Below are 56,109 nucleotides of genomic sequence, written 5' to 3'. Positions count from 1 at the left end.
TTCGGCGATCGGACGCCTGCCTGGGCAAAGGACGGCGTCTGCTCCATTCACGCAGTCATGATCGAGGCCGAAAAACGGGCGAGAGAAGTGATGGCCGGCCATACGCTGGCGAGCATTGCCGGACGCGCAGCGTCGAAGGCGCCCAAGGAGCATGCGGGCAACATTAAGGACTGGCTTGCGGCCCGGACGCCGCAGCGTCGCCGCCGCGGCACGGTAGCGAAGGGCGGTTGATGCTCGGCGCCGCATACGGCCGCTCTTTTCAAACGCCGTACGCTCCATTTTCCCTGTTCGCGAACAAACGACTTCGAGGGTGCGCGATGAACGCAGTCACAAAGCCGCGTTCACCCCTTGATGTCGCTTCAGATGAAGGAGAATTCGGGCAAGCCTGCCTGCCCGAATTCATGCCGGTATCGGCGGCCGCTATTCCGCGACGGACCGCCGCGGCAGCACCCAATTCCGGCGCGGGAAGTGGCAGGTGTAACCGTTGGGATAGCGCTCCAGGTAGTCCTGGTGCTCCGGCTCGGCCTCCCAAAAATCTCCCACGGGCTCCACCTCGGTCACGACCTTGCCCGGCCACAAGCCCGAAGCGTTGACGTCTGCGATGGCGTCCTCGGCAATTCGCTTCTGCTCGTCGTCGACGTAGTAGATTGCCGAGCGATAGGACATGCCGATGTCATTGCCCTGGCGGTTCTTTGTGGTGGGGTCGTGGATCTGGAAGAATACTTCCAGAATCTGCCTGTAGCTGATCGTCCCCGGATCGAAGGCGATCTCGATACCCTCGGCGTGGGTGCCGTGGTTACGGTAGGTGGCGTTAGGCACATCGCCTCCGGTGTAGCCCACACGCGTGGCAATGACCCCGGGGAGCTTGCGGATCAAATCCTGCATCCCCCAGAAGCAGCCACCTGCCAAGACAGCTCTGCCAGCTCTATCCGTCATTTAGATATCCTCCACCTGGTTGATGAACGCGCCATAGCCTTCCGCCTCCATCTCCTCGCGGGGAATGAAGCGCAGTGAGGCGGAATTGATGCAATAACGAAGGCCGCCTCGATCCCGCGGCCCATCGGGAAACACATGGCCAAGGTGACTGTCGCCATGCTTCGAGCGAACCTCGGTGCGGATCATGCCATGGGAACGATCCTGCAGTTCCTCGACGTTCGCTGGCACGATCGGCTTGGTGAAGCTCGGCCAGCCACAGCCGGAATCGAATTTGTCGGAGGACGCAAACAGCGGCTCGCCGGAAACGATATCGACATAGATCCCCGGGCGTTTGTTGTCATTGTACTCGCCCGTGAAGGGACGCTCGGTCCCGCTCTGTTGAGTGACGCGAAACTGCTCGGGCGTCAGTTTTCGGATCGCTTCGTCTGTCTTTCTGTAAGTCATTTGCTTGTCTCCAATAGGGGGCGTTTTGCTCGGAACGGGCGATGAAGCTCAGGCTTCGCTGGCCGGCGCCACAGCCGCGGCGCGCGGCCAGCTGCCTTGTCCTGGCCAGGACGCTGGCCGATGCACCTCTTGCGCAATACTTTGTTGCACCGGCCCCGCGTCGTGGCTTGGTCACTGGTTGAACTGCCGGCGAGCGATATCGTCGATTTCGAAGCGGTAGATGCCGATGTCATCCAGTTGCTGATCGCTGTAACGGCCTAGTTCCAGAGCGGTCTGGCGGTAGCGTTGGTGAGCGCGGATTCTCGACAAAAGATAGTGCATGATCATGAGACGTTCCTTTGTTCAGCCGGCCACATCGCCGGAGAGACGTAGATTGCAGTGGAGGAGGCGGACCGTTGGGTCGCGCAATTCGTCAATCAGGCGCGTGTCGCACGGAGCGCCGCGAACGAGTCGACGGCGATCCAGACGGAGAGGGCGAAGAGCCCGACATCCTTGAGCAGGAACTGCCCGGGAGCGACCGAGATCGCTGGAAAGCCGAGCTCAGATACAAACACGCCGGGTGTCGTCGCCATGAAGCTCACGGTCGTTGCGAAAAGCCCAGCCGAGAGCAGGCCGCCGATGAGCGAGTAGATCGGCTTTATGATCCGGGCCACGATGAGGGCGGCAATGCTTAGCTCGAGGATGCCGAGAAGGTTTGAGAAGCCTTCAACGTTGAAGAGCGAATAGGTCCAACTCAGCAAGGGATTGTTGCTGACCAGGCCGACCAGACCCTCCGCTTCGTAACGGGTGAATTTCATGCCGCCGAACCAGCCGTAGATCACGGCGAGCGCGCCATAAAGGCCAGCCGCAGTGACGGCCTGGCCGTGGCTATCGATCAGGTCGAGCGCGGAGGCGGCGGAACGAATGTGGACACGCGGACGCGCCGCGCTGTGGTGTGCGAGATCACGAGGCATTGTCTTCTCCTGGTTGGCGGCGTCGGGCCATTCTCCCGATTGGCCTTGTTAAACGATACAGTTCTGTATCGATGTATGCTTAAATATACCGATCTGTATCGTTTGGCAATCCTGCCTTTTGGGAATTTGTTGTGGCGTTACCCCAGAAATACTGCTTGGAGGCCTGTGGCGTGCCTTTGGAAGCGGCACTTGGGAGGCCGGCGCGCGTGGCTTGCATTTCTCGTCGAGCGCGATAGAATGATACAAATCTGTTTTGTTTTAAGGAGTGAATATGCGCCGCTCAGAGATCCGAGGTCATCTGCTCGATACCGCTTTGCGCCTGTTCAACCTGCACGGCTACCACGCGACCGGCATCGATTTCCTCATCGCCGAGGCGGGGGTGGCCAAGACGACGCTCTATCGGCATTTTGAAACCAAAGAGGATCTTATCCTGGCCGCACTTGAGCGGCGTGACGAACAATCCCGCGCTGAAATGCGCATCTTTGTCGAACAGCGTACGAACGATCCCTATGAGCGTCTTCTCGCGACCTTCGATTTCCTCGAAGCTTCGGTCCGGGACAAGCAGTTCCGCGGCTGCATTTTCATGAGCGCGGCGGGGGAGCACAAGGAGGCCGTCGATCCGGTGTTCCGCGCCGCTTTGATGCACAAACGTCTGGTCCTTGCCTATTTCGAGGAGCTCGCGCATGCGGCCCGGTTCGCGGAACCGAAACGAATTTCCGACACGATCAACCTCTTGCACGAGGGGGCGACGGCCATTGCGCAAATGACGCGAACAGGCGAGCCGGTTCGGCAGAGCAAACGCATGGCGGTCAGCCTGCTCGCGCAGGAGATGCGCGCTTCTTCGGAACCATCGGCCAGGACCGAGGGTGGAGAAGAGCGAGCTACGGCTGCGGACGCAGCCAGAGCATAGGATCTTAATTTCGTAAGCAACACCGGAAGCGCCTGCGGGGGACACGATGGATCGTCTCGAAGCAATGAAAATTTTGCTGGCAGTTGTTGATGCCGGCAGTATTTCTGCAGGGAGCAGGAAGCTGAATGCCCCGTTGCCCAGCGTTAGCCGCAAGGTTGCCGAACTCGAACGGCACCTGGGTGCGAGCCTTATCGTGCGCACCAGCCGCAATCTTCAGCTCACCGATGCCGGCCGGGAATATGTCGAGGCGGCCCGAAAGATCATGGCCGACCTCGAGGAAGCCGAACGTCGGGCGTCCGGCGAGTACCAGACGCCTCGCGGCACCCTGACGATCACCATGCCGGTCGAGTTCGGCGCCCGCTATGTGATGCCGCTCGCACTCAGCTACATGGAGAAGTATCCGGAGGTGTCGCTCAACCTGCTCTCGCTCGACAGGACGGTGCACCTGGTAGAAGAACAAGTCGACATAGCCATCCGGTTGGGCGACCTCGCCGACAGTTCTCTCTACGCGGTCAAGGCCGGTGAGTTCCGCCTGCTGACTTGCGCCAGCCCCGCATATCTGCAGCGTCGGGGCGTGCCCGAGCATCCGAGCGACCTCGCAGACCATGACGGAATATTCTTCAACAAGCGGAGTTTCTTCTGGACCTTCGATGTCGCCGGGCAACAACTGGAGTCGGTCCCCCGCAACCGTCTCGAGTTGAACACTGCGGCAAATTGCGTGGCAGCGGCGGTCGGCGGAGCCGGCATAGCCCGTTTGTTCGATTATCAAATCCCGGACGAGTTGGGCTCGGGCGCCCTCGTGCCGGTTTTGGAGCCTTTCGACCAAAGGCCCCGACCCATCCATATTGTCTATTCCCACCAAGGTCAGCTGACGCTGAAGGTACGGTCCTTCGTCGACTGGGCGCTACCTCGCCTGCGCGCTGTCTGCAAAAGGGGCGAGGTATCGCAGGCCTAGTCTGCGAAGGCGGCCCGCACCTCTTCAACAGTCCGGGCCGGATCCTGAAGATGCGGGAAGTGGCCGATACCTGCCAGAAGCCCGAACTCCGAATTGGTGCGCTCGGCAAACTCCCTGCCCATCTCCGCCTTGATGTAGATATCCCGATCGCCCCAGATCACTTTCACTGGAGTCTTGAGCTTGTGAAGATTGGCCTCGAGATAGTCCTCGTCGCGCGTGAAATGGGAGTAATAGAAGGCGAAGGCGTCGGCGCTTGTTACGCCGTAGCGTGCCCAAGAATCCTTCATGTCCGCCTGCACCTCGGGCGCCAATTCGTACTGGGTCTCCGGCGCTAGGCCACGGCGGTGCACGTTTTGCAGGATCTCCTCGCTGGTCTTGTTCATGTAAGCCCGCGTCGGCGTCGCCGTCGGCTCTGCCTTGAGGTTCTGCAGGCTCTCATACATGTATTGCGGCCTGTTGAACGGGGCGAAATCGCCCACGATGATCTTCCTTGCCACGGTTGGTTCGTCGAGGGCCAACAGCAGTGCGGGAAGGCCGCCGATATCCGACGCGTAGATGACCAAATTCGATCGGTCGACGCCCGTCTTCTCGATATAGGCCCTGAGAACCTTGGCGTAATCCCTCGGCGAATAGGAGAACTGTGGCGCCGAGGGGCGCGAAGACTGGCCGTAACCAGGCCAGTCGAAAGCATGCACCTCGTAGTCCTTGCCCAATGTTTCCGCGATCTCCTTCCAGACGGTCAGTGTTTCCGGGAAACCGTGCAGGAAGAGAACCGTGCCGGTGGCGGAGGTTGGGCCGGTAATCATGCGCCGCAGCGTGATAGTCTCGTCGATCTTGATGAAGTCGATCTTCGGCCCGGTCACGGAAATGGCGGCGCCGGCGTGCGCTGATGCAGCCGACGCCATTGCCATGGAAGCGGTGATGGCGAAATTCTTGAGCGATGGCATGACCATGTCAGGCGTCCTTCTGGTCTGTCTGATCCTGCTGAGAAGATCCGATATCCTAATGGTCGTGGGCAGATGGTGTTTGTGAGAGGGACCCTCTTGAACTGAGCAAAGGCCGCCGGCGGCATGATGCCTGCTCCAATGCCCGTTCCTGCGGTGCCGCGACCTCCGCCCGCTCCCAGCCGACCCGGTCGAAGCACGCGCCTGCGTGAGAGGATGGCTCTCAATTCCGCGGGGTGCCGGCTGCCCGGCCCCGTTCTTAGATTTCTGTTCATTCGCGGATCGTCGGTTTTCGACAGCGATCCCAAGCGAACCAGCGAGACGAAAATCGCTCGCCTAAACAGGAAGATCAGAATGAACGATATGACGCCCTCTTCGCAAAATGCGGTTGCGGAAAAAGCCAGAGCGCTGCCCGGCCACTCGACGGTCGGCACGAACGATCTCGACGCTGCCGTTGCCTACTATGATAAATTCCTCGCCGTCTTCGGTATCGGACGCGTGCTCGTTCAGCCGGGACGTGCCGTCTACTACGGGCACCGTACCCTCGAGTTCGGCGTGCTCAAGCCCTTCAATGGCGAGACGGCCATTGCTGGCAATGGTACGATGATCGCCTTCGAGGCCCGATCGCGGGCGCAGGTGGACCTCGCTTATGCGACGGCGCTCGAAGCGGGCGGCTCGGACGAAGGCGCTCCCGGTCCGAGAGGCCCTGATGGCGGTGACCCTTACTGTGCCTATTTTCGCGATCCGGAAGGAAACAAGTTCCTGATCTACCGCACAGGCCCCGACGAGGCCTGACAAATTTGCGTAGTCCGGGGCCTCGCCGCCATCGGTGAGGCTCCGTCATAGCGTCAAAATCTGTCCGACGACGATTGTGAGTGTTCAAAAGGATTTCTTAAATGGACTTGGAAAACAAGGCTGCGAAGCGCCAGGTGACGCGGCGCTCGTTTCTGCTTTCAGGCGCTGCGATCGGAGTAGCGGCAGCGGTGCTACCGACGACCGGCGTTGCCGCCAACGTCGCGAAAGCGCCGATCAGCAACGACGATATCCGCCCCTTCAAGGCCGACATTCCCGAGACCGCCCTCGCGGATCTGAGACGCCGTCTCACGGCGACGCGCTGGCCGGACAGTGCGACCGTCAAGGATCGCTCCCAGGGCGTCGAGCAGCAGACGCTCCAGGACCTCGTGGCATACTGGCAGTCCGGCTACGATTGGCGCACAGCGGAACGAAAGCTTAACGCGTTTCCTCAGTTCCTGACCAACATCGACGGGCTGGATATTCATTTCATCCACGTGCGCTCGCGCCATGAGAATGCACTTCCGCTGATCATGACCCATGGCTGGCCGGGCTCGGTCTTTGAGCTGCTGGACGTCATCGCCCCGCTGACCGACCCGACCGCTCATGGCGGCAAGATTGAGGACGCATTCCATCTTGTCATTCCCTCTATCCCCGGCTTCGGCTTTTCGCAGAAACCAACCTCGACCGGTTGGGACGCACAGCGGATCGCCACGGTCTGGGACACGCTGATGAAACGGCTCGGCTACAACCGCTATGTCTCGCAAGGCGGTGACTGGGGCGCCATCATCAGCGACGCCCTCGGGCGTCAGGCTCCGGAAGGGCTGCTCGGTATCCACGTCAACCGGATCGAGCGCGCGACGACATTCCCAACCGACGCCGCTCAAGCGCTGAAGAGCGGAGGGCCGGCTCCCGACAACTTGTCGGCCGAAGAGAGGCAAGTTTTCGACGAGGCTCGCGACTTCCTCAACAACGGCTTTGGCTATGCTTCGATCCTCAGCACGCGTCCGGAGACGGTTGGCTACGGGCTTGCGGATTCTCCGGTCGGTCTGGCGGCCTGGCTCTACGACAAGATCGCAGATTGGGTGTTCACACGAGGTCACCCGGAACAGGCTTTGAGCCGGGACGATATCCTGGACAACATCACATTGTACTGGCTGACGAACACCGGTCCGTCGAGCGGACGCATCTACTGGGAGAACCTCAAGGCTGGAGTAAAGCTCACCGCGGCCAAAGTTCCTGTCGCCGTAACCGTGTTTCCGGGGGAGGTCTATCGGCCGCCAAGAAAATGGCTGTCAAAAGCCTATCCGAAGCTCGTCTACTATAATCACGCCTCGAAGGGCGGGCACTTTGCTGCCTGGGAGGAGCCGGAACTCTTCGCCGAAGAGATCAGGGCAGGCTTCAAGGCGATGCGTTTTCGGAACTAAGTTCGTCTCCAAGCATGGCGGACAACGAATTGGCCAGGGATTGGCGGCGGCGACCACCGGTTGGCAATCCTGACGGCGATTGATTGATTGATGCCCGTCTCATTGGTCAAGCTCCGGGATATGGCCGGCGAGGTGCGATGACGCCTGGCCATTCGCGGTGAGTATCGTCGCGCACAATTCGTCAAATTACGATCTCCACAAGGCCGCGATCGCGAGAGTCGTTTGCGTCGGACCGAAACACGGCGCCTTTGCGTGAACGACTTCCTAAAGCGAGAAGCGCCCTCTTGACGTTCCACTGGACGCTGCTAATTAGGAAGTGGTCCCGCCCTTAAGACATCGGACGCGGGATGAACACTGGTGCCGGGCCCCTCTGGCGAGAGTTTTTACGGCGCTCTCGTGATGTCGGTACCGCCAGCAAATTAGCCGGCGGATTAGCTCCAATGAAAACTGATCTCATGCCTCACGCATGTGCCCCTTCGGCCGTGCGCATTTCCGTTTTGAAACCACATTTCTTCACCGAATCCGGCGTCGTTCGCGCGAAGGAGGCCCGTCGATGACACAGCCTCAATCGCATACAAGCGCTCTCGGCTATTTCAAATGGGCCTTCATTGTCACGGCGGTGGGCCTGGTGCTCGGCGCCTGGCTCGGTTGGCAATCGACCGGAACCATCGGCGGTATGGCCTCGGTCTTCTTCATCTGCACCGTGCTCGCGGTGCTCGAGATCTCGCTGTCCTTCGACAACGCGATCGTAAATGCCAACAAGCTCAAGGACATGACGCCCGCGTGGCAGCATCGCTTCCTGACCTGGGGCATCATCATTGCCGTCTTCGGCATGCGTATCGTCTTCCCGCTGCTGATCGTCGTCATCGCGGCGAAGATCGGACCGATCGAAGCGATCGTTTTGGCGGCCAGCAAGCCTGAGGAATACGCGCGTATCATGAACGACGCGCACCTGCCGATCGCAGCCTTCGGCGGCACCTTCCTGATGATGGTGGGGCTGACTTACTTCTTTGACCATGAAAAGGACGTGCACTGGATCAAATGGGTCGAGAGCAAGATGGCCAGGTTTGCGACCATCAAGGGCATCGAAATCGCGTTCGTTCTCGCCCTTATTCTTGGCTTTTCGACGCTGCTCGAACCGGCAGAGGTCCACACGTTTGTCTATTCGGCGATTTACGGCCTGTTGACGTTCCTCGTGGTTGAGGTGGTCGGCGGTTTGCTCGATGCTTCACAACAAACCATGAGTGCGGCGGCAAAAGGCGGCTTTGGCGCCTTCCTTTACCTCGAAGTCCTCGATGCCAGCTTCTCGTTTGACGGCGTCATCGGCGCCTTCGCCCTGACGCAGAACCTCTTCGTCATTGCGATTGGCCTCGGCATCGGCGCCATGTATGTCCGTTCGATGACGATTATGCTGGTTGAGAAGGGAACGCTCAACGAATACCGCTACCTGGAACACGGTGCGTTTTACGCGATCCTGATCCTTTCGGTCGTCATGTACTTCCAGACGCTCGTCCACATTCCGGAAGTGATCACCGGTCTTGGTGGCGCGGCGCTCATCGGCATCTCGCTCTGGTCTTCGATCCGGTACAACAAGCGCGAACGCGAAATGGAACAGATGGAAACCCGGGATTCGCAGCAGCTGCGAGCCTGATAAGATCTTTGGATGTGACAACGAGCCCGGCGGACATGTCCGCCGGTGCTGTTCGACACATACTTTTGAACTTTCGCCATCAAAATTAAGCAGAATCTACTCAAGGTTTAAAGCCTTGAGTAGATTGAGATTTAGACAAAATACCAGATTATCCATTAAGAAAGCTACGATTGGAAACGTTTCGCATCAGACCAGATCAAAGGTTTCTGCTGCGTCAATGCCAGATGCGCGGATTTTTGTGACTTTGATCGTAGCGCACGATGCTACCTCCAGCGGGGAGTTGGTGACTCGATATAGTTCACCTTCCACGACTCATAGAAAGGTTGGAGTTCTACTGGAATCGCCTTCTCGAATTCTTCATCCATCGAAATATGCGGCATTGTCGCCTTTGTTGCCGACAAGACTGCCATGCCTTGCCTGCGGTCCTTCGGCTTTTTCCGTGGGTCGCGCTTCACTTGCGCCGACATCCAAAGTTTTTGCAAGCCGAAGTACCGAGGATCGGGTACTACCAAACGAGCAGGAGTCCCATCACGGGCAACGACAACATGGCTCAGATACGTTCCTAACAGCAGCCACTCCTGTTCCTCTAGCGGCAACGGGCTGGGCCTGTCATTGCTGATCATGTTGCCTACCGTCGACGGGGCGGCCAGAAGCTCAAATTCAAATGCTTTTGCATTCCTAACCTGAAAAGTTCGTTCTGTATTCACGGTGTAGGTGCTGTCCACCCCTTTCAACATTGCCATCACGCCTAAGTCTGCGTCATCTTTGACGAGGGCTGACCACGCCATATCGAAATCGTCGGTTTCGGTCGGAGCGTCATTGATCTCACCACCCGCCTCGATGCTGTAGGCAGGCATCGCATTCGTGCCCACCACAAGCAACTTGCTGCCGAGCATAGATCGCCGGTCCGCCTCGCGGAGAATTTTGGCCGCTTCGGATGGGATCATTGGCAGACGCAAGGAGCGATAAAGAGCGCAAGATTCTGTGAGCTTCCGAGCACTGGCTTGCCGACGCTCATTGATCTCGGTTTTGGATGACGTGTAGTTCGCCATGGCAGCCTCTGTCTCGTGCGACCTCGGGCCTAAGCTCTTGGCATTACCGATGCGGTCTAAGACCTGATAGAGGTACTCCTTACCCGATCTTTCCGCCCATTTCATTCCATATGGGAGTGCTGTCGCAGCACGTTCGGCTGCCATCCAGGTATCATAGTGTTGTTCGATATTGATCAGAACACGCTGCTGCTCATCTGAATACGGGGATGTGTACTCAACCACCGGAATTTGTCCTGCATATCATGCATGTGCAATATATTGCAGGACAAATTGAATTGTTTCAATAGCATAATTTACATAAAACACTAGCATTGGTTGAATATGCTTGCTCTTTTGGTGTCGTTCGATGCAATCAGCCCTTGTTGCCGTTGCAACGCGAAGCCGCCGCAGCGACGATGAACGCAAGTGCCGGCTGATTGCTCCCCAGATAGAGGGCGGAGCATGAGCGCGCTCGGCGCAAAGAGCGAGGCGGCTTGCGGGCGGCGATGGCACGGCTGCTCGATGGCCGCCCCGAGCGCACAGATGACGCGCTCACCATCTCCAACCTGGCGTACGAAGCCGCCGTCAGCCGGGCGACGGCGAATCGTGCGGTCGGTCTTCTCGCCGAGTTCCGGACTGCCGAATCCTGCCGACGGCGATCATTACTCAAAGCCCTCAAGGAGCGCCCGTCCGCGCGCTCAAGCCGAGCTTCGAGCCATGCGCGGCACCGAGACGCCGAATTGCCCGGCCTCGTCTACACGCCCGCCCCGTACAGCCAGGTGCTGACGCTGCAGGACGCCGGCCGGAATGCCGTCATCGAGAGGGTCTGCGGCACTGGCCCATTCCGGTAACGCCGGGGTTCTCCCCCTGAAGCGCGCCACGAGACGACGCTGGCTGAGAGGCGCGCATCATCCCGGCCGTTTTCTTCCGCGCGCCGATCATGGTCGGCGCCTCCTTAAGCGCGCCCGTCGGGACATGGCTCGGGTGTGGCAGACGCTGCCAGCCCATCAACCCTGTTCCGCACCAGCACCGAGAACAGGGTATGACGGGCAGGCTTCCCGCGTCTGCCCCTGCCGCCTCGCCCTCGACGGAGAGGGCGAGCTGAAGGAGGCACCCATGACCACAGATCGCAGACGCCAAACACCCATCGATATCTACGAGCGCGTCACCAACCAGATTATCGCTGCCATCGCGGCCGGCGCCGGCAACTACCGAATGCCCTGGCATCACGACGGATCGGCCATCACCACGCCCGTCAATATCGCCTCAACCAAGACCTACCGCGGCATCAACATTCTCTCACTTTGGGCTGCGGCGCACGCGGCAGGCTACCCCACCGGCATCTGGGGCACCTACCGCCAATGGCAGGCGCTCGGCGCCCAGGTTCGCAAGGGCGAGCACGGCCACCTTGTCGTGTTCTGGAAGGCTAGCGATCGCGACAAAGCGGATGCCCAAGACGGCGATCGCGAAAGTGACGAGCCCGCCCGCCGCATGTTCGCTCGCGGCTATTCAGTTTTTAACTGCGCCCAAGTTGACGGTTACACACGGCCCGTGATGCCGGTGTTGGCCGAGGCTGAGCGGATCGATCGGGCCGAACGGTTCTGCGCGGCTCTCGGCATCGAAATCCGCCACGGCGGCTCGCAGGCCTATTACCGCCCGGCTACGGACCAGGTGCAGATGCCAAGATTCGCGTGCTTCCGCGACGCGGTCGCCTACTACGCCGTGCTGCTTCATGAATGTGGCCATGCTTCTGGCGCCAGCCACCGCCTCGGCCGCGATCTCTCCGGACGCTTCGGCACGGCTGCCTATGCGATGGAGGAATGCACGGTCGAGCTCTTGAGTGCGATGATTTGCGCCGACTTGGGCCTCAGCGTCGAGCCGCGGCCCGACCATGCCCGCTACATTGCCTCGTGGGTTGAGGTGATGAATTCCGACAAGCGCGCAATCTTCACTGCCGCCAGCAAAGCCCAGGAGATCGCCGACTGGATGCATGCACAACAGGCCGAGCAGGATGAGGCCCGGGGCGCCGCATAGGCGCCCCTTTCAAGAAGAACAGCCAAGGATCATCACCTTGCGGGCGAAAAATTGCGAGGTGATGCTTGGGAGCGCTGACCGCGGCGGCAGGGAAGCAGTTTTCGAATTGCCGGTTGCTGCGGCAATCGGCGGCCATTTGAATTTTGTGAAGTAAGGACGTCCGGCAAAGCGAGCTATGTTGGCTCGCCGCATGACGGCACCTCTGCCGCCTGGCACCCCTTTGGCGGAAAAGAAGTTGCCGAGGATGCAATGGGCTGTGGCGCCGTGCGCTTTCTCTGTCCGTAGAATCCGCATCTATCGTTTGACTGAGATCGATTTCGACCAGATTGAGCGGCGCTACCGGGAGAGCCTGTGCCTGTTCGTGAACTTTACGAAACGAACGCCTTCATTTGCTGCTTCCTTCACCATCTAACGAGCTTGCTCTGAGCAAAGACAATAACCATCCCTCCTGCACTCTGGCGATCACGGCAATTTCGGCATGTCCCCCTCGGCGATGCACCAAATCCAAGGTGTCATCTCTGGTCTCGCCTTGATCATTTCCGCCAATGCCCGCTGGTAGTCCCCACTTGCACCGGCCGGGATGATGAACATCGCGACCGGGGAGGGCCGCTCTTCCGGCAAGGTGACCGACACGATTGGTTGCTCCTGTGGGAGATTGAAACGTAGCCCTTTGACGAACTTGCGTCGCAGCGCACCCAGTCTCTCCAGAAGATGACGTTCGTGGACGTTTTCGAATGGGATCCAGTTCTCGTTCACCACCATCATCGCGAGTTCTGCGACGGCAGCGACCCCGGATGCCGAAACCCCAAATGTCGCAATCATAACGAGATGCAGCTCATCGTTCGAACGCCATAACTCCAGTTCCGTTTCGTATTTGGCGTTGAGTCGCTTCCATGCTTCGTGTTCAAGCATGAGTGGAAAGGGCAGATGCCGCAACGTGATCCGATGCCCCACGCGTGCGGGTATGAACTCCTTCACTTCCGCCACTGCGATCATCAGTTTGCGCGGTCCTGACCCGGACGCTTGCGCACCGGCAAGTGCGGTCGCTCGGCGCGCGGCAATTGCTTCCTTGTCCTCCTGACGGAAAGTCTCCGGCACAAACAGCATATCGCTGAGCTGACCGCCACGAGTCGTCATTTGCGACGCGGCGTTCATGAGGCTCGTGCGGACCCGACCCCAGCCGCGCTTTCCGGCCCAGGAGGAACGCCATTCAGTCAATTCACCCATTTCCCAGAGGTAGTGCAACATTGCGCGCAACGATAGCTTCTGTGGCTCATTGCGAATGGCGCGCTCTGACGGATCCGCCGATTGAGATGCCGCCGCTCGCGGACCTTTCTTCGTCATCGAAAAATCTATCTTCAAGATTGCCCGGCCGTTCGCATCAACCTGGATGGCATTGCCGATTAAAGGACCGAGGCCGGACAACTCGTAAGGGGGGGCGTAGGAGGGGCAAGCCGGGTCGTGATCGCGCCCGGACAGCGGCATGCGTTTGACGAAATGCTGCCCCTCAAGTTGCGCGATATACACTGGTGGGAGCGGTTCGGCAGTGCGCTTCTCCTTTCCATCGTCGGCGACGCCACGAGCTATGCCAGTAGCCGCCTGCAGGACAGTGACGTTGACGCGCAAAACACGACAAGCGCCGGCCAGCAGGCGGCCGCAATCGCTGTCGAGCAATCAATCAACATTCCTCCGACGCTCAACAAACATCAGGGCGAACTCGTCTCGATCTTCGTCGCGCATGACCTCGATTTCTCCGATGTCTACGGATTGCGGGTAACCGAGCCGAGGAACAAGGTTCTTGACCGGGCCGCGTTTGGGGACTTCCGGCCGCGGTCGATGCTCGTCACGAAATAGGCTGGGCCGATGACCGAAGGTCCTGACGCAGCGGTCGTTCGTGAGCTGCTTTTGCCATTGACGCCGTTCCTCGATGATCCTTCGCTCTACGAAGTGATCGTCAATCGGCCCGGGCAGGTGCTGACAGAAGGCGCCAGTGGTTGGCGGACCCATGATCTGCCGGAGCTGTCCTTCGAAAAGCTATTGCGCCTTGCCCGAGCCGTGGCCAGTTTTTCCCAACAGTCTATCGATGAGACGCGGCCGATCCTGTCGGCAACACTGCCGGGGGGCGAACGGATCCAGATCGTCATTCCTCCTGCCACCTCCAGGAACACGGTCAGCATCACCATACGAAAGCCGTCCTCGGTTACGTTCACGCTCGATGATCTGGAAGAGAGAGAGTTCTTTTCCGAGACGCAAGCAGCGGACGACTGCAACACGACGCCGGACAATGATTTGCTGGAGCTGTACAGAGCCGGTCGCTTCAAGGATTTTCTGCGCGAAGCCGTCATTGCTCGAAAGAACATCATCATCTCCGGTGCAACGGGATCAGCCAAGACGACACTGTCGAAAGCGTTGATCAAGCACATTCCAAATCATGAGCGGATCATTTCGATCGAGGACACTCCCGAATTGGTTATTCCGCAGCCCAACCACGTACGCCTTTTCTATTCGAAGGGTGCTCAGGGACTCTCGGGTGCAGGCCCAAAGGACCTACTGGAATCCTGTCTCCGGATGCGACCGGACCGAATTCTGCTGCAGGAGTTGCGTGACGGCACGGCCTTCTACTATGTGCGCAACGTCAATTCCGGCCACCCCGGGTCAATCACCACCGTGCATGCCGATTCCGCCAAGCTCGCCTTGCAACAGTTGACGATGCTTGTGAAGGAATCCGAAGGCGGCCGCAATTTGGATCGCGAAGACATCAATAGCTTGCTGAGGGTCTCGATCGACGTCATCGTCCAATGCAACCGAAAGGATGGTCGGTTTCGCGCAACAGAAATCTACATCACACCTAGCGGATGACCGATGCTGTGGGAGCGTGGGGGTGGCGCGACGTCAATCTGTGCAATGTGCAGTGGCGCCTTGAAGGTCTCCTGTCGAGTTCCAATGTAAGGCGGGCGTTGAATCGTCATTGACCGGACATCATTCGCACGGTGAGATCGATGGGTTACTCGCCGCTGGAAACGAACCATTCTGCATCTGAAAGGTAGTTGCCTCTCCGGTTGCGGCTGTCTTGTCATGAGGGCGCACCTCGGCCCCCCAGTTAGTCTGACGACGACATTTTCACCGATCTGCGACGATTGAGATGGCGAATGGATCGAGGCGCCATGGGGAACGAAAAAGGCAGGCCGATCAAAAGAAAAACCCCTTTATTGGTTGCATTAAACGGAAAAGGTGCTATTAAAAACCCAGCATAGGGGTCCATTACGTGGATTTGACGATTGAGACGTTCTGGCAGGGAGAATGGCGGTCGAGTGCGCGTCTCATTCTGCTCGAAGAAGAAAGGGGCCATCTCGGTTCTTCTGTCGTCGAGTACGACCTTGACTACTTCATTGCATTCGCCGCGGCAGACCGCAACGCCTCCGGAGAGGTCCATGACGCCCGTGCGCTTTCCGTCCGATATCCGGTCGATTTGGAGAACCGGTACCTCCCGACCTGGCCGCCGTTTCTACTGGACTTAATGCCCCAGGGCCACGCGCGCCGGAAGCTGGCGGAACACATGCGGCTGGGTGTTGACGATCGCGCGTCGGACGTTCCGTTGCTGCTGCGTGCGTCCGGCAATCCGATCGGAAACATCCGCGTCCGCGAAGCCGCTGTCGCCGAGCGGGAGCGCTTGGCCGCGGTACAACGAGCGGGAGTTACGGAAGACGATATCCTCGGCAGAACCGAACGGTTTATCGAAGTCGTGGATCGGTTCGGAATGATCGCGTCGGGTTCGAGCGGACTTCAGGGGGAATGGCCCAAGGTCGCGCTGACAATGGCTAACGATGGCCTCTACTACGCTGACGCGTTCGTTCAAGACGACGAGGCAGTCCGTCATGTCATCGTAAAGCTCCTCAGGAGCCGTGAAGAGCGTGACCGATTGATCCTCGAAGCAGAGGCCGGATACTCTGTCATTGCCCGTGAACTCGGCCTCAAGGTTCATGAGCCGTCGACATATGCCGAGGGCGTTCTCATGATCCCCCGGTTCGACCGCGAGGTCACAGATGGAGCGATGCTTCGATACGGTCAAGAGAGCATGGTATCTGCAATCGGTGTCGCGGCGTACGGACACCTGGCGAACCATGAGGACTATATCGATGTCCTGCGGAAATACTCGACCGATCCATACGGAGATATCGCCGAATACGTGAAGCGCGACATCGCCAATCAGGCATTCGGAAATCCGGATAATCACGGTCGGAATACCGCGATCTCGAAAGGGCCGCTGGGTGGCGTGTCGATCGCCCCGCTATACGACTTCGCTCCGATGCGGCTCGCTGTGGAGGGGATCTCGAGGTCGACACGTTGGGCGGCAATGCGGGACACGCATCGCGACACGGCGCCAGACTGGGCTGAGGTGTGCCGAGCCGTTTTTCCCGAAAGTCCCGAGACCGCAGAGAGGCTGCTGGATGAGCTGGCCGATTTTGGCGAGCGCCTGATCGGCGTGGTTGAACGTATTTATGAATTCGCGATTCCGCAGGAGGTCATCGACCGGGCGATGCAAAACGCGTCCGCCATTGCCAAGAGCGTTATCGGCGCGCGCGGGTGAACGACCGCGCCGAGGGTGAGGGGAGTCGGATATGCCGAGGTGGAAGAAACCGACGAGGGAGGAGATCAGCGTGCTCCGCACCCGCCTTCGTGAAAGGGCTGCGTCCGGGGAGCTCCGCTTCCCGGACGGGGTGGTCGAGATCCGTAAATCGCTGGGATTGACACAAGAGCAATTCGCAACGCTCACCGGGATTACCAAGAGGCAGGTCGCGGAGATCGAGACGGGGAAGGCTAATCCAACTGTCGAGACGCTTCAGAGGATCGGTAGCCTGTTCGGCTTTTCCGTGGGCTTTGTTCCGCGGGGCGCGACCGAGAGCGGTGGCCTGAAAGGGCCGACGCCAAGGATGTAGCCGCGGGCTACATGAGCCCGCGCTTTAGAGAAACACCTCGAACCAGAAGCCGTAGTGTCGGCCATCGGTCCAGGCATCAAGCGCGCTATAGGCTGCGGCCGTGGACGCTTCGCTGCCAAAGATTGAACTACGCTACGTAGCGTTGTTTGTCACGCAGGCCAAACAGGAACAAAGCGCGGGTCTCTATCCTCAGCCAACTGACGCAAGTGCGTCAGAGTGTGCGATCGAGGCGAAAATTGATCAATGTGAGGAGCAATGCGCATCATTCGATCGAGCGAAATGTCGCGTCGCGGCGCATTGCCTCGTCGAAACTGTTCCCGAATACTCAACCGTTGCCTCACATAATTTGCTCCCTACCGAGGGGTCCTGACGGCGCGATCGTTCGCTGGAAACCTCGACCTATCTGTTGAGTGTTCCGCGCATTGCCAAACCGCGCGCCGCGCCCGATAAACATTCAATGCTGGCCAGTGATTTAAGGAATGTGCTTGAGGAGCTTTACAAGGCCGGTGCCTATCGGGTGCCAGCCGACGAAGTCTATTGGCCACGAGAACTGCATGCGGCGGTCTTTCGCGCCCTTAACATGCAATACATTACCCGAAGAGAAGGAGACGGCGGCCGTGTCGAGTTCTCGCTGACGCAAGCCGGCTACGAGGCGATCAATGCCGACGTGCCCTGGTCCGATATCCTGCGCCGGCGACTGCGGGACTTCTTCCGTTTCGGCAAACGCCGCTAAGCGGCCTCGCCAGAACGGAAACCTGCGTGGCGATCTCGCGATCGCGGCCGTTTAATGTGGGAACCGGCAAGGCATCCCTCAGGCAAACTCGTCGCCTCCCTGCTGAAGTCCGGAAGGTTGATCGGGATCAAGGAATAGGCCGTCGCCGGCGCTAGGTTATGTCTAGAACTTGGAAGAGGAGGATCCCATGTTTCGCAATATTCTCATACCCACCGACGGCTCGCCCTTGGCAACAATCGCGGTCGATGCAGGCATAACCTTTGCGAAGGACGTCGGCGCAAGAGTGACCATCCTTGCCGTTACCGAACCATTCCATCTCTTTTCGGTCGATCCCGAGCAGTTGTCAGGCACGCGCGACGAATACGAGACGCTGGCCAGCAAGCATGCCGCGGAAATGCTCGCTTCTTTGGCGCGCAAGGCAGAGGCGGAGGGCGTGGCGTGCCAGACGGAGCAGGTCAGCAGCCACGAGGTCTACCGCGCAATCATCGACCAGGCGACACACAAAGATGCCGATCTCATCATCATGGCGTCGCATGGTCGCGGTGGTGTCGGAAGCCTGATGCTCGGCAGCGTAGCTGCCAAGGTGCTGGCTCATTCGACGATACCGGTATTGATCTATCGCGCGAAGAAATGAGGCGACGTAGCGCGACGCGTCGTTATGTCCTGCGTACGCCGCCAACGCGTTGAAGGCGTTCGCCGAAGCCCGATGAGGTAGGGACGCGCTTTTCCAACATAGCAACGGCCCGGCGATCTACCGATCCCGAGCCGTTTATTCTTGGGAGGATATGGCGCGCCTTAGGCGCGTTGAAATTCATTAGCCGCGGCGCGTGTCCGGGAAGGTTGCCGGGTCGATGCCGAGGGTGCGCAGGTCGCTTGCCTTCGGGCGGCGGTGACCTTCGACAGCGGCGGCGGCAGCGCTAGCAGCGCCGAGAACTGCGAACGCACGGCCGATGAAACCCTTGTTGTAAGTTGTGGTAGCCATCTTCTTGCTCGCTTTCGTTTTCTCTTTGATGAGAAAAAGATGGGGGCTGGCCGGTCTTGCTGCAATGCACAATTGGGCACGTCAGCCATGCAGGGAAAGCAGTCCGGTTGCTCGCGTCGAGGCACTACCCCATAAACGCACAACGGCCCGGCGATCTTCCGATCCCGAGCCGTTTTTCATCCTTGGGAGGATAAGGCACCCATTGGGCGCCGGAATTTTGTTAGCCGCGGCGCGTGTCCGGGAAGTTCGCCGGGTCAATGCCGAGGGTGCGCCGGTCGCTTGCCTTCGGGCGGCGGTGACCTTCGACAGCGGCGGCGGCAGCGCCGAGAACTGCGAACGCACGGCCGATGAAACCCTTGTGGTAAGTTGTAGTTGCCATCGTCTTGCTCGCTTTCGTTTTCTCTTTGATGAGCAAAAGATGGGGTCTGGCCGGTCTTATTGCAATGCACAATTGGACACTCCAGCCATGCAAAGGGGCAGTCCGATTTTGCGCGTCGAGGCTCTACCCCACAAACGCACAACGGCCCGGCGATCTTCCGATCCCGAGCCGTTTTTCATCCTTGGGAGGATAAGGCGCCTACTAGACGCTGGAATTCGTTAGCCGCGGCGCGTGTCCGGGAAGTTCGCCGGGTCGATGCCGAGGGTGCGCAGGTCGCTTGCCTTCGGGCGGCGGTGACCTTCGACAGCGGCGGCGGCAGCGCTAGCAGCGCCGAGAACTGCGAACGCACGGCCGATGAAACCCTTGTGGTAAGTTGTAGTAGCCATCGTCTTGCTCGCTTTCGTTTTCTAATCGATGAGCAGAAGATGGGGGTTGGCGTGTCATGTTGCAATGCACAATCCGGCACGCCAGCCATGCAAATGAAGCAGGCCCGGTCGGTAGTCAAATCGACCGGGCCCGCGGATAGGCCTTGGGAGGAGGCGCTATTAGTCTTCGTTCGCCGCAAGCTGCGAAAGGACTTCACCACGACCACGTGCCCGCAGGATCAGGGGTACGATCAGGGCTGCTGCCGCAATGATGAGGAGCACGGCCGCGATCGGCGAGGTGAACAGCACGCTGTAGTCACCCTGGCTGATGGCGAGCGCCCGGCGAAGCTGCTGTTCGGCCAGCGGACCGAGGATCAGGCCGACGACGACCGGAGCGATCGGATATCCGAAGACACGCATGGCGTAGCCGAGCAGGCCGAAAGCGAGCAGCATGCCGAGTTCGTAGACCGACGGATTGGCGCCGATGGTGCCGAGCGTCGCAAACAGCAGGATGCCGGCATAGAGCCACGGCTTCGGGATCGTCAACAGCTTCACCCAAAGACCGATCAACGGCAGGTTCAGGACCAGCAACATGAAGTTGGCGATGAGCAAGCTGGCGATCAGGCCCCAGACGAGTTGCGGATTGGTCGCAAACAGCAGGGGGCCCGGCTGCAGGCCATATTGCTGGAAGCCGGCGAGCATGATTGCCGCTGTTGCTGTCGTCGGCAGGCCAAGCGTCAACAGCGGAACGAGCGTACCGGCGGCCGAGGCGTTATTGGCGGCCTCGGGACCTGCAACGCCCTCGATTGCGCCATTGCCAAACTCTTCCGGATGCTTCGTCAGACGCTTTTCTGCAGCATAGGAGAGGAAGGTGCCGATCTCGGCGCCACCAGCCGGCATTGCGCCGATCGGGAAGCCGATGAAGGTACCGCGCAGCCAGGGCTTCCAGGAACGCGCCCAGTCGTTGGCGCTCATCCAGACGGAGCCACGAACGGCCTCGACTTTGTCGGGGCCCTTGTCGCCCTGCGCGGCAATGAACAGGGTTTCGCCGATGGCGAACATGGCAACCGCGAGCGTCGTCACCTCGATGCCGTCGAGCAGTTCGGGTACGCCGAAGGAGAGGCGAGCCTGGCCGGTCAGCTGGTCGATGCCGATGACGGCAAGTGCGAGGCCGACGAACAGCGAGGTCAAACCACGAAGGGTGGAATCGCCGAAGGCGGAGGAAACGGTGACGAACGCCAGCACCATCAGCGCGAAGTACTCGCGCGGACCAAAGACCAGGGCCAACTTGACGATATAGGGCGCGATGAAAGCGAGGCCGAGCGTGGCGATGAGGCCGGCGACGAATGAGCCGATCGCAGCTGTCGCCAGCGCCGGGCCGCCGCGTCCGGCGCGGGCCATCTTGTTGCCCTCGAGCGCGGTCACGATCGACGCGCTTTCGCCGGGCGTGTTCAAGAGGATCGACGTGGTCGAGCCGCCATACATGCCGCCATAGTAGATGCCGGCGAACATGATCAGCGAACCACCGGGATCAAGTCGATAAGTAACGGGCAGGAGGAGAGCCACGGTCAGCGCGGGCCCGATGCCGGGCAGAACGCCGACGGCGGTTCCGAGCGTGACGCCGATCAGCGCGTAGAGCAGGTTCATCGGCTGGGCAGCAACCAGCAATCCCTGCAGCAGGAAATCAAAAGTAGCCATGGTCGTCGGCCCTCTTAAAAGAACAGGCGTTCAAGCGGCCCCGCGGGCAGCGACAGTTGCAGGAGCTTGGCGAAAATCACCCAGACGACGAAACAGAGCACGATGCCGACGGGGAGAGAAAACCAAAGCTTGCGTTTGCCGAAACCGCGTGCGGTCAGCGCGAACAGAATGCCGGTGGCGATCGAAAAGCCCGCGACGTTCAGCAGGAGCATCTGGGCAGCAAGGCCGCCAACGATCCAGATGACCGGAGCAACCTCCTGGCGTTCACGCTCCGGAAAATCGCCGCGAAACGCTTCGAAGCCCGTCCAGATAGCGAGAGCCAGAAGACAGCAGGCGATCGCGTAAGGGACCGTCGTCGGTCCAACTTGGGAGTAGCCGGCAGCGCCTGCCAGGCGCGACACATCCCAAAAAATGAGGCCAGCGATAGCGGCGAGAGCCACCGCGATGAAGAGCGCCGCCCAATCCGGGCGACGCGTTGTGGTTGAAGGGTGATGCCCCTTGGTCATTTCACCAGTCCAATGTCCTTGAGAACACCTTCGGTTGCCGCAACGTCCTTTTCGAGCTGGGCGTTGAAGGCATCACCGGCGAGATAGCTGTCCTGCCAGCCCTTGGTCTTCAGAACTTCCTGCCAGCCGGCGGACTTCGCAAGCTTCTCGATATCGGCCGAGACGGCAGCCTTCTGCTCATCCGACAGTCCCGGAGCGGCTGCGACCATCCGCCAGTTTTCGACGACTACGTCGAGGCCCGATTCCTTGAGTGTCGGAGCGTCGACGCCCGCAATGCGCTCGGGGCCCGATACGGCGAGCAGGCGGAGCGTGCCGGCCTTGATCTGCGATTCGAATTCACCGTAGCCCGATACACCAGCCGTCACCTGGCTGCCAAGGATTGCGGCAAGCGCTTCACCGCCACCGGAATAGGCGATGTAGTTGATCTTGGTCGGGTCGACACCGGCAGCCTTGGCGATCAGGCCAACGGCGATGTGGTCGGTACCGCCGGCCGAGCCGCCGGCCCAGGAGACCGCGCCCGGATCCTTCTTCAGGGCTTCGACTAGGTCTCCCATCGTCTTGATGTCAGACGAGGCCGGGACGACGACCGCTTCGTATTCGCCGGTGAGGCGCGCAATCGGCGTGACGTCCTTGAGGGTGACCGGCGATTTGTTGGTCAGGATCGCGCCGACCATGACATAGCCGCCGACGATCAGGGCGTTCGGATTGCCCTTCTGCTGGCTTGCGAACTGCGCGAGGCCGATGGTGCCGCCGGCGCCCGGCACGTTCTGAACCTGAACGTTGCCGGAGATGCCTTCCTGCTGCATGACCGTCTGCAGCGAGCGTGCCGTCTGGTCCCAGCCGCCGCCCGGGTTTGCCGGTGCGATGATGGTGTAATCAGCGGCAAAGGCCGGCAGCGACATGGCGCCGGCGAGAATCGTTGCGAGGAAAAAATGTTTCAAAGGTCAGTCCTCCGTGAGGCGCGTTTTCACCGCGCACGTTGTTGCTCAGTGCGAACGGGAAGACGGCGACGGGTACTTTCGACCCTTGTCGCTTGACCGGATTGGTGGCTTCCTCCCAGTGCGCAACCGGCGACCCGCCTCCACGGGTGCCAGTGACCCTAAGGCAACATAGAAAGCTGACATTTAGCTGACATCAAGTCCCGAATGCGCTTTTCGGTGCGTGACGTTTACGAAATCTTAGTTTCTTGGCCGCGCCAACGAGGGAGATAGCCTCTGTCAGCCTCGGTGGCCGAGTTCGGAGAGGTTGATCCACCGGGAAATGGGCGAATCGAAATCTCGGCGCCGAGGTGCTGGTTCCACGTATGATGGCAGCGATATCGCGAGGACGGCAAGCTGTGGTAGTGTCGCGCCGGCCACCCCGAAGACCTGTTCGCCCCGAGACCTGTTCGAAAGGATGGAGCAATGACCAAGACAGCCAACTCCAAGATCGCCAATGTGACATCGAAGCGACCAACAAAGGGAAACGCCACGCGGACGCGAGTGTCAGTCAAAAAGGAAGGCGAAAAAGAGGAGATGGGACAGGCGGTTGCAGATCAGCCGAAATTGCTTTCAGGCGGCAATCCCCAGATCGCCAAGGGCTATGGCGATGCGCCGGTGCAGGCCTATATCGCCGCCATGCCGGGCTGGAAGAATGCGGTCGGGCGCCATCTCGACCAGCTTATCATGCGCGCCGTCCCGAAGGCACAAAAGGCCGTGAAGTGGAATTCGCCGCTCTATGGCATGGAGGGCGACGGATGGTTCCTTGGCATCCATTGCTTTGCGAAATACATCAAGGTCGCGTTCTTCAATGGCGCGTCCCTCAGCCCGCCGCCACCCGTCGAATCCAAGATGGAGAATGCGCGCTATTTCCATATCCATGAGAAGGAAGAGATCGATGAGGCGCAATTCAGCGATTGGGTAAAACAAGCGAGTCAATTGCCCGGCGAACGTATGTGAGCGGAATGTCAGTGACGTCGTGCAGAGCGCACCCCGCGTGATGTGTGATACCTGCGTGGAGATGATCGGATGAAGAAAGCAACGGGAAAGATGACGAAGACTGATGCGGTGGAGGGAGAAGCGCCTGCCTCCGAACGGATGGATGCCAGGATAGCTGAACTGGGCGACTGGCGGGGAAAGATGCTTGGGCGGGTTCGGAAGCTCATCAAAGAGGTCGATCCCGAGGTCGTCGAGGAATGGAAATGGAGAGGCGTTCCGGTTTGGGAACATGCGGGGATCATCTGTACAGGCGAAACCTACAAGGCGGTGGTCAAGATGACCTTCGCCAAGGGCGCATCACTGGAAGATCCCTCGGGTCTCTTCAATTCAAGCCTCGACGGCAATACCCGGCGGGCGATCGATATCCACGAAGGCCAAGAGATCGACGAGGACGCTTTGAAGGCCCTCATTCGCGCTGCCGTGGATCTGAACCAGTCGGTACAAGCCGAGCGTAGCGGTCGATCCCGCAAGAAGACCTGAAGTCCCCGTTCAGGGCGCCGCCGAATTGGCGCGCCCCTGATTTCAGTGGAGCCGCAGGACCTCGTTCCATTTGGCAATCAGACGCGAGCGCTTTACCTGGTCAAGATAGACCATCAGTCCGGGGCTGACGGGAACCGGGCGCAATTGAGCGCCCAACATTTCCTGCATGGTGTTTGCGGTATTTTCTCCGGCGACCTCTGGGCTGACGGCGGCGATCTGGAGTTCGCGCGCCATGATCGTCTGTCCTTCCTTGGACATGAAGAATTCGAGATAGCGGCGTCCAAGGTCCGGAGAGGCCGAAGCCTGGGGAACGAGGCCAATTCGCGACATCACCACCGTGTAGTCCTTGGGCAGCATGATCCCGACATCCGGATGCCGCGCTGCCCAGTCCGCCGCATAGGAGCCAAGGATGTTATAGCCGAGCACGAAGCGCCCGTCGGCCACCCGCTCAAGGATGGCCTCGCTGGTGGAGTAGAGCTTGACGCCAGCGGCACCCATTGCCTGGATCACATCCCAGATATCGCCGAACTGCTCCTGGTCACGTGCCATGAAGAGGAAGCCGACGCCGGAGCGCTCGATGTCGTAGGTCCCGATACGGCCGAAGACGTTGGCGCCCTGGCGCTTCAGGTAGTCGACGAATTCGGAACGCGTGGACGGTGGTTTTTCCGTCGTGAAACTCGGCTTATGATAGACGAAGACGGCCGGCTCGAAGGTGAGCGCATAGGCCGTGTTGCGCCAGTTTGCCCATGCGGGCCAGCGGTCGCTCATCGGCAGGTCGCTGCGCTGGGCATAGCCATCGTTGCTGAGCTTGACTTGCAGATCCATGGCGGAAGAAAAGGCGAAGTCCGCCGTCTTCATTCCGGCATCCGTCTCCTTGATGATGCGGTCGTAGATCTCGCCGGTCAGCATGTCTTCGTAGCGCACAGTGACATCCGGATTGGCCCTCTGGAAGCCGATGATCATCGGCTTGGCGAGAGGCTCATCGAGCGAGGAATAAACCACCAGCGTGCGCGCATCGGAGTTGCCGGAAAGGGCTGGAAATATGATTGGCGCCGCAAGGAGCAGCCGGGGGCAAAGTGCAAAAAAAAGAAGAGAAATCAAGAACCGCATGAATCCACAATGCCTCAGCGTGTCACCGTTCACAAGCAAGGTGTTGCCGGATAAGGTGGATCGGGGAGTGACGATATTTGCGTATCTTGCTTGTTGAGGACAACCAGGACCTGGCCGAGGGCCTGTCTGCCATTTTGCGTGGCAGTGGCTACGCCGTCGACGTTGTCAGTGATGGCGCGTCGGCGCATGCGGTTGCTGCAACTGAAACCTTCGATCTTGTCATTCTCGATCTCAACCTGCCGGAGATGGACGGGCTCGACGTCTTGCGGGCGATGCGTGCCCGGCAGAACCGCGCGGCCGTGCTGATCCTTACGGCACGGGGGGCGCCCGAGGAGCGGATCAAGGGTCTCGATCTCGGCGCCGACGATTATATGATCAAGCCGTTCGACGTTGGCGAACTTGAAGCGCGGGTGCGCGTGTTGCTGCGCCGGCAGGCGGGGCTCAGGGCATCCACTGTGAGCTATGGCAATGTTTCGCTCGATCTCAATACGCGCAGCTTCTCCTCGGGCGGCGTGCCGATCGAGATCCCGGCGCGCGAACTCGGGCTTCTCGAACTCCTGTTCATGCGCGCCGGCAAGGTGGTTGCCAAGGACGCGATCATGCAGTCGCTGACTGGCTTCGACGATGATTTGAGCTCCAACGCGATCGAGCAATATGTCAGTCGGCTGCGCAAGCGGCTGGCGCCGCATGGCCTCACAGTTCGCACGGCCCGCGGCATCGGCTACTACCTTGACAAGATGGCCGGGCCGGAATGAGGGCGGCGGTCTACTCCCTCCGCCGGCGCCTGCTTGGCTGGCTACTGATCTCGACGGTCGTCATCGGCGTCATTGCGCTCATGGACACCTACCGCGAGGCTGTGACGACCGCCAACGTTGTCTCCGACCGCGTGCTCGCCGGCTCCGCGTTGGCGATCGCGGAGCGCGTGGTCGTCGCGGAGGATGGCTCGCTCGAGGTCGATATTCCCTATGTTGCCCTGGAGATGTTGACCTCTGCGGCCCAGGACCGCGTTTTCTACAGGGTCGACGGACCGCCCGGCCAGTTCATCACGGGTTACCAGACGTTGCCGTCGCTTGCGGAAGAGCCGGGGACATCCACGACCTTTGCGGATTCGACCTTCCGCGGTGAACCGATCCGCATCGCAGCGCTTCGCCGTTCCGCCTCGACCGGGATCAATTCGGTACCCTTTGTCGTGACCGTTGCCGAAACGACGATCGCGCGACGGCAACTGGCGCAGACCATCCTCTTCCGCTCGGCGCTGCGCCTCGGCATGATGATCGCCGGTGCTGCAGTCATCGTCTGGATCGCAGTCACGTTTTCGCTGCGCCCGCTCTACCGGCTCGGAGATGCGATTTCGGAGCGTAATCCGGATGATCTGCATCCGATTGGTGAACGGGTACCGAACGAAGTCCAGGGGCTCGTCGATACCGTCAATTCCTTCATGGGACGCCTGCAGTCGGCCCTCGATGCGCTACGCAATTTCACCGGCAACGCCAGCCATCAACTCCGCACGCCGCTTGCGATTATTCGAACCCAGCTCGCCCTGGCGCAGCGCGCAGGGTCGATCGAGGAAACGCATGGCGCGGTGAAAAAGGCCGATGAAGCGGTCGCCAATGCCGAACGCATCCTGGGGCAATTGCTGCTGATGGCGAAAATCGACGCGGCCGGCAAGAACGAGGCGCGGATGCTGGGGCGCGTCGATCTCGTCGATCTCGTGCGGGAGATCACGGCAGAACATGTACCCGCAGCAGGCGAAGCGGATATCGACCTCGGCTTTGACGGCGAGGGCGAAGCCTTCATTCGCGCCGAGCCGCTGCTGGTGGCTGAGATGCTGAAGAACCTGATCGGCAACGCGCTGCTTTATGCCGGCCGGGGTGCGGAGGTGACAACGCGCGTACTCGCCGAAGGCGGTTCAGTGTCGCTCGAGGTGGAGGATAACGGGCCGGGAATTCGGCCGGAAATGCGCGAATCGGTGCTCCGCCGCTTCGAGCGCGGAGGCAGCGAAGCGCCGGGCTCGGGGCTTGGTCTGCCGATCGTCGAGGAGATTGCCGAACTCTACGGCGCGACGACCCGTCTCCGCGAGGGGGCCGATGGCCGGGGCCTCAAGGTGACCATCCTCTTTCCAGCGGGCTAGTCACAGATCGGCTCTGTCGGGCCGGCTCTGTCCGGTGCCGCGATTGCGGGCCGGATGAGCAAAAACCATCTGCAGGTCGTCAGGTCGACACGCCCAAAATGGTTGCGACACTTTCGATTGTTTGCTTAGCGGCCGCGGTGGCCAAAGAGGGAAGCTGTCTCGCGGGTCTGTACCCGCAGCATCGCGTTCCAAAGCTGTAGAACGAAACGCGGCTGAAACTGGCTCGCAAGCTTGCGCTGCGACAACATGATAAGTCTCCGATAGTTTTGGACGTCTGGCATATAGTGCATTGGCGGAGATTTTGCCAGAGCGCTCGCGCCGGGGCAGCTCTGCGCGCCAAGCATATGTGGAAAACGGCATAAGGTGGACGAAATACCTGCCGGCGAAAAAGAAAATGCCGGGATGATTTTCATCATCCCGGCCAGTTGGCTTCACTGGGAGGAGAAGTCTTCTTTGGAGGATCAGGCTTTCTTGCGGTTCTTCTGTCGGTAGACGTCGATCACCACGGCCGCGACGATAATCAGGCCCTTGACGATTTCCTGGTAGTAAGCGTCGACGCGAAGGAAGGTGAAGCCCGAGGTCATGACGCCGAGGATAATCGTGCCGATCACCGTGCCGGTGATGCGACCGACGCCGCCGGTGAGCGACGTGCCGCCGATGACGGTCGCGGCGATCGCGTCCAGTTCGTACATGACACCCATGCCTGCCTGAGCGGTCTGGGCGCGGGCCGCGGTGACGACGCCTGCGAGGCCAGCCAGCATGCCGGCAATGGCATAGACCTTGATGAGGTGCGCTTCGACATTGATACCCGAGACGCGGGCCGCCTGGACGTTGGCGCCGATCGCATAGGTAAACTTGCCGTAGCGCGTGTAGCGCAGCGCAATGTGGAAGATGATCGCGACGACAAGGAAGACGATGACGGGCCAGATGCCGGTGCCGATGAAGTTGAACTGTTCGGTGAGGCCCGAGACCGGCTGACCCTTGGTGTACCACTTGGAGATGCCGCGTGCCGACACCATCATGCCGAGCGTGGCGATGAAAGGCGGGATCTTGGTCCGGGCTATGAGCTGGCCGTTGATGAAGCCTGCGAGGAGGCCGATACCAACGCCAAGCCCGATCGGAACGATCGCCGGCATGTCGGTCAAAGACGGATAGAGAGCGCGGGGCCAGGTGGATGCCTGGGCGACGCTTGCCGAGATCATCGCCGTCATGCCGACGACGGAGCCAGAGGAAAGGTCGATGCCACCTGTAATGATGACCTGGGTCACGCCGACGGCGATGATGCCGATCACCGAAACCTGCAGGATCATGATCGTCAGGCGCTGCGGGTTCATCAGGAAGCTCTGTCCGACGAAAATCCAGCCCAGCACCTCATAAACCAGCGCAATGCCGATCAATACGAGGAAGATGTTGAATTCAGCGGGCAGGCGGCGCTTTGCGCCGGCAAGCGATGTGCTCGCGCCCTGTGCGGCGACATTGGTATCCATTTTCATTCCTCCCTTTCGTCGGGTCGCTTCCCGCTCAGCTTGCGGCGAGCTCCATGACCTTGATCTGGGTTGCTTCCGCCCTGTCGAGGAAGCCGGTGACGCGGCCCTCGTGCATGACCATGATGCGGTCGCTCATGCCGAGCACCTCTGGCATTTCCGAAGAAATCATGATGACGGCGACGCCGTTTCGCGCGAGTTCGGTGACGAGGCGGTGGATTTCCGCCTTGGCACCGACATCGATGCCGCGTGTCGGCTCGTCGAGGATCAGGATGCGCGGATTGGTGAGCAGCCAGCGGCCGATCAGCACCTTCTGCTGGTTGCCGCCGGAGAGGTTCTCGATGCGCTCCTGCAGGTTCGGCGTCTTGACGCGCAGCTTGCGGCTCATCTCTTCGCAGGCGGCGGTAATCTGTTTTTCGGTGACGAAGCCGCCCTTGACGAAGCGATCCTGCAGCACCGCGATCTGCATGTTCTCGAGGATGTCGAGGATCAGAAGACAGCCGGTGTCCTTGCGGTCCTCGGTCAAGAATGCCATGCGGTGCTTAATTGCGGTGTTCGGGCTATTGATCGAAAGGGTTTTCCCGTCGATCGAGATCGTGCCGGAACTTGCCGGCGTCACGCCGAAAAGCGTCTCGGCGACGTTCGAGCGGCCGGAGCCGACGAGGCCGGCAATGCCGAGGATCTCACCGGCACGGACATCGAAGGAGACATCGCGGAAGACACCGTCGAGCGTCAGGTTCTTTACCGAAAGGACGACATCGCCGATTGGCACTTCCTCCTTCGGAAACATCTGGGTGATCTCGCGGCCAACCATCATGCGGATGATGTCGTCGCGGGTTACGTTGCTCGAGGCATGGGTGCCTATAAATTTGCCGTCGCGAAACACCGAGAACTCGTCGGCGATTTCGAACAGCTCGTTCATCTTGTGGGTGATGTAGACGATGCCGATCCCTTGTTCGCGCAGGTCGCGGATGATCTCGAACAGGTGAGCGACCTCACGCTCCGTCAGCGCCGAAGTCGGTTCGTCCATGATCAGCACGTCGGATTCATAGGAGACCGCCTTGGCGATCTCGACCATCTGTCGGTTCGCAACGGAGAGATGGCGGACCTCGATCTCCGGATCGATCTTGATCTTCAGGCGATCGAACAGCCTGGCGGTGATGCGGTTCATCTCGCCATGGTCGACGAAGCCGAAGCGGTTCTTCGGTTCACGGCGGATCCAGATGTTTTCCGCCACCGTCATGAACGGCATCAGGTTCAGTTCCTGATGGATCATCGCGATGCCGTTTTCGAGTGCGTCGAGCGGCGATTTCAGTCTGATGTCGACGCCCTTCAACCTGACTTCGCCCTTGTCGGGTGTATAGATGCCGGCGAGAATCTTCATCAGCGTCGACTTGCCGGCGCCGTTTTCACCCATCAGCGCATGGACCGTGCCGCGCTTCAGCTTGAACTCGACGTCGTCAAGGGCGACGACGCCCGGGAATTCCTTGCGGATGCCTTCTGCCGAAAGAAGATATTCGGCCTTCGGCACGGCGCCGCTGGCGCGCACGGCTGCCATCGTTGTCGGACTGAGCGTCATGTTCCTTGCCTCCCCCGTCGTTCCCGGCTGTTGCGGAAAGTCCTCGTCGCTGGTGGGTGACCAGCCCATTTAATCGCAGGTCGCATCCAAAAGGACGCAGACATCCGCAGCGGGACTTGCATATTTGAGCGGGAGCGCAGGTGATTCTGCGCTCCCGCCGCAGGCGATCAGTTCTTGGCCTGATACTTGTCGAGGTTTTCCTTGGTCACCAGCTCGAAGGGAATATAGACCTTCTTGTCGACGGCCTCGCCCTTGGCGAGCTTCAGTGCGGCATCGACCGAGCCCTGGCCTTGGCCGGCTGCGTTCTGGAACACCGTTACGTCGAGGTCGCCCGCAGCCATTGCGGCGAGTGCGTCCTGCGTCGCGTCGATGCCACCGATGACGACCGAGTCCATCGAGCGGCCAGCGGCCTTCAGCGCCTGGACGGCGCCGATCGCCATTTCGTCGTTGTTCGAAATGACGGCATCGAATTCAACGCCGGCCGAGAGCCAGTTCGTCAGAAGGTCCGACCCTTGCGTACGCGACCAGTTGGCCGTCTGCTCCTCGACGATCTCGATACCCTTGCATTGGTCGGTCGCAAGCACGTCGTGAATGTCCTTCGTGCGCATACGGGCGGCCTGGTTGGACAGTTCGCCCATCATGACGACGGCCTTGCCCTTGCCGCCAAGCATCTTGCAGATTTCCTGCGTCTGCAGCGTGCCGGATTCCTGTTCGTTCGACGCGACGAAAGCCTGCTTTTCCGGCAGGGTGTCGACGTTGACCGGCTCGCGGTTGACGTAGACGAGCGGAATGCCGGCGTCGGCTGCAATCTTCGACATGGCTGCCGTCGCATCGGTATCGACCGGGTTGACGATGATGGCGGTCACGCCGGCTGCGATGAAGTTCTGGATCTGGCTCTGCTGCTTCGAAACGTCATTCTGCGCGTCCTCGATCTGCAGTTCGACGCCGTCGAGCGTCTTGGCGTAATCGGACATGCCGTTGCGCAAGACCGTCAGGAAGTTGTCGTCGAAAAGGGCCATCGACACGCCGATGGTTTCGGCATGCGCGGCCGCCGACATCATCACGGCCAGCGCTGTACCCAGCACGAATTTCTTCATTGTCACTCTCCTCCACAATGGTGCCCGGCGACACCTTCTCCTGCCGGGAGCGCAATCCTTGCCGGATTGCGCTCATTCACATTGAAAGCGCCACTCCCGTTACGCCTTCGGATAAAACGGAATAAACGAACCAGTAAATTGCGAGTACGGAATATGTATTCCATTTTGTGGGGCGCCGTCAAGACCTGTTGCGGCGCTCCCATCGTTTTCCCGCAGCCAGGCCGCGGGGATCAGATTCGGGTTTGAATGTGGTCAACACTCTGCCTGATCGCAGCCGCCGGATCTGCGACCGCGTGAACTTCGGCGGCAAACGGTTCGAAAGAAAACGGCCCTGCATAGCCCTCGGCTCGCAGCCGCCGGATCTGGCCGACATTGTCGAGAAGGTCGTCCTGATCGACCAGAACGCGATGTGAATCGCGCAGATCGGAAACCGCGACCCGACCGTCGGGTACGCCGGAAATATGCACGAGCCCGGTCATCTCGGGATAGGTTGCGGGTTCTCCCGCGAGGTGGTGATGGAACGTATCGTGCACCAGTCGGAAGGTACTTTCTCCTCCGACCGCCTTGATCCCCTCGACAGCCTCCCTCTTCGAGCGCAGAGAGCAGATTTCGAAGCCCAGCGGCTCGACAAGGCCCACAATTCCGGCCGATTCAAGCATCGGTTTCAGCGCGGCAAGCGCTTCACGAAGGTTTGCCTGTCGCTCGCCGTCCGCCTGGCCCGTGCCGTCATTGACGGGGACGAGCACGAGGGCCTTGGCGCCGCAATCGCGCGCATAGGCGATAAGCTCTTCCGCCTCCGCTTGACGCGCCGCATTCCATTCGTTGAAGCGCTGTAAAGCGTTGATCGAGATAATTGTAATGCCATTGCGACTGGCAAGCGCCGCCACGTCCGTTGCGGGCGTGCCGTCGACGATGGCATTGCCCGAGAGGTCGTTGCGGATTTCGACGGAGGAGATCCCGAGGGATTTGGCAAGTTCGAAGAAGGCGCCGAGCGGAAGGCCGGGCGTCGTCATATGATTGAGGGCGAAGGGCAGGGTTGTCACGGGAATGTCTCCTCCAGTGGGACGGGTCACGCTTTGCAAATAGAACGTTCATTCCATTTACAGCGTCGCAGACATTTCACCAACTGCTGGAGGACAGTCAAAGAGCGAGTGACGCAAAGGACTTGCATTGCTGCAATATTGCCTTTCGTCAATGATTGGATTCTATCATCCTTCGCTAGATATTTTCAGGCGTGAAGAGATCGAAGGGCAGGAAGGTCTGCCCTGGGGCACCCGTCGGGCCCTTGTCGATCGCCTGGATCATCAGATTGACCGTTTCGCGCGCAAGCGTCGCTGTTGGGGTTGAGATCGCCAGCGTGACGACATCATCTCCGAGGGCCGCCCGGGACTCCGGCGTCAATTCGTTGACGACGGCAATAAGCTTGCCTTCCAGCTTATCCTCGCGGATTGCCGAGATGGCACCTTCCATGCCCCCTCCGCAGACATAAAAGCCGATCAGATCCGGGTGGCGTTGCAGGAGGTTCAATGTCGCCTCGTGCGTGATCTCGGCCGTATCGAGATTGACCATGGTATCAAGCACTTCGAAATCCGGCGCATGCTCGCGAAAATAGGAGCGGAACCCGATCTCCCGAAGTTCGTGGCCGAGGAAGCGATGGCTGCCGACGAAGGCCGCGACCTTGCCGGGGCGTTTGGCTGCCTTGGCGATCATCCATGCCGCGGTACGGCCGACCTTGTGGTTATTGAGCCCGACATAACCTTCACGCACGCCAGCCGCGAAGTCCGAAAGCAGCGAGAAAACCGGAATCCCGCGTTCCTTCAACTCCTCGATCGCGGCCGTCACCGCCGGATAATCAGGAGCGACGAGCGCTACCGCCTGGTTTCGCGCCGCAGCCGCACGAAGCTTTTCCGTAATCGCCGTTGGTGTCGAATTTGCTACGAAGTCGACCTGGGCGAAAACACGTGCGTTTGACAGCGAAAGCGCCGCGTTTTCGATCTCCTTCGCAACCGCCTTGTAGAAGGACTGGTCCGGCTTCTGCAGCACGAAGCCAAGTCTGTACTGCGGCAGGTCCTCGAAAACGCGCTGCCGGATGAGGCCGACTGCGTGGTAGCCGATAGACTTGGCTGCCTCGTAGACCCGGCGCGCCGTCTCCTCCCGCACGGGATGCCGTCCGTTCAGAACGCGATCGACAGTCGCGACGCTGACGCCGGCGGTCCGTGCGAGGTCGGCAATGGTCGGACGGTTGCTCATCGCTTCTCCTGATAGGTTTGCATCACAGATGATATGCAGAAGATGACATCATTTGAGAGAATATATCATTGCTGCATTGAGGCCTACCAAAAGTCAACCTATCGTCATTGCACGACATCGGACGCTCCTGGTCAAACTGGCCGGATCGCAGGGAGGAGAGCAAATGGCGATGGTTCCAACGAAGCGAGATTACAGTCTGGTTGGGCGCGATGCCCAGGCGGCTGTCGCCAACGGCCTCTCAGCGGCGGAGTGGTATCACACGGAGATCCCGCGCAAGCAGATGAAGGAACTGATGAAGCGTGAGAACGGACCCGCGATCCGCGATACCGTGATCTGGCTCGGTTGCCTCGTTCTTTTCGGTGGGCTCGGCATCACCTTCTGGGGCACCTGGTGGGCCGCTCCGTTCTTCCTCGCATACGGCGTTCTCTACGGCTCGGCCTCCGATAGTCGCTGGCACGAATGCGGGCATGGCACCGCGTTCAAGACGATGTGGATGAACAACGCAGTCTACCAGATCGCCTGCTTCATGATCATGCGCAATCCCGTCACCTGGCGTTGGAGCCACACCCGCCACCACACAGACACGGTCATTGTCGGCCGCGATCCTGAGATCGCCGTCATGCGGCCGCCGGATCTCTTGCGCCTGGTCTTGAACTTCTTCGGCATTCTCGATGTCTGGCATGCAATGGTCGACATGGTTCGCAACACGCTTGGCATCATCAGTTCCGAGGAAGCGACATTCATCCCGGAAATGGAACAGCCGAAGGCGATCCTCGTTGCCCGCATCTGGTTTGCCATCTACGCCGCAACGATCGCGCTCTCGCTCTACCTCGGTTCGATCCTGCCGCTGATGTTGATCGGTCTGCCGCGGCTCTACGGTGCCTGGCACCATGTGCTGACCGGGCTGTTGCAGCATGGCGGCCTCGCCGACAACGTCACGGACCATAGGCTGAACAGCCGCACGGTCTACATGAACCCGGTCAGCCGCTTCGTCTATTGGAACATGAACTACCATGTGGAGCACCACATGTTCCCGATGGTGCCTTACCACGCGCTCCCGAAGCTGCACGAAATGATCAAGCACGATCTGCCGGAGCCGAACCCGTCGATGCTGCATGGCTACCGCGAGATGATCCCGGCCTTCCTGCGGCAGTTGCGCAACGAGGACTATTTCTTGAAGCGCGAACTGCCGGCGACGGCGAAGCCCTATCGGGAAGAGTTTCACAGCGACGCGATCGTGCATGCAGCCGAATAACCAACGAAAGGAATGGGAGGAAGTCATGAGCGGAAGCTGGGTCGAAGTCTGCGCGGCGGACGAAATCGACGAAGAAGACGTCATCCGATTTGACCACGAAGGGCGCACCTTCGCTGTCTACCGGAGCCCGGATGACGAATATTTCGCGACCGACGGGCTTTGCACGCACGAGCACATCCATCTGGCGGATGGCCTGGTGATGGACGACATCATCGAATGTCCGAAGCACAACGGTCGCTTCAACTACAAGACCGGCCAGGCCAAGGGCGCCCCGGTCTGCGTCAACCTGAAGACCTATCCGGTGAAGGTCGAGGCAGGAAGCGTGTTCATCGCGATCGCTTGATCGCGGCTTCAACGCGAAGAACTCAGCGAGAGCGGGCAGGGAGGTTGAAATGGGTGGAATCGTCATTGTTGGTGCCGGTGAATGCGGCGCGAGAGCCGCCTTTGCCCTGAGGGAGAGGGGCTACGACAGGTCAATCACGTTGATCGGTGCGGAGCCGCATCTTCCCTATGAACGGCCGCCTCTTTCGAAGGACGGCCTCAGGGATCAGCTTCAACCGAAATATGTCGCCGATGCCGAGCGCTATGCGAGCGCAAGAATCGACGTGCTGACCGACACCCCCGTCAAGGCCATTGATCGCGTCGCCAAGCGCGTGGAACTCGTCTACGGCGGCAGCATCGCCTATGACCGGCTATTGCTGACGACCGGCGCCCGAGCGCGAACGATACCCGGAACCGATGATGCGTTTCGGCGCGTACGTACTCTCAGAACGCATTCCGACGCCGAGGAAATCCGACGCGAACTTCTGCCCGGGCGGAGGTTTGCCATCATCGGTGGTGGATTTATCGGCTTGGAGCTCGCGGCAACGGCGCGCACCCTCGGGGCAGAGGTTGTCTTGATCGAAGGGATGCCACGCATCCTTTCGCGCGGCGTGCCGGCTGAGATCGCGACCGTCGTCGCAGATCGGCACCGCACGGAAGGGGTCGACATACGCTGCGATACGAAAATCGATCGCATCGATACTGATGAGAACGGCGTGCGTATCCTGCTTGCGAACGGACAATCGGTCGATGCAGATTTCCTGGTCGTTGGCATCGGCGCATCGCCGAACACGGAACTGGCAGAAGCCGCTGGCCTTCAGGTGGAAAACGGCATCGCCGTCGACGAGACGCTCAGGACTTCGGATGCCGACATATTTGCGGCCGGCGATTGCTGCTCCTATCCGCTCTGTCATTATGGCGACCGCCGCGTGCGTCTTGAGGCTTGGCGCAATGCGCAGGACCAAGGAACACTCGTCGCCGGCAATCTGCTGGGTGCGAGTGAGACGGTCACCAGCGTGCCGTGGTTCTGGTCCGACCAATATGACCTGACGCTGCAGATTGCCGGACTTGCAGACGGAGCGACTGTGACCGTGCGGCGCGATCTCACAGACGGCGCCTTCATTCTTTTCCATCTCGACGACACCGGGCGGTTGCTTGCCGCTTCCGGCATCGGCCAGGGAAATGCCGTCGCGCGCGATATCCGGCTGGCCGAAATGCTGATCGCGGCCGGAAAGCGGCCCGACCCTCAGGCGCTCATCTCGCCGGAGACCAAACTCAGGGCCCTGCTTGCCGCCTAGTGCGAGAGCTTGTCGCTACCCCTTACTTGCTCACTGATATCGGAGACTTCTCATGAAAAGCCGCCGCCCGACCGTTGCCGACCTCCTTTCGATGAAGGGCAAGCGCCAGCTCACCATGTTGCGTGTGGAAACGCTTGACGAAGCCGAAGCGGCGGAAGCCGCCGGCATTGACCTCGTCTCCGTACCGCCGGCACTTCTGGGGCCGCAGTTTCGGGAAGTGGCGCCGACCTGTTTTGCTTTTCCCGGACTTGAGTATGGCGACTACGTTTCGGCGGAGGAATACATCCGTGCGGCATTCAAGGCGCTGAAGGCCGGCGGCGATGCGGTCTATTGCGCCGCCGGTCTTTCGACCGTTCGACGCATGCGGGAAGAGGGCATTCCGGTTTGCGGCCATGTCGGGCTCATCCCATCCAAGGCCACCTGGACCGGTGGTTTCCGAGCCGTCGGCAAGACCGCGGCTAGCGCGCTCGAGATCTGGCGGCAGGTGAAGGCGCTTGAGGAAGCTGGCGCCTTTGCTGCCGAAATCGAGGTCGTCCCTGGCGACGTCGCATCGGCGATCAGCGCGCGAACCTCGATGCTGATGTTGTCGATGGGGGCGGGGGCGGGTTGCGACGCCCAGTATCTGTTCGCCGCCGACGTGCTCGGCAGCAATCGTGGCCACGTGCCGCGCCATGCCAAGACTTATCGAAACTTCGCTGCCGAGTATGACCGCCTGCAGCGCGAGCGGATTGCCGCCTTTTCGGAGTTTGCCGAAGACGTCCGGTCCGGGGTTTATCCGCATCAGCGGCATCTCATCGGCATCGAGGAGGCGGAACTGCGCGCGTTTCTGACAGAGCTCGAGCGCGGCTAGGACCGAACGACTTGCGCCGGAGAGGGCGGTTGGTATAGTCCCCGCACCAATTCAACTTATCTCCGCGATGGATCCCGATTTGAGCGCCCTTATCCAGGACAGTCTCACCTTTGTTGCCTTGCTTGCCGCGATCTATGCGGCGACCGTGCTGTTGTATTTCATCTTGGGCTACGGCATCACTTGGCTCAATGATCGCAACCCCGAACGCCGCATCCAGAAGGGGCGGCGCGGCGAGAAGCGCAAGGCCATCGAGATCCGCCAGAGCATGGCCTCGATCCTTGTCACCTGCACGTCCGTGGCGATCGGTCTCTTTGCCCAGTATCAGGGCTGGACCTTGTTCTCGCCCTGGTCCTTCAGCTGGTGGACGGCCGTTCCGCTCTTTGTACTTTGCATGATGCTCTTCGACGCCTGGTTCTATTTCGCCCATCGCCTGCTGCACACGAAGCTTTTCTACAAATACCACGTGCTCCACCACCGCAGCGTCGCGCCCACGGCCTGGAGCAACGATTCGATCGGCCTCGTGGATACGGCGCTGTCTCAGGGCTATTACGCGGTGGTCGTCTTCCTCGTCCCGTTCCCGCCGATCATTCTCTTGGCGCACCGGCTGTTCGACCAGATCAACGGCACCTTCGGCCATGCAGGCTTCGAATATTTCGCTTCGCGAACGGCGCGGTATCCCTCACCGATGCTTTGCACGACCTATCACGACCAGCACCACGCCGAGTTCAAATACAATTACGCGAACTATTTTTCGTTCTGGGATCGCGTGATGGGAACGGTCGCCCCGAATTATGATCGGCGTGTGGAAGAATTCGAAGGCCAAGCGCCGGCGCTCAAACTGCGACAATCTTTCGTGGAAAAGAACGTCGTGGAAGGGCCTGCTGTCGACTAATTCCAGGCGAATGTCCGAAGCATGCTGTGGATAACGGATCAGCCATTCCCTCAGAGTTCCGCTGGTATGCCTCTGCTTGGACCGTGGGCCCAACGGTTGTAGTTGGGATTCCGGCAGGTTCGTGATAGCCCGCGAAGGGCGTTATCCAATGAGCCCTGACACCACCGAATCGAGAGCCTCTCGCACATTGATTCGAGCTTCTTTCGAATCCGAGCTTGGACATGTGGTCAAGATCGAAGTGTACTTGGCAAAGGGAGTTACTGACACGACGTGATCGGGATTCACGTACACGGGAGCGTTATTATCTCCAACCAAGGTAAACTTCACCAATCGCATCGTGCTATTCCCGTCTGTCGCATGGTTTTCCCCGTGAAACACAGCATATCCTCATTCTTCTCACCAACCACCACTCCGTGGCGATTGCTACGCGACCCACTGCAATCGCCTTGTCTGATCCGCGATCCAAGAGACCGGACTGTCCGGCGGGAGATGTGTCTCGCCTACAACGTGTCGAAAAGCATAGGAGATTCCTTGCTCGCGCATCTAGTTACTTCTCGTGGACTTTCTTGTAATGGCTTTGTCCGAAAAACTCGATACCGTTTTTGATTGGAAGATGATGAGAGAGGTTGATCGAGTCGAGTTTAGTGTTGCACTTGCGGGTGCCGCGGACCGTTACGCTGATCGACCAATCATGGTTTCGGTCTACGATCCCGATCACCGACTTGGATGGCGCCCACAAGTTCTTTTTAAGCGACGTGACCGGACACCTTCCACGGTCCTTCGCTCCTTCCTCATTAGTCGGAAGGGGCGTGGACGATTCTACGGCTGGACCCCGGTGCAATTGGACGCCATTGCCTTGGCCGCCGATCCTGATACCGCGAATGATGCAGCTAGGATCCAGCCACAAGTCAGGCTGCGGCGCCTGTCCCTTATCGAGGTCGCCGTTTTGATCGCCTGTCGACGGACCCTGGCCTTCCTTCAAATAATTCGCCTTTTTCTCGCAGGTAATAAGAAGGGCGCAGCGTTTCGGTTCGTTAGGCAATGTGATGCACTTTCCGCGCCGTACTACACCGACTGGGTAGAAGCGCAAGCGCGTGCTGAGGTGGGGGAGGCTAGGACCGATGTGCAGGCCTCCAAGAGACTGCGTGTGCTCGTATCGATTGAAGGCGGTAACCCAATCGCCGCCGCAGAAACCAGAGATTCGTTGAATGCTCAGTCTTGGCGATGTTTTCAGGAGGCAACTGAGGCAGACGTTGTGAAACTACTCGAATGCAACAAGGCGGATAGTGACGCACTTTGGATGCGGCTTCCGGCGGGTATGCGACTAGCCGAGCGCGCACTGGAAAGACTCGTGGAGCCATTCGCATTTTCTGAAGATGTTGCTCTCTGTTATTCTGACGAAGACCGTATAAATGTGCGAGGCAAGCGCTTTGCCCCTTTCTTTAAGCCCGCTTGGAACGCGCCACTCGTTCGCTCGGGCTGGCTACCATTAGAAGGAGCGTTATTTCGCCTGTCCCGCATTCCCGCAAGCGTTGCTGTGGAAAGTGCCTCGACTGCGGAGATTGCGCTGGCAGTCGCGCAGGCGCGGACAGGTGAGCTGCTGCACTTGCCACGGGTTCTATTACACCGCGGGCCATCATGCCATTTACCCTCGACCCATGCCAAAGTTGCTCAACCCAAACACTTACGCCCGGCGGTCAGCGTCATCATTCCGACGCGCGACAGAGCCGACCTGCTTGGGGCCTGCCTGAAAGGCTTGTTTGAAAACACCGCCCCAGCAGATCTTGACGTCATCGTCATTGACAATGAAAGCTCCGAACCAGCGACGCTCGCTTTGTTCTCGCTGTATGAGCAGTCTGAGAGTATCCGCCGAATACCGCTTCCGGGAGGTTTCAATTTCGCCCGCGCCTGCAACATTGGTGTCGATGCAGCCCAGCACGACCTCATACTCTTGCTGAACAATGACGTGGAACCGATTGATTGCCATTGGCTCGAGTGTCTGGCAGGTGAGCTCGATGATTCCACCGTCGGCGCCGCCGGCAATTTGCTCCTATTTCCCGATGGCTTCGTTCAGCATGGTGGAGTGACGCTCGGTGCGGGGACAGTCGCGCGGCACAGCTTTCACTTTCTTGATCCGAAGGACGACGGCGACAGGGGGCTTTTAAACCAGCGACGCGATTTGTCGGCCGTAACCGCCGCTTGTTTGCTGACACGCAAGGACCTGTGGCGCCGCCTGGGCGGCATGGAGGAGCAAAAACTGACGGTCGCGTTCAATGATGTGGACTACTGCCTGAAGCTACGTGAAGCCGGCTTCCGTATTGTCTGGACGCCGGAGGCGGCGATGTTGCATAGAGAGAGCGTCTCGCGTGGCGCCGACGATACGCCGCAAAAGCTTCAGCGCTTTGCGCGGGAAGAACGAGCCATGCATGAGCGCTGGAGCGATAAGTTGAAAGCCGATCCTTACTACAATCCGAACCTTTCACTTATCGCCGAAGAATTCGTTCTCGAAGCCCATCCGAGAAATCTCTGGCCGAGGTCTAACGATTGAGCAACGCGCGCGAACGACTGGCCCGCTGGATTGAGCGACGGCTGCCTCGACCGCGGCTGCGCGAGGGAGCCTCCGGTCGTCCGCGGCGGCCGGTGACTCGGATCATTGTTTTCGGCCGGATACCGAACCCGACTTTCGATTACTACCTCGCAGCCCGCCTTCAGGCACCTGACATGCCGCCGTATGAGGTGGCGGATATCCGGGGTCGTGAAACGCCGACTCTGAATGCAGACGGAGCCTTCGTCATCATATGCCGCTACGCATCTGGGCCCGTGCTACGCTGGGTCGAGAGGAATTCGGAGCGTCTCTCCGGCGTGGGTTTGTTTCTCGATGACGACATCCCAGCCGTTGTGACGGGGAGGGACGCAGATTTTCGCTATCGGCTATTTCTCTGGTACCGCGCTCTTTCTCCACTCCGGCGTCTAAACCGGCATCTGGATATCGTCTGGGCCTCTACGCCGCACCTCGCATCTAGATTGTCGGAGGCGAACGCGCTGGTATTGCCACCGGCACCGCCAATGGCTCTTTGGTCGCGCGCTCGAGACGATCTCGATGCGCGAGACCCGACTAATCGGGAGGTCTTGATCGGATATCACGCGACAGGCGTTCATCTGGAGGAGCATCGGTTCCTTCGGCCGATTATTGCGGAAGTTCTGCGTGAGCGTCCGCTAGTTCGGTTTGAGGTATTTGCAGATCGGCGTGCCAGAGCGATCTGGCAAGGCCTCGATCGTGTGCAAATTCGTGAGCCGATGCCGTGGATGGAGTATCTCGCCGACGCTGACGCCCGGCGAATTGACATCATGCTCGTTCCGTTGGCGCCGTCGCATGTAAATGATAGTCGCGCACCGACGAAGCGCATTGACGTGGCGCGATACCAGGCGGCGGGGGTTTTCTCTACGGGCGCGGCGTATGGCCACGCTTCGAGTGGCGTCGAAATGCGGCACCCCTATGACCCAACTAGGTGGCGCGAAACCATCTTTCTGCTCGTCGATGATCTTGAAGAGCGCGACAATGCTGCGAGTGCGACTCGTATGGCCGTCTTGCAAATGACCTTGGCAGCAGATACGGGATTTGAGGCCCTTAAGGCTTGATGAAAAACTTGATCAATCATTCGAGTTGATTGCGTCTTTGAACGCTAGAACTGCGGGTACTTTCCGGATGACTTCTAAGATAGTGTTGCTTCGTGCCAAACGCTTCAGTGACGAACGGGGATGGTTCTCTGAAGTCTACAACGAGAAGGTTTTTACGGGTTATGGTATCGAGGATCGCTTCGTTCAGGACAACCATTCGCTCTCGGTTCCTGTAGGGACTTTGAGAGGGCTGCATTTCCAAACCCCACCTTTCGAACAAGCCAAACTCGTACGGTGTATCCGCGGTCGGATTTTCGATGTCGCTGTCGACATACGTCGAGCGTCGCCGACGTTCGGGTGGTGGGTCGGTGCCGAGCTTTCAGCGGAGAACGGGAACCAACTCTACGTCCCAGTTGGTTTTGCGCACGGTTTCGTGACACTCGAACCCTCGACAGAAGTGACCTACAAGGTGTCCAATCTTTACTCTCCAGAGAACGATAGCGGCATCCTCTGGAATGATCCACAGATCGGGATCGAATGGCCTCTGCCTGTCGGGATCGAGCCCATTTTGAGCCCCAAGGATGGGCACCAGCGGCGGTTGCGTGATTTTGACAGCCCCTTCGTCTACGACGGGGTGCCGCTCGAATTGGTTGAACGGTAGATTTCAGAAGGACTAGCCATGCGAATTCTCGTTACCGGCGGTGCAGGCTTCATCGGATCTGCTCTGGTTCGGCACCTCATTGAGAATACCGAGCACGAAGTCTTGAACTTCGACAAACTGACCTATGCTGGTACGCTCACATCTTTGGCCTCCGTTGCGTCGTCCCCACGGTATCACTTTAGGCGGGGAGATATCTGTGACGAAGGCGCTGTCGTTGCAACTATCGGCGATTTTCAGCCAGATGTGATTACCCACCTAGCCGCAGAATCGCATGTCGACCGGTCGATTGACGGTCCGAACGCCTTCATACAGACGAATGTGGTCGGTACCTATACCATGCTATCGGCGGCGCTGGACTACTGGCGCAAGCTTCCGGTAGACCGCGCGCAGAGCTTCCGGTTCCATCATATCTCGACCGACGAAGTATTTGGTTCGCTCGGTGAAACGGGCTACTTCACCGAAAGAACTCCTTACGATCCCCGTTCACCCTATTCGGCGTCCAAGGCCGGCTCGGATCATCTCGTCTCCGCCTGGGGACACACATTTGGTCTGCCCGTCCTGATTACTAATTGCTCGAACAACTATGGCCCCTATCATTTTCCTGAGAAACTCATCCCTTTGATTATTGTGAAGGCGCTCGCTGGCGAGCCACTCCCCGTCTATGGTAATGGCACGAACGTCCGTGACTGGCTGTATGTGGAAGATCATGTTCGCGCGCTGCAATGCGTGTTTGAAAATGGCGTCCCTGGCCAGAATTACAACGTTGGCGGCAACTCGGAACGTCGGAACATCGATGTCGTGAAAACTGTCTGCGAAATTCTGGATCGCTTGCTCCCGCGCGACGATGGGCAATCCTATGCCGACCAGATTACCTATGTCACCGATCGCCCTGGACACGACCAAAGATATGCGATCGATGCAGCGAAAATTGGCAGAGAGCTCGGCTGGCGACCGGTTGAAAGCTTCGAGAGCGGGATCGAGAAGACCGTCGCCTGGTACTTGAGCAACCGGGACTGGTGGGCCGAAATTCTTGACCGTGATCAAGCTGCCCGACGACGAGGCTTGGGTGCGTGAAGATGCGGCGGATTTTGCTTACAGGCGGCACGGGGCAGGTGGGGACGGAGCTCCTCCGCTGCCAGTGGCCCAGCGATATAGAGCTGATTGCGCCCAGCCGTCACGAATTAAACCTCTTGGATTGCAGCGCTTTGTTGCGTTACGTCGCCGATGGCGGGTTTATCGCGGTTGTCAATGCGGGAGCCTATACCGCGGTCGATAGGGCAGAAAGTGATGTTGTAACTGCATGGAAGACCAACGCGTTGGCACCTGCAGCACTCGCGTCGGCCACGCGGTCCGCAGGAATCCCGATCATTCACCTTTCTACGGACTATGTATTCGACGGCTCGAAAGGCAAGCCCTACACTGAGGATGATCCGGTTGCGCCCGTTGGGGTTTACGGCGCTTCTAAGGAAGCAGGAGAGCAGGCCGTGCGTACCGGTAACCCCAGGCATATCATTCTGAGGACTGCGTGGGTCTTCAGTCCCTTTGGCACAAACTTCGCAAAGACAATGTTGCGCCTGGGCAGCGAGAGGGAGCTTGTCAGGGTTGTTGACGACCAGTTCGGTTGTCCTACTGCGGCATCGGATATCGCTTCTACTGTCCGCTTGATTGCACTCCGGCTAATCGAGGGCCCGCAGGCACCTTTGGGAACGTACCATTTCGTAAACGAAGGTGAGGCCTCCTGGTACGAGTTCGCACGCGAAATCTTCTCCAGGCAGCAACTCAATGGCGTGAAGGTTCCAAGAGTCGAAGCAATCGCCACGGAGGATTATCCGACGCCAGCGAGGCGCCCGAAGAACTCCAGGCTCTCGACAGCCAAACTGGCTCGGGACTACTCGGTAAAGCCACGCGACTGGCGAGCAGCCTTAGAGGGCGTTCAGCAAATCCTCTCGTCCGGCCAACATTCGTAAGGAAATCCACGCTATGAAAGGCATTATTCTGGCCGGAGGATCCGGCACTCGACTGCATCCGGCGACCTTGGCTGTCAATAAACAGCTTTTGCCAGTTTATGATAAGCCGATGATCTACTATCCGTTGTCCGTGCTGATGATGGCGAAGATTTATGATGTTCTCATTATCTCCTCGCCCGATTTCATTGACGGCTATCGCAGGCTCTTCGGTGACGGTTCAGCTTTGGGGTTGAGGATTTCCTACGGGATCCAGACGCGGCCAGACGGCTTGGCGCAGGCCTTCACGATCGGTGATGCGTTTATTGGCAAGGATAGAGTTGCGCTGGTTCTTGGAGACAACATCTTCTTCGGCGCAGGGCTTTCTGACTTGCTTGCAACGGCGGCCGCGCGAACTGTGGGGGCGACGGTCTTCGCCTATGAGGTGGACGATCCGGAAAGATACGGCGTAGTGGAATTAGATGAGCGCGGACGCGCCGTTAGTCTTGAAGAAAAGCCGACCGCGCCGCGCTCCCGCTTCGCGGTGACAGGTCTTTATTTCTATGACAATGACGTCGTGGAGTACGCAAAACGTCTCAATCCATCTGCTAGGGGTGAGTATGAGATCACGGATCTCAACCGCCTCTATATGGACCGTGGGATGCTTCATGTAGAGAAAATGTCGCGCGGATATGCGTGGCTCGACACTGGTACACACGACAGCCTGCTTGAGGCCGGTGAGTTCGTTCGTACAATACAGCATCGTCAGGGAACGAACATAGCCTGTATTGAAGAAATTGCCTATCAGAACGGCCTGATTACGCGCGATCGTTTAAAAGAGCTTGGCGGTCTTTACGCGAAGACGGCATACGGGCGATACCTATTGAAGATCGCAGATTTCGAAGCAAGCAGCGGCGGTGTATAGCAACTCATCACGAGCGGCTCATTTGAAGTAGCGCTCTCAATGTTGCACTTGTTCGCTTTCGCACGTATCCCCTGCGGTACGGCGGCAGGGCGCAAGCAGTGAAACTCGATCTCGTCGCCCTTAGTGGCGCAAGTTGTCAAAGGCATATTGCATGTTGAATTGGTTGGGAAAGTTTAAACAAGCCAACAAACCCGTCAGAGAATCACGTGAATCAATTTTTGATCAATATGAGCTGCGGCGGCCAGACCATCAGAATGCTATAGACGCGCTGCCCGGTTGGAGTTCGGCGTTTCCTGGCCATCTTCAACTCCAGGCCGGGAACCACCCCCTCTTTGCTGATAGTAGGATCGCGTGGGCGCTTGAGCAATTTGGGGCCATAGAGGGCAAAACGATCTTGGAGGTCGGCCCGTTGGAGGGCATGCACACATTTATGCTTAACGCGCAGCGGCCTTTGCGCATTGACGCTGTTGAGGCAAATCGACTTTGCTATCTGCGCTGTCTTGTTTCACGCCAGATCCTTGATATTGACCGCGCGCGGTTCCTGCTGGGGGATATTCAAGCTTGGCTGAGTGCGGGAGAAGTCGATGTCTACGACCTAGCCATTGCTTCCGGAGTTCTGTATCATATGGCTGATCCGGCCGGCTTCCTTCAGCAAGTTTCAGCGAAGGCGGGTGCGTTATATCTTTGGACCCACTACTTCGACGAGACGGCCATGCCGGCTGATGACGTGCGACGTTTGCCCTTCAGCGGAAAAGTTGAGATCAAGAGTGTCGGAGATACCACTGTTCGTTACTACGAGCGGAGTTATAACCACGCGAATTCACACCCTTCGTTCTGCGGGGGAATGAAGGATCGCCATTTCTGGCTGCACCGCGATGATATCCTATTGCTACTGAGCAAATTCGGATATGACGAGATACTCATTCAGGTGGATGAGCCTGATCATTCCGGTGGGCCCTGCTTTTCATTATTGGCCAGACGCCGTTAGTGTCGCGAGAAGCTGTTACCTCGACTTGAGGCTGAAAAAGTGCTGTTTAATGTCGAACGTGATCTCGGCGATCTCATCGAAGGGTACCTCATACCCGACGGTTTTTCAGATCACCCATCGATTATCGTCTCTGGTATTGAGGGGATACTCGCGCGGTTAACATGCGATCAGTATCGTGAGGCAGTGGTGGAGTCCGGGCGCCATGGAACCGGTTTGGTAGGGTTCAGAATTGATAACTCTGTCGTTGCCGACCTTGCTCAGCGAGAAATACTGGGGGTTCATGACGCTAAAAGTGGATTGCTTATTTACCGACGAATACCGGCAAGCAATAGGAAAAGCCTGAAGATTGTCCGTCTTGAGACACAAATAGTTCCCGCCACACGGTTGGATCGGTTTTGCAGTGAAGGATTCCAGTATGAACTTCATTCAGCGGAACGGTTTGGCCACGAAACAACATTGCAGGCGTTCCACCTTGATACGCTGGATTCGGTATACATCAGTGGACGCTTGCTCTTGAAGAACTACGAGGCTTTCTTAGATCGTGGCTTTCAAGCGGTCGCACTGCTTACCGAACCGTACTACGAGATGGCTGCACGCATTTTTGTTTTGAAAAAGATGGCGCGCGTGCCTTTGTCCTTTCTAGGGGATCGTGACCGTCTGATTTTGACCCCGGCGGCGGAACACTTCGCCGACGTGGATCTGCACAGTGAAGCATCTCTTAAGTCGGCGCTTAAAAAAGCGCCGCCAAAAGTACGGAGTGTCTTGACCTCACCGATGACACGGCAGCTCGTTTGCACGACACCGGAGCAGTTTGTCACTAAGGCCGATGTGGCCGCCGCTATTGAGCTGCTTTCTCGTTTCACGGTAGTTGGTCACGACAGCGAACCCTCGCTGTTTCAGTTTGGTGTAGCTGAACTTTTAGGCCGCCCGGCTGAGGATATTCCGCTGCCAACGCGACACAGAGTACTTGAAGAAGCGGCAGTTCGGTTGCGTGAGATACCTGCGGCCGAAACACTTGTGGAGCATGACCTTATTTTTGACCACTATGTGCGACAGGCGTTGCGAGTGGGAAGCTTCGAAAGCTAGCGATGAGTGCGTGGCGGATAAAACAGAAGCAAGTTGAAGGGAAAATAGTCGGGCCTCAGACTCGGCGCGAGCACTCCATGAGTGTGCGCCAGGTGCTGCCGACAATCCTACGTCGGCGAGAGCTGCGATCGATCGGGAATGGAACTGTCGACTTAGAGGCAATTGATGTTGACCCTGGGGAAGGTCGTCCTCGGACCAGCGGGAAATTTCCTGTTTGGTTGTCGACCTTTCTTGCGATGGTTGTTTTGCCTTTTTTGCTAAGCTCACTCTATTTTATTTTCATCGCCTCTGATCAATTTACAGCGGAGGCGAGGTTTGCGGTGAGATCGCTGGCTGACGACGCTTCTAGCGAAAGTCCGCAAAGTGGCAGTGTGCTGACAATGAGATCTGCTAGTCAAGATGCGTATGTCGTGACGAGCTTCATTCATTCAGCAGAGCTTCTAAAGCGGATTGAGGGAAAGATTGACTACCGCGGAATGTTCGCCCGGAAGAATATCGATTTCTTCTCGTCTTTTAGCACCGAAGGGGCAAACGAAGATTTCTTAGACTATTGGAAACAGCAAGTCACAGCCTATATTGACGGTCCGTCAGGCATTGTCACGCTTAAGGTGCGAACGTTCAGCCCCGAGGATTCGGTAATCCTCGCTTCTGCTATTGTGGAAGAGAGTGAGCTACTTATTAATGAAATGTCTGTTAGGGCACGCAACGATGTGCTTGCTAGCGTACGCGCAGAAGTCGAAAAAGCGGGGGACGTATATGGTAACGCCCTTGGAGAACTTAATCGATTCCAGGATGGCTCTGGTATTTTAAGTCCCCAGATGCAGGCTCAAGAAACCGGGAAGCTTGTTGCAAAACTCTTAGGCGAAAAGCTCGAGATCGAAACTCGCCAATTTGTTGCCAAGCAATCGTCAGCTGATCAGTCACCTGCTTATCAGCAACTTACACTGGCGCGCGAGAGTGTAGATGGACAGATTGAGCGTCTCAAGGCTCAATTGACCGGAACATCGGACGAAAGCCTCGCAAAGGCCCTTCTTCGCTATTCTGAACTAGAGACAAATCGTGTGGTAGCGGAAAAAATCTATGAATCGTCGCGGCAGGCTTATGAGGCTGCGCTCGCGGAGTCACTTCGAAAGGCTCTCTATGTCGTTGTTTTTGTGCAGCCAACTCTCCCAGAGAAGTCCCTCTACCCGCTTCGGATCTTCTCGCCTCTAGTAATCTTTCTTGGGTTGTCTGTGCTGTGGTCAACGTTGGCGCTCACTTGGGCATCCATACAAGATCACAGGCTCTAGAGGAATTCGATGATCCGATTTACGAACGTTTCAAAACATTTCAAAACACAGCATAATAAAAAAGTAATATTGGATAGAGCAAATGTGGATTTTTTGCCTGGGTATTCTTATGGTCTACTTGGCGTGAACGGCGCCGGCAAATCAACGACGTTGCGAATGATTTCTGGTACGATTCTGCCGAATGCCGGAAAAATTTACAAGGATTGTAGAGTGTCCTGGCCATTGGGGTTCGCTGGGGGATTTCACGCGGCTATGACAGGACTAGACAACCTTCGCTTTGTCGCTCGTGCATATGGCGAAGATGTTCGGCGCGTCTCGCGCTTTGTGGAGGAGTTTGCTGAGCTGGGGGACTATATTCACGCCCCCGTGAGGACATACTCATCTGGAATGTTGGCGCGGCTTGCATTTGGTCTATCAATGGCAATTGAATTCGATTGCTACTTGATTGACGAGATCACAGCGGTTGGCGATGCGCGATTTCAAGAGCGGTGTCGCGAAGCCTTTGAAAGACGTCGCAAGAATGCGGATCTGATAATGATCTCGCACGGTATGGACACAATAAAAAACTACTGTGATAAGGGTATGGTGCTCGTCGACGGACGATTAATCGTGTTCGATCAGGTAGAGCATGCCATAGAGGCGTACTATCGCCTGAATCGGTGAGGTGATCCATCCGCCCATTCGCTCTGGAACTGAAAACACGATGCCTCATCAATCTCAATTTCGAGTAAACAGCGCTGAGCAGACTGCGCTTGAAGTGAGCCGCGGTGTTTCTGTCCGCTTGGCAGCAACTGCTCGAAAACTTCGCTTCTCAACATCAAGCCGTAGTGAACACTTCAACGTTGCAGGGTTACGCCCGAAACTTTCTGAGCGATTAAATCGAATTGCGTTCGCTATTTGTACTGTTTTCCTTCTGATTTTTCCTAATATATTTTCGCTGGTTTACTATGGCTTTATTGCGTCTGATCAGTATCAATCGGAAACCCGATTCACGGTGCGTACGTCTACTCCGGCGCTGGGCAAGGATCAGCTTGGGAAGGCGACAGGCATACCAGCTGCAAAGATAGTTCAGGATACGCAGATCGTCGCCGAATTCATAACCAGCAGAGCGATGCTCGATTCCCTCCGGAAACGAATCGATCTTCGCGCTGTGTATGGACGTTCTGATATCGATCTGATTTCGCGTCTGGCGAAGGACGCGCCATCGGAAGATCTACTATCCTTTTGGCAAAAGATGGTCTCAACGTCGATCAGCCCTTCGAGTGGCATCATTACCGTGAAGGCTCGCGCGTTCTCTTCGGAGGAAGCGCAGCGAGTATTGACGGAAGTCGTTCGCGCCGCGGAGACTGCGGTCAATGACATGAATTACCGAATCTGGCGGGACGTAACAGACACTGCGCAGAAAAACCTAGATCGCGCTGCGGAACAACTGCGGCTCGCTAGAGGAAATCTGCAAGTCGCGCGGAACCAATCCGGGATGCTGTCCGTGGAAGGCACGGCGACCGTCATTGCGGCGTTGATTGAAAATGTTGAGCGCGAAAGGCTTGATCTTCAACAGAAGTACGATGTTCAGGTTCAATCCGTCGGCAAAGATGCGCCCCAACTGCGTGTGCTTCGGAGAGAGATCGCAAGCAAAGAACAGCAAGTCAAGGAACTGCGTGCTCAGCTCGCGGGTGGGCTCAGCGAAGGGGAGAATCTTGCACAGACCTCTACAACTTTCGCGCAGCGCCAGATGGAGCAGGGGCTGGCGGAGCAGCAGTTTACAAGCAGCGTGAAGACAATGGAACAAATTAAGTTTGTAAGCCGGCAGCAATTGTTATATCTCGACGCATTCCTCCTCCCGGACAAGCCGGATAAAGCGAAGTTCCCAAAGCGGGTATTTTGGATATTAGTAACACTTGTTAGTTCGCTTGTTCTGTGGGCAATGGCGATAGGTACGCTGGCGATTGTTAGGCGACGCATTCACCAATAGTGAAAATCAGAGTGGGTAAGCAGACTTAATTGCCGGGCCCCCAGCCTCTGGAAACCGACTTGTTCTACTGCGGTCGGTCGGACGATCTTTGCGAGTGACAATAATGGCACTGCTAGTAACACCCAACGATGAATTGAAACAAAGCGGCGAAAGTACGACTGGCGCCCAAATCTGGAGTGCGCAGGGCGATGACCCGGCGTTTAAGATCTCTTACTCGTTTCTGCGGCAACCAATTGTCATAGTCAGTATTTTCGGGATTTCGGGTGCCATCGACCCAAAGATCTATATTAACCGCGGGAGCGGATTTGCCGAACAAGACGCCGTCTCCTTTCAAAAACGAAACGGTTTTGTCTTCATTATGAATGTAGGAAAGTTTGGGTCACTTCGGGCGCTGCGCGTCGATCCAGCAAGTTTGCCAATTGATTTCGAGTGGCGGGTCGAGTCGTTTGAAGACGGTCGGGCAGGTATGCATCGTGCGCGGGAATTAATCGAGGGGCGGCCTGACGCACAACTCGTTGACGTCGGGCGCATACCCCGCTTCACGCGACCGAAATTCAAACTCCCATCATTTCGTCGAAAAAATGACAGCGTCAAAACCTATATTCTAGCCAACTATGCGCTCGCCGCGAGCAGTGCGACGCCTGCGTTCTGTGAAAACGGCTCGTGTTGGTTGAGCGTGGTCGTGCCCGTTTATAACACTCCAGTCCAATACTTGGACGAATTGCTTGCTTCGTTTCGATCCCAAGGAGTGGAGGGAATTGAGCTTATCCTTAGCGATGATGCCTCAACGTCGAATGACACGCTTACCTGGCTTGAGGCTCATAGAGGCGACGGGGTCGTCCAAGTGGTATTCAACCCACAAAACAAAGGTATTGCAGCGGCGACGAACGCTGGTTTGAAGGTGGCTCAAGGGAGCTGGGTTACATTTCTCGATCACGATGATCTAATTGCTCCTCATGCATTGAAGGTTTTAGCGGCCGAAATCGAAACCTTCAAAGAAGCTTATTTCTTCTTTACAGACGAAGTAATCGTAGATGACAGGCTCCACGCGAAGGGTTTGATGCTCAAGCCGAGTTATGATCCGGTCCTCCTGTCCGGGGTGAACTACATCAATCATTTCTCCGTTTATCGGCGTAGCCGCCTCGTTGAGATCGGATTCTTGAGGCTCGGTTTCGATGGATCGCAAGACTACGACCTTCTCCTTCGGTATTTGGAAAACATCCCCGAGGACAAAATTCGCCACATTCCCTATCCTGCTTATTGGTGGCGCCAAACGGGACAGAGTTATTCCGCAAAGTACATTGATAAGGCAACGCACAACGCGCGAAAGGCGATTGTAGATAGCTTTGCGCGATCTGGGAAAAAGATTGAAGTCCTCGAAGCCGCGACTAACACCCTCCATAGAGTTTCGTTTCAGCAACCTGAATGGCTGTGGCCAAAGATATCCATCATTATCCCGAGCAAGAACTCATTAGATTTTGTGGCACGGGTTTTGGAGGGGATCTTTTCTCACACAGACTATCCGAATTTTGAGGTAATTGTTGTGGACAACGGCTCTGACGACGACCGAGTGCTTGAACTTTATCGGCGCTACAAGTTGCAATACAACAACTTCACTTACGATATTTTCCGATCTGAGTTTAATTTCTCATATTCCGTGAACCGTGGCGTTCGAATGGCATCGGGAGAACATGTTCTGTTGCTGAACAACGACATCGAGATCATTGAGCGAGACTGGCTAAAGGAGATGGTACAATGCTTAGCATTCCAGCGGACGGGCATTGTCGGTGCAAAACTATTGTATCCCGATGATACAATCCAGCACGCGGGGGTCATTGTCGGATTTGGCGGATTAGCCGGGCATTGGTATTCTAGAAAACCAAACAATTTTGGCGGACCTATGAACCGCCTGCATGTGCGCAATTCCATGAGCTGCGTGACAGGTGCTGCGATGCTGATATCGGGAGATTGTTTGAAACATGTGGGTCCGTGGGATGAGGCGAACTTTCCAGTGGCCTACAACGATGTAGATTATTGTCTACGAGCTGGAAGTGCGGGATACCGAATTGTGTGGACGCCGTTCGCCTGCTTGTATCACCATGAATCAGTTTCGCGCGGTTCTGACGCCACTGGTTCGCGCCGCAGACGATTCGAGCGCGATAAGGAACGCTTGCGCTCTATCCACGCGACTTTTTCTTTTCGGGATCCAGCGATCAATCCTGGGTACTCAATAGACCACTCAGAACCGGTAGTACTGGAGCCTGCGAGCCTATTTTCATCACGCTGACCTGATCTGATTAGCGGCAACAATTCGTGCTTGACGAAGGGCGCGAGCGCCTTGGATGTTATGGGTCTAGTTTCCGCAAGACTCGAACAGGCCCGCCGATAAGTATCTCTCGGTCCATAGCTGGGATATCTAACCAATAGGATCTGATTGCAGCTTCGGCGGAGGCAAAGCTTGCGTCTTGGCGTGTGCCGAATAAGTTCCATGAAGTGAGATGTCTGGGCGCATCCGGATCAATCGGCCGGATTGCATATATTATTGAAGTTGGCGCTTGTGACTGGTGATAGATTCTTGCCTCTTCCTCCGTGGGAATTGCGAAGACACTGCTGAGCCGTGAGGGCGCGTTCGGTCTAAGCGCGAGTCGGGCGAATTCGAAGATCAATTGTAAGCCTCCGGTGGAGACCGCAGGTTACGCCGCCTGAGCGTTCAGCGCGTCTGGCTGCCAGTTCCACGGAAGCAATTGCTGCAGCTTGGTGATCGGCGTGTCGGCGATGCGGGCGAGAACGTCGGCAAGCCATGCCTGTGGATCAATGTCGTTGAGCTTGGCGGTCATGAGCAGTGTCGCCATGAACGCAGCACGGTCAGCGCCACGATCCGATCCGGCGAAGAGCCAGGACTTTCTGCCGAGTGCAAAGCCTCTGAGCGCTCGCTCGGCCGCATTGTTCGTCAGGCAAATCCGGCCGTCCTCCAGGAAGGACATGAAGCCATCCCAGCGCTTGAGCATGTAGTCGATCGCCTCTGCGACCGGAGAGCTGCGTGACAGCTTTAACCGCTCGGTTTGAAGCCAGGTCTGCAGATCGTCGACGAGCGGCAGGCTTTCCTTGTGGCGACGCTCCAGACGTTGATCCGCCATAAGCCCGTTGATCTCCCGCTCGATATCAAACAGGGCATCGATCCGTTTGACGGCTTCCAGCGCCATGGGCGAGACCGGCGCAGCGTTCTTTCCACGCTTGGCGCTTGCGGCAATGTCCGCGAGCACGAAGAATTTGCGCCGCGAGTGAGCCCAGCAAAGTGCCTTCGTCAGAGAACCGGGATCGCGGTCTACCTTGAACAGCGGATTGTAGCCGCCATAGGCGTCCGCCTGCAGAATGCCGGTGAAGGATTTGAGGTGGCGCTCCGGATGCTCCTGCCGCCGGTCCCGTGAGGCATAATACAGCGCGGCCGGCGGTGAGAGCCCGCCGAATGGCCGATCGTCCCGGACATAAGTCCAGATGCGGCCCGTATCGGTCTTTCCCTTTGCCAGGATCGGCACGGTCGTGTCGTCACCATGCAGACGCTCGGCGGCAAGGACATGCGCCTCGATCAGAGAGTGAATGGGCTTCAACGCTGCGGCACATGCTCCAACCTGATCAGCCAATGTCGACAAGCTGAGGTCGACACCTTCGCGGGCATAACGTTCGCTCTGACGGTTGAGCGGCTGGTGCTGGGCGAACTTCTCGAAGAGGATCATCGCCAGCAGGTTCGGCCCGGCAAAACCGCGGGGCGTTACGTGGAATGGTGCTGGCGGCTGCGCAATCTTCTCGCACTCGCGGCAGGTGAACTTCTCCCGCACCGTCTGGATGACCTTCCACTGACGCGGAACGACCTCCAGGGTCTCGGTGATGTCCTCACCAAGCTTCGACAGTTTTGCCGATCCGCAGCAGGCGCAATTCGTGGGAGCGGCGATGACGACGCGCTCGCGCGGCAGATGTTCGGGAAACGGTTTGCGTGATGGGCGCTTGCGCTCGAAGGCTTTGACAGCTGAAGCTTTGGCTGCGATCTCTGCCACCAGTTCATCTTCACCGGCGTCCGCTTCGAGCTCTTCGAGCTGAAGTTCCATCTGCTCCAGGAGCCGCGCCTTGCGCTCGGATCGGCTGCCGTAAAGTTCACGACGAACCTTGTCGATCTCCAGCTTCAGCCTCGCGATCAGCGCCTCGGAATGCGATACGAGTGCCTTTGCGCTAGCGGCTTCAGCCTTGGCGGTCGCCGCTTCTGCTTCGGCTGCAACACGTCGAGCGCGTTCCTGGGCCAGCAGTGCAACCGCACTGGCAAGGTCGTCCGGAAGCTCTTCGGTCACATTGCTCATGACAGGATGGAATCATATTCGACCCCGCCATTCCAGTGCTTTCGTTCACCCGGCGGACGTCGGCCGCCAGGTCTTTTGCGGCATTCGCCAGTCGATGCCTTCCAGCAGATAACCGAGCTGCGCAGGCGTGATTACCACCGTGCCATCGGCTGCCGATGGCCAGATGAAGCGTCCCCGCTCAAGCTTCTTCGTGAACAGGCAAGCTCCCTGGCCGTCATGCCAGATCACCTTGATCAAACCGCCGCCTCGGCCGCGGAATACGAACAGGTGCCCACACATCGGATCACGCTTCAGCGCCTCCTGTACCATCAACGACAGACCCGGAAAGCCTTTGCGCATGTCGGTATAGCCTGTCGCCAGCCAGACCTTTACACCTGTAGGGACCAGGATCATCGCAGTCCCAGCACACAGTCGAGAATACGGCCAAGCGCTTCGGTATCGATGTCGCTATCCACGCGGACGCGTCGGCCACGACCAAGTTCGATCGTTACATCACAGCGTTTGCGTCGGGGATGGGATGGTGCGGATGGCTCCGGTATAGCGGGCGAGCCTGCCGAAGCGGTCTCAGACACGATTACCGGCACCAACATGCTTGCCGCTCCTGCCGACGGTCCATCGACCTGGCAAAGCTCCTTGCGCCAGCGGAAGAGCTGGCTGACATGGATGCCGGCCGCGCGGGCAATCTCGGAGATAACCGCATCAGGCTCAAGGCAGGCGGCGACCAACTGCTCCTTCTCCTTGCGAGACCAGCGCCGACGACGCTCAACAGACGTGATCACTTCAATCGGATGCTTCGTCATAGGACTATCCCTAGTGTTTGCACTAGGACTTCCGATGTTGAGCGTCACCTCACAAGGCGGCCCTCACCGTGGGCTTAC

General features: G+C 58.3%; 56 protein-coding genes and 1 pseudogene (1 of these 57 only partly in view). 35 read left to right on the top strand and 22 right to left on the bottom strand.

Annotated features, from left to right (window positions below; translation table 11 throughout):
* Positions 1–231 carry the end of an RrF2 family transcriptional regulator gene (locus ACTJKE_RS27660; RefSeq protein WP_058328504.1) on the top strand. The gene continues 309 nt to the left of window position 1, outside the view, so the window shows 231 of its 540 coding nt (coding positions 310–540); the start codon falls outside the window, past its left edge; its stop codon occupies positions 229–231.
* Between the two features lie 189 nt (positions 232–420).
* Here the strand turns inward: ACTJKE_RS27660 and msrA are convergent, their stop codons facing one another.
* The 4 genes from msrA to ACTJKE_RS27640 form a co-directional block, all read right to left on the bottom strand.
* Positions 421–936, bottom strand: a complete 516-nt coding sequence (msrA, locus tag ACTJKE_RS27655) for a peptide-methionine (S)-S-oxide reductase MsrA (protein ID WP_058328503.1) — start codon at positions 934–936, stop codon at positions 421–423.
* On the bottom strand, positions 937–1,380 hold the full coding sequence (gene msrB, locus ACTJKE_RS27650) for a peptide-methionine (R)-S-oxide reductase MsrB (protein ID WP_058328502.1): 444 nt from the start codon (positions 1,378–1,380) through the stop codon (positions 937–939). It lies immediately after the preceding gene.
* A 171-nt stretch (positions 1,381–1,551) separates the two neighbouring features.
* Positions 1,552–1,707: a DUF1127 domain-containing protein gene (locus ACTJKE_RS27645; protein WP_082640967.1), complete on the bottom strand. Its 156-nt coding sequence runs from the start codon at positions 1,705–1,707 to the stop codon at positions 1,552–1,554.
* Between the two features lie 89 nt (positions 1,708–1,796).
* Complete coding sequence (locus tag ACTJKE_RS27640) at positions 1,797–2,333, bottom strand: YkgB family protein (RefSeq protein WP_440693075.1); 537 nt, start codon at positions 2,331–2,333, stop codon at positions 1,797–1,799.
* Positions 2,334–2,604: 271 nt separating this feature from the next.
* Between ACTJKE_RS27640 and ACTJKE_RS27635 the strand changes: the two genes are divergently transcribed.
* Together ACTJKE_RS27635 and ACTJKE_RS27630 are read left to right on the top strand one after the other, a co-directional pair.
* Positions 2,605–3,243: a TetR/AcrR family transcriptional regulator gene (locus ACTJKE_RS27635; RefSeq protein WP_113511744.1), complete on the top strand. Its 639-nt coding sequence runs from the start codon at positions 2,605–2,607 to the stop codon at positions 3,241–3,243.
* A 46-nt stretch (positions 3,244–3,289) separates the two neighbouring features.
* A complete protein-coding gene (locus tag ACTJKE_RS27630) occupies positions 3,290–4,198 on the top strand; it encodes a LysR substrate-binding domain-containing protein (protein ID WP_058328500.1) in 909 nt (302 codons plus the stop codon).
* Here ACTJKE_RS27630 and ACTJKE_RS27625 read toward each other — a convergent pair.
* The gene (locus ACTJKE_RS27625; protein ID WP_113511742.1) at positions 4,195–5,151 is read right to left on the bottom strand and encodes an alpha/beta fold hydrolase; all 957 of its coding nucleotides are present in this window, start codon (positions 5,149–5,151) and stop codon (positions 4,195–4,197) included. The genes ACTJKE_RS27630 and ACTJKE_RS27625 overlap by 4 nt on opposite strands.
* A 345-nt stretch (positions 5,152–5,496) precedes the next feature.
* Between ACTJKE_RS27625 and ACTJKE_RS27620 the strand changes: the two genes are divergently transcribed.
* The 3 genes from ACTJKE_RS27620 (at position 5,497) to ACTJKE_RS27610 (ending at position 9,012) form a co-directional block, all read left to right on the top strand.
* Positions 5,497–5,937 carry a VOC family protein gene (locus tag ACTJKE_RS27620; protein WP_058328498.1) on the top strand — a complete coding sequence of 147 codons (441 nt, stop codon included), beginning with the start codon at positions 5,497–5,499 and terminating at the stop codon, positions 5,935–5,937.
* Between the two features lie 101 nt (positions 5,938–6,038).
* Positions 6,039–7,361 carry an epoxide hydrolase family protein gene (locus ACTJKE_RS27615; RefSeq protein ID WP_440693072.1) on the top strand — a complete coding sequence of 441 codons (1,323 nt, stop codon included), beginning with the start codon at positions 6,039–6,041 and terminating at the stop codon, positions 7,359–7,361.
* Positions 7,362–7,914: 553 nt separating this feature from the next.
* A complete protein-coding gene (locus ACTJKE_RS27610; RefSeq protein ID WP_113511810.1) occupies positions 7,915–9,012 on the top strand; it encodes a DUF475 domain-containing protein in 1,098 nt (365 codons plus the stop codon).
* Positions 9,013–9,275: 263 nt separating this feature from the next.
* On the opposite strand, the gene ACTJKE_RS27605 is transcribed toward ACTJKE_RS27610, so the two are convergent.
* Positions 9,276–10,286: a GSU2403 family nucleotidyltransferase fold protein gene (locus ACTJKE_RS27605; RefSeq protein ID WP_113511738.1), complete on the bottom strand. Its 1,011-nt coding sequence runs from the start codon at positions 10,284–10,286 to the stop codon at positions 9,276–9,278.
* 263 nt (positions 10,287–10,549) lie between these two features.
* Here ACTJKE_RS27605 and ACTJKE_RS27600 point away from each other — a divergent pair, with 263 nt between their 5' ends.
* Both ACTJKE_RS27600 and ACTJKE_RS27595 read left to right on the top strand, forming a co-directional pair.
* Entirely contained in the window at positions 10,550–10,894 is a 345-nt protein-coding gene (locus ACTJKE_RS27600; RefSeq protein WP_063893419.1) for a hypothetical protein, read from the top strand.
* Between the two features lie 265 nt (positions 10,895–11,159).
* Positions 11,160–12,077: an ArdC family protein gene (locus tag ACTJKE_RS27595; protein WP_440693070.1), complete on the top strand. Its 918-nt coding sequence runs from the start codon at positions 11,160–11,162 to the stop codon at positions 12,075–12,077.
* Positions 12,078–12,539: 462 nt separating this feature from the next.
* Here ACTJKE_RS27595 and ACTJKE_RS27590 read toward each other — a convergent pair whose 3' ends face one another.
* Positions 12,540–13,682 (bottom strand): DUF1173 domain-containing protein, encoded by a 1,143-nt coding sequence (locus tag ACTJKE_RS27590; protein WP_440693110.1) that lies wholly within the window; start codon positions 13,680–13,682, stop codon positions 12,540–12,542.
* On the opposite strand from ACTJKE_RS27590, the pseudogene ACTJKE_RS27585 reads away from it, so the two are divergent.
* The 6 genes and pseudogenes from ACTJKE_RS27585 to ACTJKE_RS27560 all read left to right on the top strand — a co-directional run.
* A pseudogene (locus ACTJKE_RS27585) lies at positions 13,596–13,931 on the top strand (TrbI/VirB10 family protein); the annotation flags it as partial. The gene ACTJKE_RS27590 and the pseudogene ACTJKE_RS27585 overlap by 87 nt on opposite strands.
* 9 nt (positions 13,932–13,940) lie before the next feature.
* Entirely contained in the window at positions 13,941–14,936 is a 996-nt protein-coding gene (gene virB11 / locus ACTJKE_RS27580; protein ID WP_440660840.1) for a P-type DNA transfer ATPase VirB11, read from the top strand.
* A gap of 406 nt (positions 14,937–15,342) precedes the next feature.
* Entirely contained in the window at positions 15,343–16,665 is a 1,323-nt protein-coding gene (locus ACTJKE_RS27575; RefSeq protein WP_440693068.1) for a type II toxin-antitoxin system HipA family toxin, read from the top strand.
* A gap of 31 nt (positions 16,666–16,696) precedes the next feature.
* Positions 16,697–17,014 (top strand): helix-turn-helix transcriptional regulator, encoded by a 318-nt coding sequence (locus ACTJKE_RS27570; protein WP_058328677.1) that lies wholly within the window; start codon positions 16,697–16,699, stop codon positions 17,012–17,014.
* Between the two features lie 406 nt (positions 17,015–17,420).
* Complete coding sequence (locus ACTJKE_RS27565) at positions 17,421–17,747, top strand: hypothetical protein (RefSeq protein WP_440693066.1); 327 nt, start codon at positions 17,421–17,423, stop codon at positions 17,745–17,747.
* Positions 17,748–17,934: 187 nt separating this feature from the next.
* The gene (locus ACTJKE_RS27560; RefSeq protein ID WP_440693064.1) at positions 17,935–18,381 is read left to right on the top strand and encodes a universal stress protein; all 447 of its coding nucleotides are present in this window, start codon (positions 17,935–17,937) and stop codon (positions 18,379–18,381) included.
* Between the two features lie 180 nt (positions 18,382–18,561).
* Here ACTJKE_RS27560 and ACTJKE_RS27555 read toward each other — a convergent pair whose 3' ends face one another.
* The 6 genes from ACTJKE_RS27555 to ACTJKE_RS27530 all read right to left on the bottom strand — a co-directional run bounded on the left by ACTJKE_RS27555 (position 18,562) and on the right by ACTJKE_RS27530 (position 22,618).
* Positions 18,562–18,729 carry a hypothetical protein gene (locus tag ACTJKE_RS27555; RefSeq protein ID WP_139108282.1) on the bottom strand — a complete coding sequence of 56 codons (168 nt, stop codon included), beginning with the start codon at positions 18,727–18,729 and terminating at the stop codon, positions 18,562–18,564.
* A 220-nt stretch (positions 18,730–18,949) separates the two neighbouring features.
* On the bottom strand, positions 18,950–19,108 hold the full coding sequence (locus tag ACTJKE_RS27550; protein ID WP_440693061.1) for a hypothetical protein: 159 nt from the start codon (positions 19,106–19,108) through the stop codon (positions 18,950–18,952).
* Positions 19,109–19,326: 218 nt separating this feature from the next.
* A complete protein-coding gene (locus ACTJKE_RS27545; protein ID WP_089045897.1) occupies positions 19,327–19,494 on the bottom strand; it encodes a hypothetical protein in 168 nt (55 codons plus the stop codon).
* A 159-nt stretch (positions 19,495–19,653) separates the two neighbouring features.
* Positions 19,654–21,171, bottom strand: coding sequence for a tripartite tricarboxylate transporter permease (locus ACTJKE_RS27540; protein WP_058328681.1), 1,518 nt, complete (start codon positions 21,169–21,171; stop codon positions 19,654–19,656).
* A 14-nt stretch (positions 21,172–21,185) separates the two neighbouring features.
* Complete coding sequence (locus ACTJKE_RS27535; protein ID WP_440693059.1) at positions 21,186–21,677, bottom strand: tripartite tricarboxylate transporter TctB family protein; 492 nt, start codon at positions 21,675–21,677, stop codon at positions 21,186–21,188.
* Entirely contained in the window at positions 21,674–22,618 is a 945-nt protein-coding gene (locus ACTJKE_RS27530; RefSeq protein ID WP_058323905.1) for a Bug family tripartite tricarboxylate transporter substrate binding protein, read from the bottom strand. The genes ACTJKE_RS27535 and ACTJKE_RS27530 overlap by 4 nt, the downstream gene beginning before the upstream one ends.
* Positions 22,619–23,191: 573 nt before the next feature.
* Between ACTJKE_RS27530 and ACTJKE_RS27525 the strand changes: the two genes are divergently transcribed.
* Together ACTJKE_RS27525 and ACTJKE_RS27520 are read left to right on the top strand one after the other, a co-directional pair.
* Positions 23,192–23,614: a DUF1801 domain-containing protein gene (locus ACTJKE_RS27525; protein ID WP_058323904.1), complete on the top strand. Its 423-nt coding sequence runs from the start codon at positions 23,192–23,194 to the stop codon at positions 23,612–23,614.
* A 69-nt stretch (positions 23,615–23,683) separates the two neighbouring features.
* A complete protein-coding gene (locus tag ACTJKE_RS27520; protein WP_440693057.1) occupies positions 23,684–24,133 on the top strand; it encodes a DUF1801 domain-containing protein in 450 nt (149 codons plus the stop codon).
* A gap of 42 nt (positions 24,134–24,175) precedes the next feature.
* Here ACTJKE_RS27520 and ACTJKE_RS27515 read toward each other — a convergent pair whose 3' ends face one another.
* Positions 24,176–25,243, bottom strand: coding sequence for an ABC transporter substrate-binding protein (locus tag ACTJKE_RS27515; RefSeq protein WP_113398849.1), 1,068 nt, complete (start codon positions 25,241–25,243; stop codon positions 24,176–24,178).
* A gap of 77 nt (positions 25,244–25,320) precedes the next feature.
* On the opposite strand from ACTJKE_RS27515, the gene ACTJKE_RS27510 reads away from it, so the two are divergent.
* Entirely contained in the window at positions 25,321–25,998 is a 678-nt protein-coding gene (locus ACTJKE_RS27510) for a response regulator (protein WP_057251404.1), read from the top strand.
* Complete coding sequence (locus tag ACTJKE_RS27505) at positions 25,995–27,374, top strand: sensor histidine kinase (RefSeq protein ID WP_440693055.1); 1,380 nt, start codon at positions 25,995–25,997, stop codon at positions 27,372–27,374. Before ACTJKE_RS27510 ends, ACTJKE_RS27505 begins: the two co-directional genes overlap by 4 nt.
* 461 nt (positions 27,375–27,835) lie before the next feature.
* Here ACTJKE_RS27505 and ACTJKE_RS27500 read toward each other — a convergent pair whose 3' ends face one another.
* The 5 genes from ACTJKE_RS27500 to ACTJKE_RS27480 form a co-directional block, all read right to left on the bottom strand.
* Positions 27,836–28,861: an ABC transporter permease gene (locus ACTJKE_RS27500; protein WP_440693053.1), complete on the bottom strand. Its 1,026-nt coding sequence runs from the start codon at positions 28,859–28,861 to the stop codon at positions 27,836–27,838.
* Positions 28,862–28,895: 34 nt separating this feature from the next.
* A complete protein-coding gene (locus ACTJKE_RS27495) occupies positions 28,896–30,437 on the bottom strand; it encodes a sugar ABC transporter ATP-binding protein (RefSeq protein ID WP_440636340.1) in 1,542 nt (513 codons plus the stop codon).
* A 167-nt stretch (positions 30,438–30,604) separates the two neighbouring features.
* Positions 30,605–31,534: a sugar ABC transporter substrate-binding protein gene (locus ACTJKE_RS27490; RefSeq protein WP_440636338.1), complete on the bottom strand. Its 930-nt coding sequence runs from the start codon at positions 31,532–31,534 to the stop codon at positions 30,605–30,607.
* A 230-nt stretch (positions 31,535–31,764) separates the two neighbouring features.
* Entirely contained in the window at positions 31,765–32,577 is an 813-nt protein-coding gene (locus ACTJKE_RS27485; protein WP_440693051.1) for a TIM barrel protein, read from the bottom strand.
* A gap of 175 nt (positions 32,578–32,752) precedes the next feature.
* Positions 32,753–33,784 (bottom strand): LacI family DNA-binding transcriptional regulator, encoded by a 1,032-nt coding sequence (locus ACTJKE_RS27480; RefSeq protein WP_440693049.1) that lies wholly within the window; start codon positions 33,782–33,784, stop codon positions 32,753–32,755.
* 163 nt (positions 33,785–33,947) lie between these two features.
* Between ACTJKE_RS27480 and ACTJKE_RS27475 the strand changes: the two genes are divergently transcribed.
* The 17 genes from ACTJKE_RS27475 to ACTJKE_RS27395 all read left to right on the top strand — a co-directional run bounded on the left by ACTJKE_RS27475 (position 33,948) and on the right by ACTJKE_RS27395 (position 53,169).
* On the top strand, positions 33,948–35,039 hold the full coding sequence (locus ACTJKE_RS27475; RefSeq protein WP_440693047.1) for a fatty acid desaturase family protein: 1,092 nt from the start codon (positions 33,948–33,950) through the stop codon (positions 35,037–35,039).
* A 25-nt stretch (positions 35,040–35,064) separates the two neighbouring features.
* Positions 35,065–35,382: a MocE family 2Fe-2S type ferredoxin gene (locus ACTJKE_RS27470; protein ID WP_440693045.1), complete on the top strand. Its 318-nt coding sequence runs from the start codon at positions 35,065–35,067 to the stop codon at positions 35,380–35,382.
* Between the two features lie 49 nt (positions 35,383–35,431).
* Positions 35,432–36,658: an NAD(P)/FAD-dependent oxidoreductase gene (locus tag ACTJKE_RS27465; RefSeq protein WP_440693043.1), complete on the top strand. Its 1,227-nt coding sequence runs from the start codon at positions 35,432–35,434 to the stop codon at positions 36,656–36,658.
* Positions 36,659–36,710: 52 nt separating this feature from the next.
* Complete coding sequence (locus tag ACTJKE_RS27460; RefSeq protein ID WP_440693041.1) at positions 36,711–37,508, top strand: 3-methyl-2-oxobutanoate hydroxymethyltransferase; 798 nt, start codon at positions 36,711–36,713, stop codon at positions 37,506–37,508.
* Between the two features lie 79 nt (positions 37,509–37,587).
* The gene (locus ACTJKE_RS27455) at positions 37,588–38,400 is read left to right on the top strand and encodes a sterol desaturase family protein (protein WP_440693039.1); all 813 of its coding nucleotides are present in this window, start codon (positions 37,588–37,590) and stop codon (positions 38,398–38,400) included.
* Positions 38,401–38,971: 571 nt separating this feature from the next.
* Positions 38,972–40,948, top strand: a complete 1,977-nt coding sequence (locus ACTJKE_RS27450) for a glycosyltransferase family 2 protein (protein ID WP_440693037.1) — start codon at positions 38,972–38,974, stop codon at positions 40,946–40,948.
* On the top strand, positions 40,945–42,039 hold the full coding sequence (locus tag ACTJKE_RS27445) for a hypothetical protein (RefSeq protein ID WP_440693035.1): 1,095 nt from the start codon (positions 40,945–40,947) through the stop codon (positions 42,037–42,039). Before ACTJKE_RS27450 ends, ACTJKE_RS27445 begins: the two co-directional genes overlap by 4 nt.
* A 67-nt stretch (positions 42,040–42,106) precedes the next feature.
* Positions 42,107–42,679, top strand: a complete 573-nt coding sequence (gene rfbC, locus ACTJKE_RS27440) for a dTDP-4-dehydrorhamnose 3,5-epimerase (RefSeq protein ID WP_113398872.1) — start codon at positions 42,107–42,109, stop codon at positions 42,677–42,679.
* A gap of 18 nt (positions 42,680–42,697) precedes the next feature.
* Entirely contained in the window at positions 42,698–43,753 is a 1,056-nt protein-coding gene (rfbB, locus tag ACTJKE_RS27435) for a dTDP-glucose 4,6-dehydratase (RefSeq protein WP_440693033.1), read from the top strand.
* Between the two features lie 2 nt (positions 43,754–43,755).
* A complete protein-coding gene (gene rfbD, locus ACTJKE_RS27430) occupies positions 43,756–44,646 on the top strand; it encodes a dTDP-4-dehydrorhamnose reductase (protein WP_113398863.1) in 891 nt (296 codons plus the stop codon).
* Between the two features lie 13 nt (positions 44,647–44,659).
* Entirely contained in the window at positions 44,660–45,547 is an 888-nt protein-coding gene (rfbA, locus tag ACTJKE_RS27425) for a glucose-1-phosphate thymidylyltransferase RfbA (protein ID WP_113398864.1), read from the top strand.
* Between the two features lie 151 nt (positions 45,548–45,698).
* Positions 45,699–46,535, top strand: a complete 837-nt coding sequence (locus tag ACTJKE_RS27420; RefSeq protein WP_440693030.1) for a class I SAM-dependent methyltransferase — start codon at positions 45,699–45,701, stop codon at positions 46,533–46,535.
* A gap of 39 nt (positions 46,536–46,574) precedes the next feature.
* Positions 46,575–47,621, top strand: coding sequence for a hypothetical protein (locus ACTJKE_RS27415; RefSeq protein ID WP_440693028.1), 1,047 nt, complete (start codon positions 46,575–46,577; stop codon positions 47,619–47,621).
* Positions 47,622–47,698: 77 nt separating this feature from the next.
* Entirely contained in the window at positions 47,699–48,910 is a 1,212-nt protein-coding gene (locus tag ACTJKE_RS27410; protein ID WP_440693026.1) for a capsule biosynthesis protein, read from the top strand.
* A gap of 9 nt (positions 48,911–48,919) precedes the next feature.
* The gene (locus ACTJKE_RS27405; RefSeq protein WP_113398866.1) at positions 48,920–49,573 is read left to right on the top strand and encodes an ABC transporter ATP-binding protein; all 654 of its coding nucleotides are present in this window, start codon (positions 48,920–48,922) and stop codon (positions 49,571–49,573) included.
* Positions 49,574–49,613: 40 nt separating this feature from the next.
* The gene (locus ACTJKE_RS27400; protein WP_113398867.1) at positions 49,614–50,882 is read left to right on the top strand and encodes a capsule biosynthesis protein; all 1,269 of its coding nucleotides are present in this window, start codon (positions 49,614–49,616) and stop codon (positions 50,880–50,882) included.
* A 103-nt stretch (positions 50,883–50,985) separates the two neighbouring features.
* Positions 50,986–53,169 carry a glycosyltransferase family 2 protein gene (locus ACTJKE_RS27395; RefSeq protein ID WP_440693024.1) on the top strand — a complete coding sequence of 728 codons (2,184 nt, stop codon included), beginning with the start codon at positions 50,986–50,988 and terminating at the stop codon, positions 53,167–53,169.
* A gap of 406 nt (positions 53,170–53,575) precedes the next feature.
* On the opposite strand, the gene tnpC is transcribed toward ACTJKE_RS27395, so the two are convergent.
* From tnpC to tnpA, 3 genes are read right to left on the bottom strand one after another with little or no spacing between them, the layout of a single operon-like run.
* Entirely contained in the window at positions 53,576–55,231 is a 1,656-nt protein-coding gene (tnpC, locus tag ACTJKE_RS27390) for an IS66 family transposase (protein ID WP_427142547.1), read from the bottom strand.
* Positions 55,232–55,276: 45 nt separating this feature from the next.
* On the bottom strand, positions 55,277–55,624 hold the full coding sequence (gene tnpB, locus ACTJKE_RS27385; RefSeq protein ID WP_427142548.1) for an IS66 family insertion sequence element accessory protein TnpB: 348 nt from the start codon (positions 55,622–55,624) through the stop codon (positions 55,277–55,279).
* On the bottom strand, positions 55,621–56,031 hold the full coding sequence (gene tnpA / locus ACTJKE_RS27380; protein WP_427142549.1) for an IS66-like element accessory protein TnpA: 411 nt from the start codon (positions 56,029–56,031) through the stop codon (positions 55,621–55,623). Before tnpA ends, tnpB begins: the two co-directional genes overlap by 4 nt.
* Positions 56,032–56,109: the final 78 nt, after the last annotated feature.

Origin of the sequence: Ensifer sp. 22521, from assembly GCF_052044795.1 — a bacterium.
Taxonomy (GTDB): domain Bacteria; phylum Pseudomonadota; class Alphaproteobacteria; order Rhizobiales; family Rhizobiaceae; genus Ensifer.
Note: the sequence above shows the minus strand (reverse complement) of the source record. Positions and strands in the feature narration are given on the sequence as shown.

Bases quoted from the DNA above. Each gene is read 5' to 3' on its own strand.
- ACTJKE_RS27555 (WP_139108282.1), bottom strand. From the start codon at position 18,729: ATGGCTACCACAACTTACAACAAGGGTTTCATCGGCCGTGCGTTCGCA.
- rfbA (WP_113398864.1), top strand. From the start codon at position 44,660: ATGAAAGGCATTATTCTGGCCGGAGGATCCGGCACTCGACTGCATCCG.
- ACTJKE_RS27560 (WP_440693064.1), top strand. From the start codon at position 17,935: ATGTTTCGCAATATTCTCATACCCACCGACGGCTCGCCCTTGGCAACA.
- rfbB (WP_440693033.1), top strand. From the start codon at position 42,698: ATGCGAATTCTCGTTACCGGCGGTGCAGGCTTCATCGGATCTGCTCTG.
- ACTJKE_RS27630 (WP_058328500.1), top strand. From the start codon at position 3,290: ATGGATCGTCTCGAAGCAATGAAAATTTTGCTGGCAGTTGTTGATGCC.
- ACTJKE_RS27600 (WP_063893419.1), top strand. From the start codon at position 10,550: ATGGCACGGCTGCTCGATGGCCGCCCCGAGCGCACAGATGACGCGCTC.
- ACTJKE_RS27640 (WP_440693075.1), bottom strand. From the start codon at position 2,333: ATGCCTCGTGATCTCGCACACCACAGCGCGGCGCGTCCGCGTGTCCAC.
- ACTJKE_RS27405 (WP_113398866.1), top strand. From the start codon at position 48,920: ATGATCCGATTTACGAACGTTTCAAAACATTTCAAAACACAGCATAAT.
- ACTJKE_RS27450 (WP_440693037.1), top strand. From the start codon at position 38,972: ATGGCTTTGTCCGAAAAACTCGATACCGTTTTTGATTGGAAGATGATG.
- ACTJKE_RS27475 (WP_440693047.1), top strand. From the start codon at position 33,948: ATGGCGATGGTTCCAACGAAGCGAGATTACAGTCTGGTTGGGCGCGAT.
- ACTJKE_RS27420 (WP_440693030.1), top strand. From the start codon at position 45,699: ATGTTGAATTGGTTGGGAAAGTTTAAACAAGCCAACAAACCCGTCAGA.
- ACTJKE_RS27540 (WP_058328681.1), bottom strand. From the start codon at position 21,171: ATGGCTACTTTTGATTTCCTGCTGCAGGGATTGCTGGTTGCTGCCCAG.
- ACTJKE_RS27505 (WP_440693055.1), top strand. From the start codon at position 25,995: ATGAGGGCGGCGGTCTACTCCCTCCGCCGGCGCCTGCTTGGCTGGCTA.
- ACTJKE_RS27595 (WP_440693070.1), top strand. From the start codon at position 11,160: ATGACCACAGATCGCAGACGCCAAACACCCATCGATATCTACGAGCGC.
- ACTJKE_RS27570 (WP_058328677.1), top strand. From the start codon at position 16,697: ATGCCGAGGTGGAAGAAACCGACGAGGGAGGAGATCAGCGTGCTCCGC.
- virB11 (WP_440660840.1), top strand. From the start codon at position 13,941: ATGACCGAAGGTCCTGACGCAGCGGTCGTTCGTGAGCTGCTTTTGCCA.
- ACTJKE_RS27620 (WP_058328498.1), top strand. From the start codon at position 5,497: ATGAACGATATGACGCCCTCTTCGCAAAATGCGGTTGCGGAAAAAGCC.
- tnpA (WP_427142549.1), bottom strand. From the start codon at position 56,031: ATGACGAAGCATCCGATTGAAGTGATCACGTCTGTTGAGCGTCGTCGG.
- ACTJKE_RS27400 (WP_113398867.1), top strand. From the start codon at position 49,614: ATGCCTCATCAATCTCAATTTCGAGTAAACAGCGCTGAGCAGACTGCG.
- ACTJKE_RS27395 (WP_440693024.1), top strand. From the start codon at position 50,986: ATGGCACTGCTAGTAACACCCAACGATGAATTGAAACAAAGCGGCGAA.
- ACTJKE_RS27535 (WP_440693059.1), bottom strand. From the start codon at position 21,677: ATGACCAAGGGGCATCACCCTTCAACCACAACGCGTCGCCCGGATTGG.
- ACTJKE_RS27490 (WP_440636338.1), bottom strand. From the start codon at position 31,534: ATGAAGAAATTCGTGCTGGGTACAGCGCTGGCCGTGATGATGTCGGCG.
- ACTJKE_RS27645 (WP_082640967.1), bottom strand. From the start codon at position 1,707: ATGATCATGCACTATCTTTTGTCGAGAATCCGCGCTCACCAACGCTAC.
- msrB (WP_058328502.1), bottom strand. From the start codon at position 1,380: ATGACTTACAGAAAGACAGACGAAGCGATCCGAAAACTGACGCCCGAG.
- ACTJKE_RS27460 (WP_440693041.1), top strand. From the start codon at position 36,711: ATGAAAAGCCGCCGCCCGACCGTTGCCGACCTCCTTTCGATGAAGGGC.
- ACTJKE_RS27520 (WP_440693057.1), top strand. From the start codon at position 23,684: ATGAAGAAAGCAACGGGAAAGATGACGAAGACTGATGCGGTGGAGGGA.
- ACTJKE_RS27615 (WP_440693072.1), top strand. From the start codon at position 6,039: ATGGACTTGGAAAACAAGGCTGCGAAGCGCCAGGTGACGCGGCGCTCG.
- ACTJKE_RS27515 (WP_113398849.1), bottom strand. From the start codon at position 25,243: ATGCGGTTCTTGATTTCTCTTCTTTTTTTTGCACTTTGCCCCCGGCTG.
- ACTJKE_RS27525 (WP_058323904.1), top strand. From the start codon at position 23,192: ATGGGACAGGCGGTTGCAGATCAGCCGAAATTGCTTTCAGGCGGCAAT.
- ACTJKE_RS27470 (WP_440693045.1), top strand. From the start codon at position 35,065: ATGAGCGGAAGCTGGGTCGAAGTCTGCGCGGCGGACGAAATCGACGAA.
- msrA (WP_058328503.1), bottom strand. From the start codon at position 936: ATGACGGATAGAGCTGGCAGAGCTGTCTTGGCAGGTGGCTGCTTCTGG.
- ACTJKE_RS27480 (WP_440693049.1), bottom strand. From the start codon at position 33,784: ATGAGCAACCGTCCGACCATTGCCGACCTCGCACGGACCGCCGGCGTC.
- ACTJKE_RS27635 (WP_113511744.1), top strand. From the start codon at position 2,605: ATGCGCCGCTCAGAGATCCGAGGTCATCTGCTCGATACCGCTTTGCGC.
- rfbD (WP_113398863.1), top strand. From the start codon at position 43,756: ATGCGGCGGATTTTGCTTACAGGCGGCACGGGGCAGGTGGGGACGGAG.
- rfbC (WP_113398872.1), top strand. From the start codon at position 42,107: ATGACTTCTAAGATAGTGTTGCTTCGTGCCAAACGCTTCAGTGACGAA.
- ACTJKE_RS27495 (WP_440636340.1), bottom strand. From the start codon at position 30,437: ATGACGCTCAGTCCGACAACGATGGCAGCCGTGCGCGCCAGCGGCGCC.
- ACTJKE_RS27465 (WP_440693043.1), top strand. From the start codon at position 35,432: ATGGGTGGAATCGTCATTGTTGGTGCCGGTGAATGCGGCGCGAGAGCC.
- ACTJKE_RS27610 (WP_113511810.1), top strand. From the start codon at position 7,915: ATGACACAGCCTCAATCGCATACAAGCGCTCTCGGCTATTTCAAATGG.
- ACTJKE_RS27410 (WP_440693026.1), top strand. From the start codon at position 47,699: ATGAGTGTGCGCCAGGTGCTGCCGACAATCCTACGTCGGCGAGAGCTG.
- ACTJKE_RS27545 (WP_089045897.1), bottom strand. From the start codon at position 19,494: ATGGCTACTACAACTTACCACAAGGGTTTCATCGGCCGTGCGTTCGCA.
- ACTJKE_RS27550 (WP_440693061.1), bottom strand. From the start codon at position 19,108: ATGGCAACTACAACTTACCACAAGGGTTTCATCGGCCGTGCGTTCGCA.
- ACTJKE_RS27500 (WP_440693053.1), bottom strand. From the start codon at position 28,861: ATGGATACCAATGTCGCCGCACAGGGCGCGAGCACATCGCTTGCCGGC.
- tnpC (WP_427142547.1), bottom strand. From the start codon at position 55,231: ATGAGCAATGTGACCGAAGAGCTTCCGGACGACCTTGCCAGTGCGGTT.
- tnpB (WP_427142548.1), bottom strand. From the start codon at position 55,624: ATGATCCTGGTCCCTACAGGTGTAAAGGTCTGGCTGGCGACAGGCTAT.
- ACTJKE_RS27625 (WP_113511742.1), bottom strand. From the start codon at position 5,151: ATGGTCATGCCATCGCTCAAGAATTTCGCCATCACCGCTTCCATGGCA.